This is a genomic window from Nocardioides sp. (assembly GCF_030149505.1).
Taxonomy (GTDB): Bacteria; Actinomycetota; Actinomycetes; order Propionibacteriales; family Nocardioidaceae; genus Nocardioides.
The window spans coordinates 1-56,881 of record NZ_JASBRN010000072.1; the positions used below are offsets into that span (position 1 = coordinate 1).

50 protein-coding genes (1 of these 50 cut by a window edge) are annotated in these 56,881 nt (G+C 72.6%); 20 read left to right on the forward strand and 30 right to left on the reverse strand.

Annotated features, from left to right (window positions below; genetic code table 11):
- The 3 genes from meaB to Q1V71_RS15745 all read right to left on the reverse strand — a co-directional run.
- Window positions 1–711, reverse strand: a 711-nt coding sequence (gene meaB / locus Q1V71_RS15735) for a methylmalonyl Co-A mutase-associated GTPase MeaB (protein WP_300644989.1), incomplete at its 3' end; no start/stop codon positions are given.
- Window positions 711–2,876 (reverse strand): methylmalonyl-CoA mutase, encoded by a 2,166-nt coding sequence (scpA, locus tag Q1V71_RS15740; protein WP_300644991.1) that lies wholly within the window; start codon window positions 2,874–2,876, stop codon window positions 711–713. The genes meaB and scpA, both read right to left, overlap by 1 nt.
- The gene (locus tag Q1V71_RS15745; RefSeq protein WP_300644992.1) at window positions 2,873–4,588 is read right to left on the reverse strand and encodes a methylmalonyl-CoA mutase family protein; all 1,716 of its coding nucleotides are present in this window, start codon (window positions 4,586–4,588) and stop codon (window positions 2,873–2,875) included. The genes scpA and Q1V71_RS15745 overlap by 4 nt, the downstream gene beginning before the upstream one ends.
- Before the next feature lie 187 nt (window positions 4,589–4,775).
- On the opposite strand from Q1V71_RS15745, the gene Q1V71_RS15750 reads away from it, so the two are divergent.
- The 3 genes from Q1V71_RS15750 to Q1V71_RS15760 are packed head-to-tail and all read left to right on the forward strand — an operon-like array spanning window position 4,776 to window position 8,270.
- Entirely contained in the window at window positions 4,776–5,474 is a 699-nt protein-coding gene (locus tag Q1V71_RS15750) for a succinate dehydrogenase cytochrome b subunit (protein ID WP_300644993.1), read from the forward strand.
- A gap of 31 nt (window positions 5,475–5,505) precedes the next feature.
- The gene (locus Q1V71_RS15755; protein WP_300644994.1) at window positions 5,506–7,530 is read left to right on the forward strand and encodes a fumarate reductase/succinate dehydrogenase flavoprotein subunit; all 2,025 of its coding nucleotides are present in this window, start codon (window positions 5,506–5,508) and stop codon (window positions 7,528–7,530) included.
- The gene (locus tag Q1V71_RS15760; protein ID WP_300644995.1) at window positions 7,527–8,270 is read left to right on the forward strand and encodes a succinate dehydrogenase/fumarate reductase iron-sulfur subunit; all 744 of its coding nucleotides are present in this window, start codon (window positions 7,527–7,529) and stop codon (window positions 8,268–8,270) included. Before Q1V71_RS15755 ends, Q1V71_RS15760 begins: the two co-directional genes overlap by 4 nt.
- A 91-nt stretch (window positions 8,271–8,361) precedes the next feature.
- Here the strand turns inward: Q1V71_RS15760 and Q1V71_RS15765 are convergent, their stop codons facing one another.
- The 6 genes from Q1V71_RS15765 to Q1V71_RS15790 form a co-directional block, all read right to left on the reverse strand.
- Window positions 8,362–8,589, reverse strand: a complete 228-nt coding sequence (locus Q1V71_RS15765) for an SCO4848 family membrane protein (RefSeq protein WP_300644996.1) — start codon at window positions 8,587–8,589, stop codon at window positions 8,362–8,364.
- Between the two features lie 10 nt (window positions 8,590–8,599).
- Window positions 8,600–9,673: a YihY/virulence factor BrkB family protein gene (locus Q1V71_RS15770; protein WP_300644997.1), complete on the reverse strand. Its 1,074-nt coding sequence runs from the start codon at window positions 9,671–9,673 to the stop codon at window positions 8,600–8,602.
- A 1-nt stretch (window position 9,674) separates the two neighbouring features.
- Window positions 9,675–10,193: a 2'-5' RNA ligase family protein gene (locus Q1V71_RS15775; protein WP_300644999.1), complete on the reverse strand. Its 519-nt coding sequence runs from the start codon at window positions 10,191–10,193 to the stop codon at window positions 9,675–9,677.
- Window positions 10,194–10,202: 9 nt separating this feature from the next.
- Window positions 10,203–11,264: a tryptophan--tRNA ligase gene (gene trpS, locus Q1V71_RS15780; RefSeq protein ID WP_300645000.1), complete on the reverse strand. Its 1,062-nt coding sequence runs from the start codon at window positions 11,262–11,264 to the stop codon at window positions 10,203–10,205.
- A gap of 5 nt (window positions 11,265–11,269) precedes the next feature.
- The gene (locus Q1V71_RS15785) at window positions 11,270–12,496 is read right to left on the reverse strand and encodes an MFS transporter (protein WP_300645001.1); all 1,227 of its coding nucleotides are present in this window, start codon (window positions 12,494–12,496) and stop codon (window positions 11,270–11,272) included.
- 138 nt (window positions 12,497–12,634) lie between these two features.
- Entirely contained in the window at window positions 12,635–14,824 is a 2,190-nt protein-coding gene (locus tag Q1V71_RS15790; RefSeq protein ID WP_300645002.1) for an NADP-dependent isocitrate dehydrogenase, read from the reverse strand.
- 171 nt (window positions 14,825–14,995) lie between these two features.
- Here Q1V71_RS15790 and Q1V71_RS15795 point away from each other — a divergent pair, with 171 nt between their 5' ends.
- Window positions 14,996–15,982, forward strand: a complete 987-nt coding sequence (locus tag Q1V71_RS15795) for a malate dehydrogenase (RefSeq protein WP_300645003.1) — start codon at window positions 14,996–14,998, stop codon at window positions 15,980–15,982.
- A gap of 165 nt (window positions 15,983–16,147) precedes the next feature.
- Window positions 16,148–17,113, forward strand: a complete 966-nt coding sequence (locus Q1V71_RS15800) for a hypothetical protein (RefSeq protein ID WP_300645004.1) — start codon at window positions 16,148–16,150, stop codon at window positions 17,111–17,113.
- 83 nt (window positions 17,114–17,196) lie between these two features.
- Here the strand turns inward: Q1V71_RS15800 and Q1V71_RS15805 are convergent, their stop codons facing one another.
- The 5 genes from Q1V71_RS15805 to Q1V71_RS15825 all read right to left on the reverse strand — a co-directional run bounded on the left by Q1V71_RS15805 (window position 17,197) and on the right by Q1V71_RS15825 (window position 22,191).
- Entirely contained in the window at window positions 17,197–17,574 is a 378-nt protein-coding gene (locus Q1V71_RS15805; RefSeq protein WP_300645005.1) for a DUF3017 domain-containing protein, read from the reverse strand.
- A 10-nt stretch (window positions 17,575–17,584) separates the two neighbouring features.
- A complete protein-coding gene (locus tag Q1V71_RS15810; protein ID WP_300645006.1) occupies window positions 17,585–18,430 on the reverse strand; it encodes a bifunctional methylenetetrahydrofolate dehydrogenase/methenyltetrahydrofolate cyclohydrolase in 846 nt (281 codons plus the stop codon).
- 139 nt (window positions 18,431–18,569) lie between these two features.
- Window positions 18,570–20,150 carry a bifunctional phosphoribosylaminoimidazolecarboxamide formyltransferase/IMP cyclohydrolase gene (gene purH, locus Q1V71_RS15815; protein WP_300645008.1) on the reverse strand — a complete coding sequence of 527 codons (1,581 nt, stop codon included), beginning with the start codon at window positions 20,148–20,150 and terminating at the stop codon, window positions 18,570–18,572.
- Between the two features lie 108 nt (window positions 20,151–20,258).
- Window positions 20,259–20,867, reverse strand: a complete 609-nt coding sequence (gene purN, locus Q1V71_RS15820) for a phosphoribosylglycinamide formyltransferase (protein ID WP_300645009.1) — start codon at window positions 20,865–20,867, stop codon at window positions 20,259–20,261.
- Between the two features lie 91 nt (window positions 20,868–20,958).
- On the reverse strand, window positions 20,959–22,191 hold the full coding sequence (locus Q1V71_RS15825; RefSeq protein WP_300645011.1) for a DUF6350 family protein: 1,233 nt from the start codon (window positions 22,189–22,191) through the stop codon (window positions 20,959–20,961).
- Window positions 22,192–22,241: 50 nt separating this feature from the next.
- Here Q1V71_RS15825 and Q1V71_RS15830 point away from each other — a divergent pair, with 50 nt between their 5' ends.
- From Q1V71_RS15830 to Q1V71_RS15840, 3 genes are all read left to right on the forward strand, one after another.
- Window positions 22,242–24,101, forward strand: a complete 1,860-nt coding sequence (locus Q1V71_RS15830) for a hypothetical protein (RefSeq protein WP_300645012.1) — start codon at window positions 22,242–22,244, stop codon at window positions 24,099–24,101.
- A 122-nt stretch (window positions 24,102–24,223) separates the two neighbouring features.
- Window positions 24,224–24,736 carry a SigE family RNA polymerase sigma factor gene (locus tag Q1V71_RS15835; RefSeq protein WP_300645013.1) on the forward strand — a complete coding sequence of 171 codons (513 nt, stop codon included), beginning with the start codon at window positions 24,224–24,226 and terminating at the stop codon, window positions 24,734–24,736.
- A complete protein-coding gene (locus Q1V71_RS15840) occupies window positions 24,729–25,517 on the forward strand; it encodes a hypothetical protein (RefSeq protein ID WP_300645014.1) in 789 nt (262 codons plus the stop codon). Before Q1V71_RS15835 ends, Q1V71_RS15840 begins: the two co-directional genes overlap by 8 nt.
- 165 nt (window positions 25,518–25,682) lie before the next feature.
- On the opposite strand, the gene sucD is transcribed toward Q1V71_RS15840, so the two are convergent.
- Entirely contained in the window at window positions 25,683–26,567 is an 885-nt protein-coding gene (sucD, locus tag Q1V71_RS15845) for a succinate--CoA ligase subunit alpha (protein WP_300645015.1), read from the reverse strand.
- A 17-nt stretch (window positions 26,568–26,584) separates the two neighbouring features.
- Entirely contained in the window at window positions 26,585–27,751 is a 1,167-nt protein-coding gene (gene sucC / locus Q1V71_RS15850; RefSeq protein WP_300645017.1) for an ADP-forming succinate--CoA ligase subunit beta, read from the reverse strand.
- A gap of 374 nt (window positions 27,752–28,125) precedes the next feature.
- Between sucC and Q1V71_RS15855 the strand changes: the two genes are divergently transcribed.
- Window positions 28,126–29,319: a M23 family metallopeptidase gene (locus Q1V71_RS15855; protein WP_300645018.1), complete on the forward strand. Its 1,194-nt coding sequence runs from the start codon at window positions 28,126–28,128 to the stop codon at window positions 29,317–29,319.
- Window positions 29,320–29,433: 114 nt separating this feature from the next.
- Here Q1V71_RS15855 and pcrA read toward each other — a convergent pair whose 3' ends face one another.
- Both pcrA and Q1V71_RS15865 read right to left on the reverse strand, forming a co-directional pair.
- Window positions 29,434–31,890 (reverse strand): DNA helicase PcrA, encoded by a 2,457-nt coding sequence (gene pcrA / locus Q1V71_RS15860; RefSeq protein ID WP_300645019.1) that lies wholly within the window; start codon window positions 31,888–31,890, stop codon window positions 29,434–29,436.
- Between the two features lie 61 nt (window positions 31,891–31,951).
- Window positions 31,952–32,314 (reverse strand): hypothetical protein, encoded by a 363-nt coding sequence (locus Q1V71_RS15865; RefSeq protein ID WP_300645020.1) that lies wholly within the window; start codon window positions 32,312–32,314, stop codon window positions 31,952–31,954.
- 49 nt (window positions 32,315–32,363) lie between these two features.
- Here Q1V71_RS15865 and Q1V71_RS15870 point away from each other — a divergent pair, with 49 nt between their 5' ends.
- Complete coding sequence (locus Q1V71_RS15870) at window positions 32,364–33,530, forward strand: zinc-binding dehydrogenase (RefSeq protein WP_300645021.1); 1,167 nt, start codon at window positions 32,364–32,366, stop codon at window positions 33,528–33,530.
- Here Q1V71_RS15870 and Q1V71_RS15875 read toward each other — a convergent pair whose 3' ends face one another.
- The 3 genes from Q1V71_RS15875 to Q1V71_RS15885 form a co-directional block, all read right to left on the reverse strand.
- On the reverse strand, window positions 33,531–34,943 hold the full coding sequence (locus Q1V71_RS15875) for an APC family permease (protein ID WP_300645023.1): 1,413 nt from the start codon (window positions 34,941–34,943) through the stop codon (window positions 33,531–33,533). It lies immediately after the preceding gene.
- Between the two features lie 68 nt (window positions 34,944–35,011).
- Entirely contained in the window at window positions 35,012–35,692 is a 681-nt protein-coding gene (locus Q1V71_RS15880) for a response regulator transcription factor (protein WP_300645025.1), read from the reverse strand.
- On the reverse strand, window positions 35,689–36,969 hold the full coding sequence (locus Q1V71_RS15885) for an ATP-binding protein (RefSeq protein WP_300645027.1): 1,281 nt from the start codon (window positions 36,967–36,969) through the stop codon (window positions 35,689–35,691). Before Q1V71_RS15885 ends, Q1V71_RS15880 begins: the two co-directional genes overlap by 4 nt.
- 156 nt (window positions 36,970–37,125) lie before the next feature.
- Here Q1V71_RS15885 and Q1V71_RS15890 point away from each other — a divergent pair, with 156 nt between their 5' ends.
- Both Q1V71_RS15890 and Q1V71_RS15895 read left to right on the forward strand, forming a co-directional pair.
- Window positions 37,126–38,310 carry a PspC domain-containing protein gene (locus Q1V71_RS15890; protein WP_300645029.1) on the forward strand — a complete coding sequence of 395 codons (1,185 nt, stop codon included), beginning with the start codon at window positions 37,126–37,128 and terminating at the stop codon, window positions 38,308–38,310.
- A complete protein-coding gene (locus Q1V71_RS15895) occupies window positions 38,307–38,618 on the forward strand; it encodes a hypothetical protein (protein ID WP_300645030.1) in 312 nt (103 codons plus the stop codon). The genes Q1V71_RS15890 and Q1V71_RS15895 overlap by 4 nt, the downstream gene beginning before the upstream one ends.
- Before the next feature lie 44 nt (window positions 38,619–38,662).
- Here Q1V71_RS15895 and Q1V71_RS15900 read toward each other — a convergent pair whose 3' ends face one another.
- Complete coding sequence (locus tag Q1V71_RS15900) at window positions 38,663–39,715, reverse strand: glycerophosphodiester phosphodiesterase family protein (protein ID WP_300645032.1); 1,053 nt, start codon at window positions 39,713–39,715, stop codon at window positions 38,663–38,665.
- A gap of 107 nt (window positions 39,716–39,822) precedes the next feature.
- Between Q1V71_RS15900 and Q1V71_RS15905 the strand changes: the two genes are divergently transcribed.
- A complete protein-coding gene (locus Q1V71_RS15905; protein WP_300645034.1) occupies window positions 39,823–40,317 on the forward strand; it encodes a DUF6328 family protein in 495 nt (164 codons plus the stop codon).
- Here Q1V71_RS15905 and npdG read toward each other — a convergent pair.
- Window positions 40,295–40,984, reverse strand: a complete 690-nt coding sequence (gene npdG, locus Q1V71_RS15910) for an NADPH-dependent F420 reductase (RefSeq protein WP_300645035.1) — start codon at window positions 40,982–40,984, stop codon at window positions 40,295–40,297. The genes Q1V71_RS15905 and npdG overlap by 23 nt on opposite strands.
- Before the next feature lie 100 nt (window positions 40,985–41,084).
- Between npdG and Q1V71_RS15915 the strand changes: the two genes are divergently transcribed.
- Together Q1V71_RS15915 and Q1V71_RS15920 are read left to right on the forward strand one after the other, a co-directional pair.
- On the forward strand, window positions 41,085–43,199 hold the full coding sequence (locus Q1V71_RS15915) for an acyltransferase family protein (protein ID WP_300645036.1): 2,115 nt from the start codon (window positions 41,085–41,087) through the stop codon (window positions 43,197–43,199).
- A gap of 90 nt (window positions 43,200–43,289) precedes the next feature.
- Window positions 43,290–44,327, forward strand: coding sequence for an LLM class F420-dependent oxidoreductase (locus Q1V71_RS15920; protein ID WP_300645037.1), 1,038 nt, complete (start codon window positions 43,290–43,292; stop codon window positions 44,325–44,327).
- On the opposite strand, the gene Q1V71_RS15925 is transcribed toward Q1V71_RS15920, so the two are convergent.
- The gene (locus tag Q1V71_RS15925) at window positions 44,320–44,688 is read right to left on the reverse strand and encodes a hypothetical protein (RefSeq protein ID WP_300645038.1); all 369 of its coding nucleotides are present in this window, start codon (window positions 44,686–44,688) and stop codon (window positions 44,320–44,322) included. The genes Q1V71_RS15920 and Q1V71_RS15925 overlap by 8 nt on opposite strands.
- A 295-nt stretch (window positions 44,689–44,983) precedes the next feature.
- Between Q1V71_RS15925 and Q1V71_RS15930 the strand changes: the two genes are divergently transcribed.
- Window positions 44,984–47,509 (forward strand): bifunctional FO biosynthesis protein CofGH, encoded by a 2,526-nt coding sequence (locus Q1V71_RS15930; protein ID WP_300645040.1) that lies wholly within the window; start codon window positions 44,984–44,986, stop codon window positions 47,507–47,509.
- Window positions 47,510–47,625: 116 nt separating this feature from the next.
- Here Q1V71_RS15930 and Q1V71_RS15935 read toward each other — a convergent pair whose 3' ends face one another.
- Genes Q1V71_RS15935 through Q1V71_RS15945 form a run of 3 tightly spaced genes read right to left on the reverse strand, consistent with a single transcriptional unit; the run spans window position 47,626 to window position 50,790 of the window.
- Window positions 47,626–48,888, reverse strand: coding sequence for a sugar ABC transporter permease (locus Q1V71_RS15935; RefSeq protein WP_300645043.1), 1,263 nt, complete (start codon window positions 48,886–48,888; stop codon window positions 47,626–47,628).
- Window positions 48,881–49,690, reverse strand: coding sequence for an ATP-binding cassette domain-containing protein (locus Q1V71_RS15940; RefSeq protein WP_300645044.1), 810 nt, complete (start codon window positions 49,688–49,690; stop codon window positions 48,881–48,883). The genes Q1V71_RS15935 and Q1V71_RS15940 overlap by 8 nt, the downstream gene beginning before the upstream one ends.
- Complete coding sequence (locus Q1V71_RS15945) at window positions 49,690–50,790, reverse strand: substrate-binding domain-containing protein (RefSeq protein WP_300645045.1); 1,101 nt, start codon at window positions 50,788–50,790, stop codon at window positions 49,690–49,692. Before Q1V71_RS15945 ends, Q1V71_RS15940 begins: the two co-directional genes overlap by 1 nt.
- Before the next feature lie 179 nt (window positions 50,791–50,969).
- Between Q1V71_RS15945 and Q1V71_RS15950 the strand changes: the two genes are divergently transcribed.
- The 4 genes from Q1V71_RS15950 (at window position 50,970) to Q1V71_RS15965 (ending at window position 54,229) form a co-directional block, all read left to right on the forward strand.
- Window positions 50,970–52,184, forward strand: coding sequence for an ROK family protein (locus Q1V71_RS15950; RefSeq protein WP_300645046.1), 1,215 nt, complete (start codon window positions 50,970–50,972; stop codon window positions 52,182–52,184).
- A gap of 80 nt (window positions 52,185–52,264) precedes the next feature.
- Window positions 52,265–52,750, forward strand: coding sequence for a DUF5709 domain-containing protein (locus Q1V71_RS15955; protein ID WP_300645047.1), 486 nt, complete (start codon window positions 52,265–52,267; stop codon window positions 52,748–52,750).
- Window positions 52,751–52,824: 74 nt separating this feature from the next.
- Entirely contained in the window at window positions 52,825–53,718 is an 894-nt protein-coding gene (locus tag Q1V71_RS15960; protein WP_300645048.1) for a TIGR03619 family F420-dependent LLM class oxidoreductase, read from the forward strand.
- A gap of 136 nt (window positions 53,719–53,854) precedes the next feature.
- Window positions 53,855–54,229, forward strand: coding sequence for a lipopolysaccharide assembly LapA domain-containing protein (locus Q1V71_RS15965; RefSeq protein WP_300645049.1), 375 nt, complete (start codon window positions 53,855–53,857; stop codon window positions 54,227–54,229).
- A gap of 30 nt (window positions 54,230–54,259) precedes the next feature.
- Here Q1V71_RS15965 and Q1V71_RS15970 read toward each other — a convergent pair whose 3' ends face one another.
- From Q1V71_RS15970 to Q1V71_RS15980, 3 genes are all read right to left on the reverse strand, one after another.
- On the reverse strand, window positions 54,260–54,775 hold the full coding sequence (locus tag Q1V71_RS15970; protein WP_300645050.1) for an ACT domain-containing protein: 516 nt from the start codon (window positions 54,773–54,775) through the stop codon (window positions 54,260–54,262).
- Window positions 54,772–55,770, reverse strand: a complete 999-nt coding sequence (locus tag Q1V71_RS15975) for a hypothetical protein (protein WP_300645051.1) — start codon at window positions 55,768–55,770, stop codon at window positions 54,772–54,774. The genes Q1V71_RS15970 and Q1V71_RS15975 overlap by 4 nt, the downstream gene beginning before the upstream one ends.
- A 171-nt stretch (window positions 55,771–55,941) precedes the next feature.
- A protein-coding gene (locus Q1V71_RS15980; RefSeq protein ID WP_300645053.1) for an Ig-like domain-containing protein crosses the window boundary here: on the reverse strand, window positions 55,942–56,881 show its 3' portion. It continues 74 nt past the right edge of the window; 940 of the gene's 1,014 nt are visible here — the last part of the coding sequence; its start codon lies off the right edge, out of view; its stop codon occupies window positions 55,942–55,944.

The following is a 56,881-nucleotide window of genomic DNA, read 5'->3' on the forward strand; positions in this document are numbered from 1 at the left end:
GCTGGTGTGCCGGAAGAGCTGGAGCGCAGCGCGGTATTCGGCCGCCGCGCGCGTCGCGCGCCCCACGTTGTCGCCGTCGGCCTTGTTGACCGCGAGCGCGTCCGCCAGCTCGAGGATGCCCTTCTTGATGCCCTGCAGCTGGTCGCCGGTGCGGGCGAGGGTGAGGAAGAGGAAGGTGTCGACCATGCCGGCGACGGTCACCTCGGACTGACCGACTCCGACCGTCTCGACCAGGATGACGTCGTACGCCGCCGCCTCGAGCACCGCCATCGCCTGCACCGTCGCCCGGGCGACCCCGCCGAGCGTCCCGGCCGAGGGCGAGGGACGGATGAAGGCGTGCGGCTCGACCGAGAGCCGGCCCATCCGGGTCTTGTCACCCAGCACCGAGCCGCCGGTGCGCACGCTGGACGGGTCGACGGCCAGCACGCCCACCTTATGGCCCTCGGCGACCAGCCGGGTGCCGAGCGACTCGATGAAGGTCGACTTCCCGACGCCCGGCACGCCGGAGATCCCGACCCGCACGACGTCGCGGCCCGCGCGACGGTCGGGGTCCTCGGCCAGGGCAGTGAGCAGCGCCCGCGCCTGGACGCGGTGCTGCGGACGCGAGGACTCCACCAGCGTGATCGCCTGCGAGACCGCCGCGCGCCGCTGCGCGCGGACGCCCTCGACGAGGCGGACCACCTTCTCGTCAGTCCCCGAGACCTCCGGCATCAGTGGCCGAGCTGGTCGCGCAGCTTGGCCAGCAGCGACAGCGCCGACTGGGCGATGACCGTGCCGGGCAGGAACACCTCGGCAGCACCCATCTCCAGCAGCGTGGGCACGTCGTCGGGCGGGATCACGCCACCGATGACGACCATGATGTCGTCACGACCCTGCTCGGCGAGCGCCGCGCGCAGCGCGGGGAGCAGGGTGAGGTGGCCGGCCGCGAGCGAGCTGACCCCGACGATGTGCACGTCGTTGTCCACCGCCTGCTGCGCGACCTCCTCCGGCGTGGAGAACAGCGGCCCCACATCGACGTCGAAGCCCATGTCGGCGAAGGCCGAGACGATGACCTTCTGGCCGCGGTCGTGACCGTCCTGGCCCATCTTGGCGACGAGGATGCGCGGCCGGCGGCCCTCGGCCTCCTCGAACTCCGCGGTCTCGGCGAGCACCTGCTTGACGTGCTGGGCACCCTCGCCGTCGCCGGACTCGTCGCGGAACACGCCGCTGATCGTACGGATGACGGCCTGGTGGCGGCCGTAGACCTTCTCCAGCGCCTCGGAGATCTCCCCGACGGTCGCCTTGTTGCGGGCTGCGTCGACGGCCAGCGCGAGCAGGTTGCCGTCCATGCCGGAGGCACCGGACTCGGCCGAGTGGGTGAGCGCGTCCAGCGAGCGGCGTACGGCGTCGTCGTCGCGCTCCGCGCGCAGCCGCTCGAGCTTGGCGAGCTGGCGGCGGTAGACGTCGTCGTTGTCGACGCGCAGGACGTCGAGCTTGTCCTCGGCGGCGAGCCGGAAGGTGTTGACGCCGATGACCTTCTGCGCGCCGGAGTCGATGCGCGCCTGGGTGCGGGCGGCCGCCTCCTCGATGCGCATCTTGGGGATGCCCTGCTCGATCGCCTTGGCCATGCCGCCGGCGGCCTCGGCCTCCTGGATGTGCGCCCAGGCGCGCTCCGCGAGGTCGTGGGTGAGCCGCTCGACGTAGTAGGAGCCGGCCCAGGGGTCGATGGTGCCGGTGGTGCCCGACTCCTGCTGCAGCAGCAGCTGGGTGTTGCGGGCGATGCGGGCCGAGAAGTCGGTCGGCAGCGCGATCGCCTCGTCGAGGGCGTTGGTGTGCAGCGACTGGGTGTGGCCCTGGGTCGCGGCCATCGCCTCGATGCAGGTGCGGCCCACGTTGTTGAAGACGTCCTGAGCGGTGAGGCTCCAGCCGGAGGTCTGGCTGTGGGTGCGCAGCGACAGCGACTTGGGGTTCTTCGGGTCGAACTCGCGCACCAGGCGCGACCAGAGCGCGCGGGCGGCGCGCATCTTGGCGACCTCCATGAAGAAGTTCATGCCGATGGCCCAGAAGAAGCTCAGCCGCGGCGCGAACGCGTCGATGTCCAGGCCGGCCTCGAGGCCGGCGCGGATGTACTCGACGCCGTCGGCGAGGGTGTAGGCCAGCTCGAGGTCGTTCGTCGCGCCGGCCTCCTGCATGTGGTAGCCGGAGATCGAGATCGAGTTGAACCGCGGCATCCGCTCGGCGGTGAAGGCGAAGATGTCGGAGATGATCCGCATCGACGGCGCCGGCGGGTAGATGTAGGTGTTGCGGACCATGAACTCCTTGAGGATGTCGTTCTGGATGGTCCCGGCGAGCTGCTCGGGCTTGACGCCCTGCTCCTCGGCCGCGGCGATGTAGAGCGCCATGACCGGCAGCACGGCGCCGTTCATGGTCATCGACACCGACATCTGGTCCAGCGGGATGCCCTCGAAGAGGGTGCGGGCGTCGTAGATCGAGTCGATCGCCACGCCCGCCATGCCGACGTCGCCGCGCACGCGCGGGTGGTCGGAGTCGTAGCCGCGGTGGGTCGCGAGGTCGAAGGCGACCGAGAGGCCCTTCTGGCCGGCCGCGAGGTTGCGGCGGTAGAAGGCGTTGGACTCCTCGGCGGTCGAGAACCCGGCGTACTGGCGCACCGTCCACGGCTGGGTGGTGTACATCGTCGGGTAGGGGCCGCGCAGGAACGGGCTGAGGCCCGGGTAGGTGTCCAGGGCGTCGAGGCCGGTGAGGTCCTCGGGGCCGTAGGACGTCTTGATCGCGATGCCCTCCGGCGCCGTCCACAGGTCGTGGGCCGGCGTGCCGGTCGACGGGGCCGCGCCCTCACCGACCAGCGGCAGTCCGCTGAAGCTGCTGGGCACGCTCATGCCAGGGCCTCCCTCGTGCGGGTCAGGAACGCGAGGGCGTCGACACCCATCGCGCAGTCGTCGTCGGCGCTCTGCTCGTCTCCGAGGGCGGTGGGCTTGCCCGCGATGATGACCCGGGTCGCCCCGGCCTCGCGGAGGGCGGCCGCGGCGGCCGCACCCCACTCCTCGTACGTCGGGTCGGAGCCGGCCAGGCAGACCACCGACTGGCCGGAGTACGCCGCCACCAGCTCCTCGGGGCCGGCGGTCGGCCCGGCGACGTCCACGGCGATGCCGCCGGCCGCCAGCAGGTTGGAGGCGAAGGTCGCCCGGGCGGTGTGCTGGGCGACCGGCCCGAGGGTGGCCAGGAAGACCCGGGCCGCGGGCGGTGCGGAGCGCATCGCCTCGAACGCCTGCCCGTAGGCGCGCACGCCCTGCCACCCGTCGTACGGCTCGCGGACGGGGAGCTCCTCGGCGAGGTTCGGGAACTCGGTCAGCCCTGTGATCGGGCGCTTGCGGGTGGCGACCTCACGGTCGCGCTGCTCGACGGTGGCGGCGACGAGCTCGTCGAGCACCGCGGCGTCGGGCCCGTCGGGGGTGTCGAGGCGGCCGAGGACCTCCCACCCGGCGCGGGCCAGGCGGTCGGTGAGCTCCTCGACGGCGTACGCGCCACCGGCCGGGTCGGCCACGTGCGCGACGTGCGACTCGTCGATGAGCAGGTGGTGGGTGTTGCGGGCGATGCGGCGGCCGAGCGCCTCGGGGCGACCCAGCGGCGCGTCGAACGGGACCACGGTGACGCTGTCGGCGCCGCCGACGCCGGCCGCGAACGCGGCGACGGTCGTGCGGAGCATGTTGTTGTAGGGGTCGTAGGCGCTCATCATCGGGCGGCTGGTCACGGCGTGGACCCGCGCCTCGACACCTCGCACGTCCGAGAGCTCCAGCACCCGGGCCCAGAGGCGCCGCACGGCACGGAGCTTGGCGATGGAGGAGAACTGGTCGTCGGTGACCGCGAGCCGCAGCTCCACGAGGCCAGCGGCGTCGGCCGCGGGGATGCCCGCCTCCTCCAGCACCCGGAGCACCCGGACGCCGGCGGCCAGGACCCAGCCGAGCTCGGTGGCGTCGGAGGCGCCGCGGTCGTGGACCCGGGTGCCGTCGACGACGACCCCGAGGACCGAGCGCTCGCGGGCGAGGCGGGCGACGGTGGCGAGGGTCTCGGCGTCGGCCGTGGCGGGCGCACCGAGGTTGGTGCCGGCGGCGAGGTCGGTGTCGCCGGCGTGCGCCAGGAACGCCTCTGCCACCTCGCGGGCGGCGGTGCCGGCGTCGAGGACGACCGGGGCCAGGTCGAGCAGCACGCCCTCGAGCAGGACGGCGAGGTCGGTGCCACCGCCGGCCTGCACCCACAGCGAGGTGACGCCGCCCTCGAGGTCGACCAGGGCCGCCTCGTTGAGCTGCTTCTCCGGGCCGGCCTCCACCAGCGCACGCACGTCCCAGTCGCCCGCGCGCGCGGGGCGGCCAGCGGTCTCCAGGCCCTCCAGCGAGGCCGGGGTGCCGAGCGGGGTGATCTCGATGCCGTCGAGCGTGCGGCGGGTCAGCTTCTCCCACACCAGGGAGTCGGGGTCGTCCTCGCGCAGCCGGCGCGACTTGCGCAGCACGGCCGCGGTGGCCTTCTCCCAGTCGGCCCGGGTCCAGGCGTCGTCGGCGTGCGCGAGCTCCAGCGCACCCTCGGGTCCAGTCATGGTGCGAACCATAGGGACGCGCCGTGACGGCGGCTACAGAGTGTGACGTGTTCGATCCTCGACGTCCACGGACGTCGGGCCAACAGGTAAGGGTACCCTCACCTGTGCCCGCAACGGCACTCCGAGGGGGATTTGTCACACACCTGGGGATCCTGAGACTTCGCTGAGCGCGCTACCGTGACTCCTCGTGGCAACCCCGACTCTCGTCAGAGGAGCGCGCGCTTCGCGCTCGACGATCACGCTCAAGCTCGTCATGGCCGTCAGCGGCCTCGTCTTCATCGGCTTCGTGCTGTCGCACATGTACGGCAACCTCAAGGCGCTCAGCGGTGAGCTGGCGTTCAACGAGTACGCCGAGCACCTGCGCACGCTCGGCGAGCCGCTGCTGCCCTACAGCGGGCTGCTGTGGATCATCCGGGTCGGGCTGATCGTCTCGCTGGTCGTGCACGTCGGCTCCGCCGTGGTCCTGGCCCGCCGCGCGCACGCGGCCCGCCCGGTCAAGTACGCGAACCGGAAGTACAAGAACTCCTCCTTCTCCTCGCGCACCATGCGCTGGGGCGGGCTGACGATCCTCGTCTTCCTCATCTGGCACCTGCTGAACTTCACGATCGTCAAGATCAACCCGGCCGGCGGGGAGACCAACAACCCCTACCGCCTCATGGTCGACACCTTCGACCTGTGGTGGATGACGCTGATCTACCTCGCGGCCATGGCCGCGCTGGCGCTGCACCTGCACCACGGCACCTTCAGCGCTCTGCAGACCCTCGGCCTCACCAACACCGCCGCGGCCCGCTCCCGGGCCCGCGCCGCCGGTTGGGTGCTCGCCGTCGTGGTCGCCGGCGGCTTCTCGCTGGTCCCGATCTTCACCCTCCTCGGCGTCATCAGCTGACGGCCCGACCGACCCGACACCTGGAGACCACATGGCATCGAACGTCGACGTCAGCGGCAACACCGTGCTGACCTCACCCCCGGTCCAGCAGTCCGACGACGCGCACGGCTACTACACCCCCGGTGAGCCGATCCGCGACACGAAGGCGCCCTCCGGCCCGATCAAGGACCGCTGGACCACGCACAAGATGAACAACCGGCTGGTGAACCCGGCCAACCGCCGCAAGCTCGACATCATCATCGTCGGCACCGGCCTGGCCGGCGGTGCGGCCGCCGCCACGCTCGGCGAGGCCGGCTACAACGTCAAGTCCTTCTGCTACCAGGACTCCCCGCGCCGGGCGCACTCGATCGCCGCGCAGGGCGGCATCAACGCGGCCAAGAACTACAAGGAGGACGGCGACTCGGTCTACCGCCTCTTCTACGACACCGTGAAGGGCGGCGACTACCGCTCGCGCGAGTCGAACGTCTACCGCCTCGCCGAGGTCTCGACCAACATCATCGACCAGTGCGTCGCGCAGGGCGTCCCCTTCGCGCGTGAGTACGGCGGCCTGCTCGACAACCGCTCCTTCGGCGGCGTCCAGGTCTCGCGCACCTTCTACGCCCGGGGCCAGACCGGTCAGCAGCTGCTGATCGGCGCCTACCAGGCCATGGAGCGCCAGGTCGCGGCCGGCACGGTCACCCAGTACACCCGCCACGAGATGCTCGAGCTGATCGTCGCCGACGGCAAGGCCCGCGGGATCGTGGCGCGCGACCTGGTCACCGGCGAGATCGAGACCCATCTCGCGGACGTCGTCGTGCTGGCCTCCGGCGGCTACGGCAACGTCTTCTACCTCTCCACCAACGCGATGGGCTCCAACGTCACTGCCGCGTGGCGTGCGCACCGCAAGGGCGCCTACATGGCCAACCCCTGCTACACGCAGATCCACCCGACCTGCATCCCGGTCTCCGGCGACCACCAGTCGAAGCTGACCCTGATGTCGGAGTCGCTGCGCAACGACGGCCGCATCTGGGTGCCGAAGAACCGCGAGGACTGCGACAAGGACCCGCGCGACATCCCCGAGGAGGACCGCGACTACTACCTGGAGCGGATCTACCCCTCCTTCGGCAACCTGGTCCCCCGCGACATCGCCTCCCGCCAGGCCAAGAACGTCTGCGACGAGGGTCGCGGCGTGGGCCCGATGGTCGGCGACTTCCGCCGCGGCGTCTACCTCGACTTCGCCGACGCGATCAACCGCCTCGGTGAGGACGCGGTGCGCGAGAAGTACGGCAACCTCTTCGACATGTACGAGCGGATCACGGGTGAGAACCCCTACCAGGTCCCGATGCGGATCTACCCCGCCGTGCACTACGTCATGGGTGGCCTGTGGGTCGACTACGACCTGCAGTCCAACATCGAGGGTCTCTTCGTGACCGGCGAGGCCAACTTCTCCGACCACGGCGCCAACCGCCTCGGTGCCTCGGCGCTGATGCAGGGCCTGGCCGACGGCTACTTCGTGCTGCCGAACACCATCCGCGAGTACCTCGCCGACGGTCCGTTCGCCCCGATCGACGAGTCGCACCCCGACGTCGTCGCGGCCCGCACGTCCGTCGAGGACCGGATCCAGAAGTTCCTCTCCATCAACGGCAACCGCACGGTGGACAGCTACCACAAGGAGCTGGGCAACATCATGTGGGAGTACTGCGGCATGGAGCGTTCCGAGGACGGCCTGCGCAAGGCGATCGACATGATCCGTGAGCTCAAGGCCGACTTCTGGAGCAACGTCAAGGTGCTCGGCACCGCCGACTCGCTCAACCAGAGCCTGGAGAAGGCCGGCCGCGTGGCCGACTTCCTCGAGCTCGGTGAGCTCATGTGCATCGACGCCCTCAACCGCCGCGAGTCCTGCGGCGGCCACTTCCGCGCCGAGTCCCAGACCGAGGACGGCGAGGCGCTGCGACACGACGAGGAGTTCGCCTACGTCGCGGCCTGGGAGTTCGGCGGCGAGGGCGGCCAGCCCGTGCTGCACAAGGAAGACCTCGTCTACACCGCCATCGAGATGAAGCAGCGGAGCTACAAGTGAGACTGACCCTGAAGATCTGGCGCCAGCAGAACGCTTCCGCGCCGGGTGCGATGAAGACCTACGACCTCGACGGCGTCTCGACGGACATGAGCTTCCTGGAGATGCTCGACGTCCTCAACGAGCAGCTGCAGTCCCAGGGCGAGGAGCCGGTGGCCTTCGACCACGACTGCCGCGAGGGCATCTGCGGCTCGTGCTCGCTGATGATCAACGGCCAGGCGCACGGCCCCGAGGTCACCACGACCTGCCAGCTGCACATGCGCTCGTTCAAGGACGGCGACACCATCACCGTCGAGCCGTGGCGCGCCGCAGGCTTCCCGGTGGTCAAGGACCTGGTCGTGGACCGGTCGGCCTTCGACCGGATCATCCAGGCTGGTGGCTTCATCTCCGCCAACACGGGCTCGGCCCCCGAGGCGAACTCGGTGCCCGCGCCGCGTGACAAGGCCATGCGCGCCTTCGACGTCGCGACCTGCATCGGCTGCGGCGCCTGCGTGGCCTCCTGCCCCAACGGTTCGGCCTCGCTGTTCATGGGTGCCAAGATCACCCACCTCGGCGAGCTCCCCCAGGGTCAGCCCGAGCGCTACTCGCGTGTCGTCGACATGGTCGCCCAGCACGACGCCGAGGGCTTCGGTGGCTGCACGAACATCGGCGAGTGCGCCGCTGCCTGCCCGAAGGGGATTCCGCTGGACGTGATCTCCCAGCTCAACCGCGACCTCCGCGACGCCCTGCGCCAGGGGCGTTGAGCCGGGACCGCTGACGCGCACCTGATCGACCGGCCGAGCCGGGTCCGCCCTCCGGGGTGGGCCCGGCTCGCTGCGTCCGGGGGGGGTGCCCTCAGTGCTGGCGCGTGCTGCGCAGGGTCCGCCAGGCGTACCGGGCGAAGAAGGCGGTCAGCACGAGGTTGACCACGATCAGCACCGTGTGGGCGACCCAGTAGCCCGTGGGGCGGTCCTCGCCGGCGGCGTACGCCGAGCCGAGGTTGCGGGCGAACATCGTCCAGGAGAAGACACCCCACAGCGTCACGGCCGCGAAGAACCAGCCGTCGCGTCTCTCCAGCCTCATCGAGCCGTCCTCACGAGTCGTCCTTCCTGCGTCGGCTCGCTGCCACCACGCCCAGGGCAGCAGCGGCACCGGCCGCGAAGGGACCCACCTTCGAGGTCCTCGCCTCCTCACCGTCCGCGTCACCGTCGGCTGGCAGCACGCCGGCGTCCTCGCCACTGGGCAGCGCCGGGCCCTGCACGGGCGCGGCCGGCTCGAGGGCCGCCTCACGAGCACGTGCCTCCCGGGCCTCGGGCGAGGTCCACGACCAGCACGCGGCGTACAGGACGAGGCGGGAGAAGTAACTGATCCACACCAGCATGACCAGGGCGATGCCGAAGGCCTGGAAGGCGGGCTGGCCCTGTGTCTGGGCGATGATCAGGCCGGCCGCCCGCTTGAGCACCTCGAAGACCACGGCCCCGAGGACAGCGCCGGAGACCAGCGAGCCGCGCGGCACGTGCTCGCCGCCGAGCAGGCGGAACATCGTGAAGAACAGCACGGCGTTGGCGGCCAGGCCGAGCGCGACGGTGAGCAGCTGGACCAGCCACGAGAGCTCCTGGTCCAGGCCCGCCCAGCCGAGCAGGTCGGCGGAGAAGCCGGAGACCAGGCCGCTCACGCCCACGGCGACCAGCAGGGTCAGCCCGATGCTGGCGAGCGCGACGAGGTCACGGACCTTGCCCGCGACGAAGCCGAGCTGCTCGTCCTCGGGCACCTCGAACACGGTGGTGAGGGCCTGGCGCAGCGCCGAGACCCAGCCCAGGCCGGAGTAGAGCACGCCCGCGAGCCCGAGGAGCCCGGCGAGGCCGCTGAAGTCGCGGAAGTCCCGCAGCTGCAGCTGGCCCTCGTCGGGGCCGATCATGCCCGGGAACAGGGAGGTCACCGCGGAGCGCAGGGTGGCGTCGGCCCCGTCCAGCACGGTGGAGAGCAGACCCACGGTGAAGAAGGCCAGGGCGAGGACGGGGAAGAAGGAGAGGAAGGCGAAGTACGTGATCGCCCCGGCCTGCTGGCCGGCGTCGGAGGCGCCGAAGTGCTGCTGCATCCGCACCACGTGGTCGACCCAGCCGTGGCGCTGGCGCAGGGCCCCGAGCCGCTCCCCCACCGAGGCCATGTCAGCCGACTCCCTGGAGGTCGTAGTCGCGGTAGGGACGCCAGCCGGTGGCCGCGTCGTGGAGGTAGAGGTGGAACTGCTCGACCTCGAAGGTGCACTCGAAGCCCGCCAGCTCGGTGAAGGCCCGGTCCAGGCATCGGGCCTCGACGTCGTGGGCGACCGTCACGTGCGGGTGGTAGGGGTAGTCGAGCTCGACGTCGAGCGGACCCTGGCGCAGGGCGTCGGCCAGCTGCTCGCAGTCGGCGATGCCCTCGGCGAGGGAGACGAAGACGACCGGGGAGACCGGTCGGAAGGTGCCGGTGCCGCGCAGGTGGACCCGGAAGGGCAGGCGCTGGACCGCGACCCCCGCCAGGTGCTGCTCGACGACCTCGAGCTCGTCGTCGGCCAGGTCGGTGGGCGGGACGAGCGTGATGTGGGTCGGGATGAGCGAGGCCGAGGTGTCGCCGACGGACTCCCGGTAGTCCTGGAGCTGCTTGCCCCAGGGCTCCGGGATCGCGACGGCGACTCCGATCGTGGGCACCCCGCGACCCTAGCCCTCGGTGCGGGCCACGAAGCCCACCCGCTGGTAGACGTCCCTCAGGGTCCCCTCGGCGACCGAGCGCGCCTGCTCGGCGCCCTGCTTGAGCACGTCGCTGAGGTAGCGCTGGTCGTCGAGCAGCTCCAGGGTGCGCTCGCGGAAGGGCGTCACGAAGCCGACCACCACCTCGGCGAGGTCGCCCTTGAGGTCGCCGTACCCCTTGCCGGCGTACTCCTCGGCGAGGTCGCCGACCGACCGGGCAGTGAGGGCCGAGAAGATCGTCAGCAGGTTGGAGACGCCGGGCTTGGCCTCGGGGTCGAAGCGGACCTCGGAGTCGGAGTCGGTCACCGCGGAGCGGATCTTCTTGGCGCTGCGCGAGGGCTCGTCGAGCATCTCGATGATGCCGGCCGGCGAGGACGCCGACTTCGACATCTTCGAGGTCGGGTCCTGCAGGTCGCCGATCTTCGCGGTCGCCTTGAGGATGTAGGGCTCGGGCAGCCGGAAGGTCTTCTTGTAGCGGTGGTTGAACCGCTGGGCGAGGTCGCGGGTGAGCTCGAGGTGCTGGCGCTGGTCCTCGCCGACCGGCACGTAGTGCGGGCGGTAGAGCAGGATGTCGGCGGCCTGCAGGATCGGGTAGGTGAAGAGGCCGACGCTCGCGGCCCCCTCCCCCTGCTTGGCCGACTTGTCCTTGAACTGCGTCATGCGTCGTGCCTCGCCGAAGCCGGTCAGGCACTGCAGCACCCACGCCAGCTGGGCGTGCTCGGGCACCTGGGACTGGACGAAGATCGCGCTGCGCGTGGGGTCGACGCCCATCGCGAGCAGCTGCGCGGCCGCGCGCAGGGTGCGCTCGCGCAGCACCTTCGGGTCCTGCTCGACCGTGATCGCGTGCTGGTCGGCGATGAAGAAGAACGGTTGGTGGTCGCGCTGGAGGTCCACCCACTGGCGCAGGGCGCCGAGGTAGTTGCCGAAGTGGAACGAGTCGGCCGTCGGCTGGATGCCCGAGAGGACACGCGGACGGGCGCCGCCGGTGGGAGCGCTGGGCACCGCCACCTCGGGCTCGGTCGTCGCAGACATGCGCGTCATTCTCCCTGACGCGTGCTGCGGTCCGCTCGCCGGGCCAGCACCAGCACCAGCAGCCCCGCGAGGCTGAGCCCGACACCCACGACCAGCGGGGCGCGGAAGCCCCAGCCGGCGGCGATGACGGCGCCGCCGAGGAAGGCACCGAGGCTGTTGCCGATGTTGAGGCTGGCGTGGCTCAGTGCCGCGCCGAGGGTCTGGGCGTGCTCCGCGGCGTCGATCAGCCGCACCTGGAAGCCCAGGGCGAGGACGGAGCCCAAGACCGTGGTGAGGAACCCGGCCACGAGGGCTGCCCAGCCGTACGGCGCCAGCACCCAGTAGAGCGCGAGGGCCGCCGCGAGCCCGACCGAGCCGATCCGGAGGCTGCGCTCGATCGACCAATCGACCAGCCGGCCGGCCACGAGGTTGCCGACGACCATGCCCAGGCCGATGACGAGCAGGAAGACCGCGACGGCCGACTCCCCCAGCCCGCCCACCTCGGTGGTGAGCGGCGCGATGTAGGAGACGAGCGCGAAGAGGCCGCCGAAGCCGATGCCCGAGGCGCCGACGGCGTACCAGAGCTGGGGGTGGCGCAGGGCGCTGAGCTCGCGCCGGCTCGAGGCGGTGGGGTCACCGGGTGTGCTGGGGACGAAGGCCAGGATCAGCACGACGGTCAGGGCGCTGACCAGCCCGACGGCGACGAAGGCGGCGCGCCAGCCCAGCTGCTGGCCCAGGATCGTCGCGGCCGGCACGCCGAGCAGGTTGGCGACCGGGATGCCCATCATCACCAGGGCCAGAGCCCGCCCTCGGCGGTGCGCCGGGACCATGCTCGCGGCGGTGAGCGCGGCCAGGCCGAAGTAGGCGCCGTGCGGGAGGCCGTCGAGGAAGCGGACGAAGGCGAGCAGGCCGTAGTGGGAGACCGCGGCGGAGAGCAGGTTGAGCAGCCCGAAGGCGGTGATGAGGGTGACCAGCAGCGCGCGCCGCGGCAGCCGGGCACCGAGCGCGGCCAGCAGCGGGGCGCCCACCACGACCCCGAGCGCGTACGCCGAGATGAGGTGCCCGGCCTGCGGGATGCTCACGTCCACGCCGTCGGCGATCTGCGGCAGCAGCCCCATCGTCACGAACTCCGTCGTGCCGATCGCGAAGCCACCGGTCGCCAGCGCGGTCACCGCGGCGGCGAACCGCAGCCGGGACACCGGGTGCTGGGCGAGCGCGGCCGCCTCGGGGACGGGCTCGGCGAGGCTGGTCATCGGTCTCCTGGGCGCTTCTCGGGGTTTACCGGTACATCATGGGGTCCGGGGCCGGAACGACACGACCCGGGGAGATGTTCCCCGGGTCGGGTCGGTGCTGGTCCGGCCGGCGGTCCGGCCAGTCGTCCGAGCGCTGCGTCAGAAGGCGGCGAGCGCCTCGTTGAGCGTCGCCGACGGGCGCATCACGGCGTCCGCCTTCTCGTCGACCGGGCGGTAGTAGCCGCCCACGTCGGCGGGGTGGCCCTGGACGCCGTTGAGCTCGGCCACGATCGTGTCCTCGGCCGCGGCCAGCTTCTCGGCCAGCGGCGCGAAGACCTCGGCCAGCGCCGGGTCGGCGGTCTGCTTCGCCAGCTCCTGGGCCCAGTACGTCGCCAGGTAGAAGTGCGAGCCGCGGTTGTCGATGCCGCCGATCTTGCGGGTCGGCGACTTGTCCTCCTCCAGGAACGTCGCGGTCGCGGCGTCGAGGGTGTCGGCCAGCACCTGGGCGCCGCGGTTGTCGGCGTACCCCGCGAGGTGCTCGAAGGAGGCAGCCAGGGCGAAGAACTCACCCAGGGAGTCCCAGCGCAGGTAGTTCTCCTCCAGCAGCTGCTGGACGTGCTTGGGCGCCGAGCCGCCGGCGCCGGTCTCGAAGAGGCCGCCACCGTTCATGAGCGGGACGATGGAGAGCATCTTGGCCGACGTGCCGACCTCGAGGATCGGGAAGAGGTCGGTGTTGTAGTCGCGCAGCACGTTGCCGGTCACCGAGATGGTGTCCTCGCCCTTGCGGATGCGCTCCACGGAGAACGCGCACGCCTCGGCCGGCGCCATGATCTCGATGGTGAGGCCCTCGGTGTCGTGCTCCGGGAGGTAGGCCTTGACCTTCTCGATCAGGTTCGCGTCGTGGGCGCGGTTCTCGTCGAGCCAGAACACCGCCGGGGTCGAGGAGGCGCGGGCGCGGGTCACGGCCAGCTTGACCCAGTCGCGGATCGGCTCGTCCTTGGTCTGGCAGGCGCGCCAGATGTCGCCCTCGGAGACCTGGTGGGAGGTGAGCACCTCGCCCGCGGCGTTGCGGATCTCGACGGTGCCGGCGGTGGGGATCTCGAACGTCTTGTCGTGCGAGCCGTACTCCTCGGCCTTGCGGGCCATGAGGCCGACGTTGGGCACCGAGCCCATGGTCGCCGGGTCGTAGGCGCCGTTCCTCTTGCAGTCCTCGATGACCGCGGAGTAGACGCCGGCGTAGGAGGAGTCGGGGATGACGGCGAGGCAGTCGGCCTCCTCGCCGTCGGGACCCCACATGTGGCCGCCGATGCGGATCATGGCCGGCATCGAGGCGTCGATGATGACGTCGGAGGGGACGTGCAGGTTGGTGATGCCCTTGCGGTCGTCGACCATCGCCATGCGCGGACCGTCGGCCAGACCCTGCTTGACCGCGGCCTCGATGGCCTCGCCCTCGGGGAGGTCCTTGACCGCGGAGAGCAACCCGCCGAGCCCGTCGTTGGGCGAGACGCCCGCCGCGGCCAGCTGCTCGCCGTACTGCTCGAAGAGCGCGGGGAAGAACGCCTGGACGGCGTGGCCGAAGATGATCGGGTCGGAGACCTTCATCATCGTGGCCTTCATGTGCAGGGAGAACAGCACGTCGTCGGCCTTGGCGCGGGCGATCTGCTCGGTGAGGAAGCGGCGCAGCGCGGCGACGTCCATGAACGTGGCGTCCACGACCTCGCCGGCCTCGACGGCCAGGCCGTCCTTGAGGACGGTCTCGGTGCCGTCGGCGGCCTTGAGCACGATGGTGAGGGTGTCGGCCTCGGGGAGGACGACCGACTGCTCGTTGGAGAAGAAGTCGCCCTCGCCCATGGTGGCGACCGCGGTCTTGGAGTCGCTGCTCCACGCCCCCATGCGGTGGGGGTACTTCTTGGCGTAGCCCTTGACCGCGGCGGGTGCGCGGCGGTCGGAGTTGCCCTCGCGCAGGACCGGGTTGACCGCGGAGCCCTTCACCTTGTCGTAGCGGGCGCGGGCGTCGCGCTCCTCCTCGGTGGTGGGGTTCTCCGGGTAGTCCGGCAGCGCGTGGCCCTTCTCCTGCAGCTCCTTGACCGCGGCCTTGAGCTGCGGCACGGAGGCGGAGATGTTGGGCAGCTTGATGATGTTGGCCTCGGGCCGGGTGGCCAGGTCGCCGAGCTCGGCCAGCGCGTCGTCGGCGAGGTCGAAGGCGGCCAGGATGCGGCCCGACAGCGAGATGTCGCGGGTCTCGACCTCGACACCGGCCTTGGCGGCGTACGCCTGGATGATCGGCAGGAAGGAGTACGTCGCGAGCAGCGGCGCCTCGTCGGTGTGGGTGTAGATGATGGTGGCCATGGTTTCCGGCGGCTCCTGGCGATCGTCGTCTGAGTTCCTGGGTTTTCTTGACGTCAAGATACCTGACGCGGGACCGGCCCAGCCTGACAGGACCCACGCACCCGCTGCTAGCGTCGCCGGGGGTCCGCTCCTGTCCCGGGCCCGCCTCGACCCTCTCTCAAGGAGACCCGCGTGACCACCACCCCGCTGAAGGTGGCCGTGACCGGCGCCGCCGGTCAGATCGGCTACAGCCTGCTCTTCCGCCTTGCCAGCGGCGCGCTCACCGCCGACCGGCCCATCGAGCTGCGCCTGCTCGAGATCACCCCCGCGCTCAAGGCGCTCGAGGGCGTGGTCATGGAGCTCGACGACTGCGCCTTCCCCGGCCTCGCGGGCATCGAGATCGGTGACGACGCCGAGAAGATCTTCGACGGCGTCAACCTCGCCCTGCTCGTCGGCGCCCGCCCGCGCGGCCCGGGCATGGAGCGCGGCGACCTGCTCTCGGCCAACGGTGCGATCTTCACCGCCCAGGGCAAGGCCCTCAACGCGGTCGCCGCCGACGACGTGCGCATCGGTGTCACCGGCAACCCGGCCAACACCAACGCGCTCATCGCGATGAAGAACGCCCCGGACATCCCGGCCGAGCGCTTCTCCGCGCTGACCCGCCTCGACCACAACCGGGCGATCTCGCAGCTGGCCGCCAAGACCGGCGCTCCCGTCACCGACATCACCAAGATGACGATCTGGGGCAACCACTCCGCCACGCAGTACCCCGACCTGTTCCACGCCGAGGTCGGCGGCCGCAACGCCGCCGAGGTCGTGGGCGACCAGGACTGGCTGGAGAACACCTTCATCCCGACCGTCGCGAAGCGCGGCGCGGCGATCATCGACGCTCGGGGCTCCTCCTCGGCCGCCTCGGCGGCCTCGGCCACCATCGACGCTGCTCGCGACTGGCTCTACGGCTCGGCCCAGAACGACTGGGTCTCGATGGCCGTCGTCTCCCAGGGCGAGTACGGCGTGCCCGAGGGACTCATCTCCTCCTTCCCCGTCACCACGAAGGACGGCGACTGGAGCATCGTCGAGGGCCTGGAGATCGACGACTTCTCCCGCGCCAAGATCGACGCCTCGACCGCGGAGCTCGCCGACGAGCGCGCCGCGGTCACCGAGCTCGGCCTGATCTGAGGGACCGCCGAACCGTCAGTTCCGAACCCTCGAGCCGTCAGGTTCGAACCCTCGAGCGGTCGTTTCCGACCCGTTCGGCCCCCACTCCGTCGCCCCCGGCACTGTTGTCCACAGGCCGGGGGCGACGTCGTTCCAGGAGGACGTCGCAGCGAGCACCCTCGCGGCATGACGACCCCCCTCCTCACCCCGACCACGGCCGACGAGGCCGCCGCTCTCGGATGGACCAAGCGACGACTCCAGCTCGGCCTGGCGGACGGTTCGGTGCGCCGCGTGCTCCGCGGCGTGTACGTCGACAGCGCCGTGCCCGACACCATCGACCTACGCGCCACCGCCGCGGCACTGCTGCTCCCGGCGCGGATGGTCGTGGTCGATCGCAGCGCTTCGTGGCTGATGGGCGTGGACCACTGGGACCCCACCGACCTCGACGTCCCTCCTCTCCTCGACGTCACGGCCACGTCCGGCACGCGGACCAGGCTGGACGGCGTCCGCGGTGGTCAGCGTCGGCTCGAGCCGGAGGACGTGATGGTCCTCGCCAGCGGCGTACCCGTCACGACACCGCTGCGGACCGCGGCAGACCTCGCGTGCCAACGGGGTCGACTGGGGGCAGCAGCCGTCCTCGACCAGTTCGCGCGCGCGTACGGCATCACGGAGTCGGACCTGCGTCGCCTGCTGCTGCGCCTCGCCGGGCGCCGGGGGGTCACCCAACTCCGCGAGCTGGCCTCCGACCTGTGCCCGGAGGCGGAGTCGCCCGGGGAGTCGTGGGTCCGCAGGCTGGTCCTCGACCACCGCATGCCCCGGCCGATCCCCCAGTTCGTCGTGGTGCTGGACGGACAGACCTATCGGCTCGACCTCGCCTACCCGCACCTGCGCATCGCCGTGGAGTACGACGGGGAGGACTGGCACGACAGCCCCGAGCAGCGGGCCGCGGACGAGGTACGGCGCGCAGCGCTGCGGCGCGCCGGCTGGGAGGTGATCGTCGTGCGCAAGAGCGACCTCTCCGGCCCGAGCCTCGACGCGTGGGTGCGCCGGCTGCGCTGCTTCATCCAGGACCGCCGGCGCTCGCCTGCTCCGACGTACGCCCGTGGAGTGGACGCCGGCGTGCACCTGCGTCGACGCGGTGGCCGCTTGTGACGGTTCGGCGGTTCAGAAGTGACGGGTCGGCGGTTCAGAACTGACGGTTCGGCGGTTCAGAAGTGACTGCTCGGCGGTGGAGGTCAGAGGCCGGGCTGGTTGGGGATCGTGCGGGCCAGGAAGAGCAGCGTCCCGCCGAGGGTCCCGAGCAGGAGGACGTCGACGAGGCGGTGGCGCACCGCGAGCATGCCGGCGTCGCGGCGCGGCAGGACCAGGCGCAGCCCGGCAGCGGCGAGCAGTGCCCCGGAGATCCAGGTGACACCGAATCGCCAGTCGTCGCCGAGCCAGGCCCAGGCGACCCCCAGGGCGGCCGCGGCCAGCACCCAGAGGTAGAAGAAGCCCCCGATCGTGGAGGGGTAGCGACGCCCCTCCTCCTCGGCGATCTCCTCGGCGATCTCGGAGACTGTCGGGACCGGGTCCTCGAGCTCCTCGGGCGGCTGCGCCGGCTCCTCCTGGCTCACCCGGGCCACGCTACCGGGCAGCCCGCTCGGCCATGTCGACGATGTTGCTCAGCAGCATCGCGCGCGTCATCGGGCCCACGCCGCCGGGGTTGGGCGAGACCCAGCCGGCCACGTCCCACACGTCGGGGGCGACGTCACCGGCGATCTTGCCGTCGACCCGCGAGACGCCCACGTCGAGCACGGCCGCGCCGGGCTTGATCATGTCGGCGGTGATGATGCCGGGCACGCCGGCGGCCGCCACGACGACGTCGGCCTCGCGCACGTGCTTGGCCAGGTCGCGGGTGCCGGTGTGGCACAGGGTCGCGGTCGCGTTCTCGGTACGCCGGGTCAGCAGGAGCCCCATCGGGCGACCGACCGTGAGGCCGCGGCCGACCACGACCACCTCGGCCCCCGCCAGCTCGATGCCGTGACGGCGCAGCAGCTCGATGCAGCCGACGGGCGTGCACGGCAGGGACCCGGGCACCCCGAGGGCCAGCCGACCCAGGGAGACCGGGTGCAGCCCGTCGACGTCCTTGTCGGGGTCGACCCGCGACAGCAGGGCGTACTCGTCCAGGCCGGTCGGCTGCTGGATGAGGAAGCCGGTGCAGCCGGGGTCGGCGTTGAGCCGGTCGATCTCGGCCTCGACCTCGGCCTGGGTGGCGGTCGCGGGCAGGTCGACGCGGATCGACTCGATGCCGATCTCGGCACAGTCCTTGTGCTTGGCACCGACGTACCAGTGGCTGCCCGGGTCGTCACCGACCAGGACGGTGCCGAGGCCCGGGACGATGCCCTGCTCCTTGAGCGCGGCCACCCGGACCTTGAGCTCCTCCTTGATGGCCTTGAGCGTCGCGGTGCCGTCGAGCTTCTGTGCGGTCATGTCGTCCTCGTACGTCGATGCTGGTGATTGCGGTCAACGGGCACGTCACCCGTGTTTCGACAGGCTCCGTCGCGGCTTCGTCCCTCAGCCGCGGTCGCCGCTCAACCTTTCCATTCGCGGCCCGGAGCAAGCTCCGTGCCTAATGGAAAAAGTGTCGGGTGCCGGTGAAGTACATCGTCACGCCCGCGGCCTTGCAGGCCTCGATGGTGAGCTCGTCGCGCACCGAGCCGCCGGGCTGGACGATCGCGGTCACGCCGGCGTCGATCAGCACCTGCGGGCCGTCCTCGAAGGGGAAGAACGCGTCCGAGGCCGCCACCGCGCCGCGGGAGCGCTCCTCCCCCTCGGCGAGGGTGTTGGCGCGCTCGACGGCGAGCCTGCAGGAGTCGACCCGGTTGACCTGGCCCATGCCGATGCCGACCGAGGCACCGTCCTTGGCGAGCAGGATCGCGTTGGACTTGGCCGAACGGCAGGCGCGCCAGGCGAAGGCGAGGTCGGCGAGCACCTCGTCGGAGGCGGCCTCGCCGGTGGCGAGCGTCCAGCCGGACGGGTCGTCGCCCTCGGCCTGGAAGGAGTCGCGCTCCTGCATGAGCAGCCCGCCCGAGATCGGCCGGGTCTCGACCCCGCCGCGCTCGAGGTCCTCGCAGACCAGGATGCGGATGTTCTTCTTGCCTTGGAGGACCTCGACGGCCCCGTCCTCGTAGCCCGGGGCCACGATGACCTCGGTGAACACCTCGGCGACCTGCGCGGCCATCTCCTTCGTGACCGGGCGGTTCGCCGCGATCACACCGCCGAACGCCGAGACCGGGTCGCAGGCGTGGGCGCGGCGGTGCGCCTCGGCGACGTCGGCACCCACGGCCACGCCGCACGGGTTCGCGTGCTTGATGATCGCCACGGCCGGCTGGTCGAAGTCGTAGGCCGCGCGGCGGGCAGCGTCGGTGTCGACGTAGTTGTTGTAGGACATCTCCTTGCCGTGCAGCTGCTGCGCACCGGCCAGGCCCGCGGGCCCGTGGCCGGAGCGGTAGAGGGCCGCGGACTGGTGCGGGTTCTCCCCGTAGCGCAGGACTGCCGAGCGCTCCCAGGTGGCACCGGCCCACGCGGGGTAGCCGGCGCCGTCGCTGGTGTCGGTGAGGACGTTGCTCATCCACGAGGCCACCGCCACGTCGTACGACGCGGTGTGGACGAACGCCTCGGCCGCGAGCCGCTTGCGCTGCTCGAGGGTGAACCCGCCCTCGGCGACGGCGGCCAGCACGTCGGCGTACCGCTGGGGAGAGGTCACGATGGCGACCGAGGGGTGGTTCTTGGCGGCCGCGCGGACCATGGACGGCCCACCGATGTCGATCTGCTCGACGCACTCGTCGGGCGAGGCGCCGGACGCGACCGTCTGGGTGAAGGGGTAGAGGTTGGAGACGACGAGGTCGAAGGGCTCGACGTCGAGGTCGGCCAGCTGCTGCACGTGGGAGGCCAGGCGGCGGTCGGCCAGGATGCCGGCGTGCACGCGGGGGTGCAGGGTCTTGACCCGGCCGTCGAGGCACTCGGGGAAGCCGGTGAGCTCCTCGACCTTGGTGACCGGCAGACCGAGGCCCTCGATCAGCTTCGCCGAGCCGCCGGTCGACACGAGGGTGACGCCCGCGTCGTGGAGGCCGCGGACGAGGTCCTCGAGACCGGACTTGTCGTAGACGGAGACCAGGGCTCGCCTGATCGGGACGCGGTTCTCGCTCATGACACTCCTGCAGGGCTCTGCGTCGGACGAGGGGCACCCAGGCGGACGATGCCCCGACTTGTCACTCCCCGGTGGTCACCCACCCGCGCCAGTCGTGTGGGGCGCAGACTACCGGCCGAGCAGGCCTCGGCGCCCCTCGACCCGGAAGCCCTCGCGGGCCATCCGGCCGACGGTGTCCACGAGCATCGCGCGCTCGGCCACCTTGATCCGCTCGTGGAGGCTCTCGACGTCGTCGTCGTCCTGCACCGGCACGACGGACTGGGCCAGGATCACGCCGGTGTCCACGCCCTCGTCGACGACGAAGAGCGTGCAGCCGGTCACCTTCACGCCGTAGTCCAGGGCGTCGCGGGGTCCGTGCATCCCGGGGAAGGACGGCGACAGCGCGGGGTGGGTGTTGACGGTGCGGCCGCCGAAGGCCGCGAGGAACCCCGGGCCGACCAGCTTCATGAAGCCCGCGAGCACGACCAGGTCCGGCTCGAAGGCCGCGACCTTGTCGGCCAGCGCCCGGTCCCAGTGGTCGCGGGACGAGAAGTCCCCGACCCGGGCGACGAAGGTCGGCACCCCGGCGCGCTCGGCCCGGGCCAGGCCCTCGATGTCGTCGCGGTCGGCGCCGACGGCGACCACCGAGGCGCCGTACGCCGGGTCGGCGCACGCGTCCAGGAGGGCCTGGAGGTTGGTGCCGGAGCCGGAGACGAGGACGACGAGCCGTGCGGTCACGCGCCGCAGACTAGGGCCAGCGCGAGGAGGTGACGGCTCGAGGGTTCGAAAGTGACCGTTCGGCGGTGCGGAACTGACGGCTCGGCGGGGCTCAGCGGGCTCGGCGGCGCTGCCAGGCGGTCATGGCGAGCGCGCCGACCAGCCCGCCGAGGGCGAAGGTGGTCAGCGACTGCACCAGGACGTCGCCGACCAGCGGGGAGACGTCGCGCATCCGGCCCGGGCCGACGGCTCCCCCGGCGAGTGCGGTGAGGAAGGTGAAGGCGACGGCGGCCAGCGCCCCGCCCACGCAGCCGCGCAGGGCGGCCTCGTCCCAGCGGGTGGTCGGCGCGGCGCGCTGGGCCAGCGCGACGGCGACGGCAGCGACCAGCGGAGGCACGGCCACCAGGGCGGCGGTCCAGCCCGGCGGGTCGCCGGCGTCCGGCAGGGCGGCGAGCACCGGGAAGACCGGCAGCGGGCCGAGCACGACCACCGACGGGCTGACCAGGGTGCCGGCCCCGACGGTGAAGCCCGGACCGGCGAGGTAGGCGCCGGAGAAGGCCACCGTGTTGGGCAGCAGCACCAGCGCGACCAGCAGGACCAGGACGGCGTCGCCGGCGCCCGAGTGCAGCTGGGACATCACGTTGAGGGCCGTGCCGAGGTCGACGACGAAGGCACCGAGCAGCAGGACCAGGGAGACCACGAGCCACAGCCGGAGCACCAGCCGCGCGGTGCGCAGGGTGTCCAGCAGCATGGGCGGCACGTCGGCCGCCCAGATCGCGGCGCGTCCCGAGCCGGTGGCGACGGCCGCGCCGCCGACCACGGCGCAGAGGACGAGGGACCAGCCCAGCACGGGGGCGGCGTCCGGCGCGCTCGCGCGGGTGGCGGCCAGGGAGTGCGTGACGACCCCGACGACGGCGTACCCCGCGAAGAGCAGGGCGACGGCCACCGGCACGGTCCAGTCCCGCTCGCCGTCCTCGATCCCGTCGGCGTCCGGGCCGTGGCCGGAGACCAGGTCGCCGACCCGCAGCCCGGCCCGCCAGGTGCTCCACGCGGCGAGCAGCGTCAGCCCGAGGGGTACGACGGTGAGCCGGACCCCCTCGACGGCCACCCCCGACCCGTGCGCGACCAGCCAGGCGGTCGCGCCGACGCGCATCCCGTCGCTGGGCGAGCCGTGGGAGCCCGCGTCGGCCAGGAACCAGCCGACCACCCCGAGGGCGAGGCACACCAGCAGCGGGCCGAACGCCGCCAGGACTCCCCCGGTGAAGGCGACGGGGGCCAGCGGCAGCCGCCCGCGGGAGGGTCGGGGGCGGGACGGTCCGGTGGGACGGGTCAGGAGGGAGGTCATGACCCGCCCATCATCACCGCCCTCGGCCGCTCACGTAGGTTGGACTCGCCATGAGGGGAGAAGAGGAGTTCGACGCGTTCTACAAGGACGCGCGTGACCGCCTGCTCGTGCAGACCTTCGCTCTCACCGGTGACGTGCGCGTCGCCCGCAGCGCCGTCCGCGACGCCTTCGTCGAGGCCTGGCACCACTGGCGCAAGGTGTCGCGGCACCCCGACCCCGAGGACTGGGTGCGGCCGCACGCCTGGCAGCACGCCCACCGTCGGCACGTCGCCCGCCCCTGGCACCGCGAGAAGGGCCTGGACCCCGAGGTCGCGGCCACCCTCGAGGCGCTCGCCAAGATCACCCACACCCAGCGTCGCGTGCTGCTGCTGACCCACCTGGCGAGCGTGCGGCTGGAGGACATGGCCCACGAGGTCGGGCTGACCGTCGAGGACACCACCCGCGAGCTGCAGACCGCCACGTCGCAGCTGGCCGTGCACCGCGGCAGCCCCACCACCGCGGTCCCGCTGCTGCTGCGCAGCCTGCTCGAGACCCCGCCCGAGGTCCGCTGGCCCCGCGCCTCGATCATCCGCCGCTCCGGCGCCACCCGGCGGCGTACCCACACCACGATCGGGGCGGTGGCCGCGGTCGCAGCCGTGGCGCTCACGGGCGCCCTGGTCTCCGACCCCGCTGGCGTGCGGCCCACGCTGGACCGGGCCACGGTGGGCACCGTCTCGGCCCCCCGCCCCACGAGCACCCCCGCTCCCGAGGACGCACAGGTGCTGCCCACCAGCGCGATGGTCTCGGTGGACCGGGTCGCCGACCTGCTGCCCGGCCGCGGCTGGGAGGAGACCCGCACCCACGACAACACCTACGGCGACGGCCTGGTCATGCCGTGCCAGCAGGCCAGGTACGCCGACCCGCGGCTCGTCGACGCGCTGGTCCGCGAGATCCGCACGCCCCGCGGGGCGGAGCCCCGGCGCAGCGTCGTCGCGACCACGGAGGCCTCCCGCAGCGCCGCCGCCGCCCGCGCCGCGATGGCCCGGCTCGGCGACTGGTTCGCTCGGTGCGCCGACGGCGGACGCACCCAGCTGCTCGACACCAGCACCGTCCGGGGGCTCGGGGCCGACGCCGTGCAGATCGTCCTGCGCGACTGGGACGACCCGGTCACGACCACCGTCGTGGGCATGGCCCGCTCGGGGCGGTTCCTCGTCACGACCGCGTCCTCGGTGCGCAGCGCCCGGGTCGAGCTCCCCCGGCTGCAGGCCCAGCTGCTGGCGACGGCCGTGGCCGGCGTGTGCGACCTCGAGGGCGGCGGACGTTGCCCCGACGACTCCCGGGCACCCGAGCTGCGCCCCCGCGACCCGCTGCCGGCCGGCGACCCGACGACGATGATCGTGGAGACCGACCTGCCGCCGGTCTCCGGGGTGGACGCCCCCTGGGTCGGCACGGACCCCGAGCCGGTCGGTGGGGACAACGTCGCCGCCACCCGCTGCGACCGCACCTCCTTCGCCGGCCGGGTGGGGGGCCAGCCGATCCGCAAGGCCGCCACCCGCACGTTCCTCATCCCCGAGGCGCGGCTGCCGGTGGAGTTCGGGCTGACCGAGACCGTCGGCCTGCTGCCCGCCCCGCAGGCACGCACCTTCGTCGCCGACATCCGCCGCAAGATGAGCACCTGCTCCGACCGCGACCTCGGCACCGAGGTCTTCACCGCCGCCTCGCGCACCGGTGCGGTCGAGGAGCTCGCGGTCTGGCACGTCACCGTCGAGGTCTCCGAGACCCGCTCGGTGAAGTACTACATGGCCGTCGCCCGCTCCGGCGGCCGGGTGCTGCAGCTCGGCTTCATCCCCGCCCCCGGCGTGGAGATGGACCGCGGGGCCTTCCTCGACCTGGCCGAGCGCGGCCTCGCGCGACTCCGCTCCGGCGCCTGAGCCCGCCCGGGCAGGCGACGCCCGCACAGATTCCCCCGGCGGGGCTGCAACCGACCTGCCCGCTGCGGCGTACACACTGCGAGGACGGCGACGACAGCCGTCCCGGAGACGAGAGCAGGATCATGGACGAGGTCGAGTTCGACGACTTCTACACGACCTCCTACGCCCGCGTCGTCGGTCAGGTGCACGCCATGATCGGCAGTCGCGACGAGGCCGAGGAGTGCGTGCAGGAGGCGTTCGTGCGGGCGTGGGCCCACCGGCGGTCGCTGGACCGCGCGGGCCACCCCGAGGCGTGGGTGCGCACCACGGCGTACCGGCTGGCGGTCAGCCGGTGGCGACGCGTCGTGAAGGGCCGGCGACCGGCCGACCGCGCCCTGGGAGCCGCCACCACCACGGCGCCGCCCAGCGAGGCCCACGTGGCCCTGGTGGCCGCGCTCAAGCAGCTGCCGGAGGCGCAGCGGCGCGCGCTGGTGCTGCACCACCTCGCCGACCTCCCGGTCCACGAGGTGGCCCGCGAGACCGGCGTGCCCGAGGGCACCGTCAAGGCGCGGCTCTCCCGCGGCCGCGCCGCGCTCGCCGCTCTGCTCACCGACCCCACGACCGACACCCTCCCGGGAGGAGCGACCAGTGTCTGACCACGACCCCTTCGAGACCTTCAAGGCCACCATGAGCACCAGCGGCACCCTGCACCCCCTCCCAGCCCACGAGGTACGCCGTCGCGGTGACCGGCTCCGCCGCCGCAACACCGCCCTGGCGGTCGCCGGCGGCACGGTCGCGGCGCTCGTCGCCGTGGGCGTCCCGGTCGCGCTGACCCAGACCGGCGGGAGCACCGACGGCGACGCCGGGCTTGTCGCCACCCAGGGTCCGAGCACGGACGCCGTCGCCTGGCGCGTCGACATCCCGGCGGACTTCCCCCTGGTCGAGGGGCTGCCCGACACCAACGTCTTCTCCGGCACCCCGGTCGAGGCGCGCGAGGGCTACGAGCCCCAGGCGCCCGGGCCCTGCCGCGGGGAGGCCTGGGACGTCACCGGCTCCCTCGACGTGCTCCAGGCGGTCTTCCAGGACACCGAGGGCGGCATCGACCGGTCCCTGGCCGTCTTTGCCGACGACACCGAGGCCGCCGCCCGCATCGACGCGATGGCCGAGCAGGCCGCGACCTGCCGTGACACCGAGACTACCGTGGTGCCCCTGACCAGCGACCTGGGTGAGCAGTCACTGGTCTTCGCCAACGTCTGGGAGGACGGCCAGACCTACCTGCACCAGGCGGTGCGGGTCGGGAACGCGGTGCTCTACACGACCTCGTTCTCCCTGGGCGGCGGCGACCCGGCCGTCCTCGAGGACGAGCGCGAGCGGTCCCAGGACCGCGACTCCGAGGTCATCGCGCAGATGTGCACCTTCTCCGCCGACCCCTGCTGAGCGCCCGCACCCCTGGACGCGACGACGCCCCCGGCCGCTGGCCGGGGGCGTCGTGCTGATCCGAGGATCAGAGGTTCTTCCGGTTTCGAGACGATGGTGGGGGCCTTCGCAGGCTCAGGCCTCCACCATCCCTCAACCTGTCGTCCTCGTCTGGCCTTCGCAGGCTCAGGCCAGGGACGACATGATCTCCCGCATGAGCTCGGCGGTCTCGGACGGCGTCTTGCCGACCTTGACCCCGGCGGCCTCGAGGGCCTCCTTCTTGGCCTGGGCGGTGCCCGAGGAGCCCGAGACGATGGCGCCGGCGTGGCCCATGGTCTTGCCCTCCGGCGCGGTGAAGCCGGCGACGTACCCGACGACGGGCTTGGTCACGTGCTCCTTGATGTAGGCCGCGGCCCGCTCCTCGGCGTCGCCACCGATCTCGCCGATCATGACGATCGCCTTGGTCTCGGGGTCGGCCTCGAACGCCTCGAGGGCGTCGATGTGCGTGGTGCCGATGATCGGGTCACCACCGATGCCGATGGCGGTGGTGAAGCCGTAGTCACGCAGCTCGTACATCATCTGGTAGGTCAGCGTGCCGGACTTCGAGACCAGGCCGATGGGGCCCTTGCCCGCGATGGTGTGCGGGGTGATGCCGGCCAGCGACTCCTCCGGGCTGATGATGCCCGGGCAGTTGGGGCCGATCATCCGGGTCTTCTTGCCCTGCAGGTAGGCGAAGACCTCGGCGGTGTCCTGCACCGGGACGCCCTCGGTGATGACCACCCGGAGCGGGATCTCGGCGTCGATGGCCTCGATGCAGGCGTCCTTCGTGAACGCCGGCGGCACGAAGGCGACCGAGACGTTGGCGCCGGTCTCCTTCATCGCCTCCTCGACGGTGCCGTAGACCGGAAGCTCCTTGCCGTTGAGCTCGACGGTGGTGCCGGCCTTGCGGGCGTTGACGCCGCCCACGATGTCGGCGTCGGCCTGGAGCATGAGGGTGGTGTGCTTGGAGCCCATCCCACCGGTGATGCCCTGGACGATGATCTTGGAGTCCTTGTTCAGGTAGATCGTCATGTCGGTCTCTCCTCGTCTCAGGCGTTCGCCAGCTCGGCGGCCTTGTCGGCCGCGCCGTCCATGGTGTCGACCACGGTCACGAGCGGGTGTGCCAGCTCGGCCAGGATCGCGCGGCCCTGCTCGACGTTGTTGCCGTCGAGGCGGACCACCAGGGGCTTGGTCGCGTTGTCGCCGAGGATCTCCAGGGCGCCCTTGATGCCGTTGGCGACCTCGTCGCACGCGGTGATGCCGCCGAAGACGTTGACGAACACGCTCTTGACCTGCGCGTCGTTGAGGATGACGTCGAGGCCGTTGGCCATGACGGTCGCGTTGGCGCCGCCGCCGATGTCGAGGAAGTTGGCGGGCTTCACGCCACCGTGCTTCTCACCGGCGTACGCGACCACGTCGAGGGTGCTCATGACCAGACCCGCGCCGTTGCCGATGATGCCGACCTCGCCGTCGAGCTTGACGTAGTTGAGCCCGAGGTCCTTGGCCTTCGCCTCGAGCGGGTCGGCCTCCTCGCGGATCTCGAACTGCTCGTGGTCGGGGTGGCGCACCTCGGAGGCGTTCTCGTCGAGGGAGACCTTGCCGTCGAGCGCCTCGAGCTTGTCGCCCTCCAGGCGGGCCAGCGGGTTGACCTCGACGAGGGTGGCGTCCTCCTGGGTGTAGACCTCCCAGAGCTTCTGGACCATCTCGATGGCCTGGTCGCGCAGCTCGGCGGGGAACTTGGCCTCGTCGACGATCGCGGCGGCCTTCTCCGGGGTCACGCCCTCGAGGGCGTCGATGCGGATCTGGCGCACGGCCTCGGGGTTGGTCTTGGCGACCTCCTCGATCTCCACACCACCCTCGACCGAGGCGATGCAGAGGTGACCGCGGTTGGCGCGGTCGAGCAGGAAGGAGAAGTAGTACTCCTCGACCGGCGGGGTCGCCGGGGTGACGAGCACCCGGTTGACGGTGAGCCCCTTGATCTCCATCCCGAGGATGTTGCTCGCGTGCTCGAAGGCCTCGTCCGCGGTCTTGGCCAGCTTCACGCCGCCGGCCTTGCCGCGACCGCCCGCCTTGACCTGCGCCTTGACCACCGTGACGCCACCGAGCTCCTCGGCGGCGGCCTTGGCGGCCTCGGGGGTCTCGACGACGACGCCGAGCGTCGTGGCCACACCGTGCTTGGCGAAGAGCTCCTTCGCCTGGTACTCCATCAGGTCCACTGGTCCACCAGTTCCTCTGTGTCGGATCTCGGGTTGAGCGCCGGCGTCCTGGGCGCGCGTCATCGAGGCGCGCGCGACGCCCCGGGCACACTAGTCCTGCGCGGGCGTCCACGACGAGGCCCCGGGTGGTGGACGTGACCGACGTCATGTGACCGGCGGGTCACTTCGGGTCCGCTCCGACCACCTGCCTCCTAGGCTGAGGCGGTCCAGACCAGTGGCGGCGACCACGCCAGGCGGCATAACGGTTCGGCAACGCCACCCGTTGGTCCACCCCGAGGGGCGGTTTAGACCTCGGCTGCCCAGTCCGTTACAGTCCCGTCTCGCCCGTCCCACCCCCCGGGGTGAACGCCAGCAACGTTCGGAGAGCGCCCTTCATGAGTCCCACCCGAGACGACAGCCAGGCCCCCGGCCTCGGCACCTCGGACGCAGGGACCCCTCAGGACGGCTACGTCGGCCGTCGTCGCGCCGCCGTGTCCGCGCCCGAGCCGCGCACCGCCGACACCGCGCCGTACGTCGGCCGCCGCCGTGCCGCGACCAGCACCCTCGAGCGCCCGGCTCCCGCCGCGCAGCAGGTCGCCCAGGAGGTCGCCGAGGTCGAGCGGCAGGTGGCGGCGTACGTCGGTCGCCGCCGCGCCGAGGCGCCGGCCCCCTCCCCCGCGGTTCCCGCTGCCGCCCCGTCCGCCGACGGGCCCGACACCGCGACGATCGCCCGCGTGCTGTCCGACCTCGAGCCGGCCGACGCCTCGACCTCCTTCGCCGGCGAGGACACCGTCGTGCTCCCGCTGGCGCTCACCCGCGAGGCCGTCGCCGGCCGCCGCCGGGCCGAGCGCCGCGCGACCCGCACCGCCCTCCTGCGCCGGGTGCCCTCGGTCCCTGTGCTGGTCGGTGTCGCTGCGATGGCCGTCTCCGTCGGCGGCGTCCTCACCACCACCACCCCCGACCTCGCCGCCGCAGGCCAGGCCCGGATCGGCTCGGTCGGCGCGCTCAGCGGCTCCGACGGCATCGGTGCGGTCCGCCCGGGGGTCGTCAGCCGCGCCAGCGACCGCGACGCCCTCGGCGACGCCGCCGGCCTGGAGCTCGAGGCCCAGGTCGAGGCCCAGGCCGAGCAGCGCAACGCCGCCCTCGACAAGCTGGCCAAGGCGGCCGAGCAGCGCGCCGGCGTGCTGGCCGACAACCAGTGGGTCCTGCCGCTGGCCGGCTACCGCCTGACCGCGACGTTCGGCGAGTACGGCCTCTGGGCGAACTACCACACCGGTCTGGACATGGCGGCCCCGGCGGGAACGCCGCTCGTCGCGATGGCGCGTGCGGTCGTGACCTCCGCCGGCTACGACGGCGCCTACGGCAACAAGACCGTCTTCACCCTCGAGGACGGAACCGAGTTGTGGTACGCCCACCAGACCTCGATTGCCGTGTCCGTCGGCGACGTCGTGGCACCGGGGGACGTGGTCGGCACCGTCGGCTCGACCGGCAACGTCACCGGCCCGCACCTGCACCTCGAGGTGCGCCCCGGTGGCGGCGACCCGGTCGACCCGCGGGCTGCGCTCATCGCGAATGGTGTGACTCCCTGACGGTGGTCGCCCTCGGTGACCGCGTCACCGGGTCTCGACACGCGAGTCGCGACTTCGTTCCTCAGTCGCGCCGCTCGCTCGACCACCGTCGACGAGTCCGCTGACGCGTCCTCGTCAGAGCTTCTCGACGGGCGCGTAGCGCAGGAGCAGCCGCTTGACCCCGTCGCTGCCGAAGTCGATGGAGGCCACGGCCCGGTCCGCCTCCCCCTCGACGGAGACGACGGTGCCCAGCCCGAAGGAGTCGTGGGTGACCCGGTCGCCGGCTGCCAGTGACGGCACGACCCGGTCGGCCCGCTTGGACTTCGCGGCGGCGTCGGCGCGGGCCGCGGCGGCCGAGAAGTTGCGGCGACCCGACGCCGTGGGCGCCCCGGAGCCCCAGGACCCGGACGGCCCGGAGGAGCCGGACAGGTCCGGGCGCGACCAGCTGGTCTGCGCCGCCTCGGTGCGGCGCCAGTCGACCAGGTCGACCGGCATCTCGTCGAGGAAGCGGGAGGCCGGGTTGTGCGAGGGGGCTCCCCAAGCCGAGCGCACCACGGCACGGGAGAGGTAGAGCCGCTCGCGGGCGCGCGTCACGCCGACGTAGGCCAGGCGCCGCTCCTCCTCCAGCTCGGTCTGGTCACCCAGGGCGCGGGAGTGCGGGAAGACGCCGTCCTCGAGACCGGTCAGGAAGACCGTGGGGAACTCCAGTCCCTTGGCGGTGTGCAGGGTCATCAGCGTGACGACCCCGACGTCCTCGCCGTCCGGGTCGTCGGGGATCTGGTCGGTGTCGGCGACCAGCGCCACCCGCTCGAGGAAGTCGGTCAGGCCGGGCTGCACCAGGCCGGCGTCGACGTCGGCCGGGTCGGCCGAGGGCCCGGCCTGCGGGTCCTCGGCGAACTCGCGGGCCACCGCCACCAGCTCGGCGAGGTTCTCCAGGCGGGTGGCGTCCTGCGGGTCGTCGGACTCCTCGAGCGCGGCGAGGTAGCCCGAGCGCTCGAGGGTGGTCTCGAGGACCACGTCGGCGCGCTCCCCCGCCTCCACCATCGACTGCAGCTCCTGCACGAGGTCGACGAAGCCCTGGATGCACGTGAGCGAGCGGGTGGCCAGCCCCGGCGCGTTGCGGGCCTCCTGCAGGGCGGACCAGAACGAGATCCGCTCGCGCTCGGCGTACGCCGTCACGCAGGCGACCGCCCGGTCGCCGATGCCGCGCTTGGGGGTGTTGAGGATGCGGCGCAGCGAGACCTGGTCCTCGGGGTTGGCGAGCATCCGCAGGTAGGCCAGCGCGTCGCGCACCTCGCGCCGCTCGTAGAACCGCACGCCGCCCACGACCTTGTAGGGCTGCCCGGTACGGATGAACACCTCCTCGAAGACCCGCGACTGGGCGTTGGTGCGGTAGAACACCGCCACGTCGCCGGGCCGTGCGCCGCCGTCGACCAGGGTGTCGATCTCCCCCGAGACGAAGCGCGCCTCGTCGCGCTCGTCGTCGGCGACGTACCCCACGATCCGGGCACCGTCGCCGGCGTCGGACCACAGCCGCTTGGGCTTGCGGCCCTTGTTGTGGCCGATGACCGCGTTGGCCGCGGTGAGGATGGTCTGGGTCGAGCGGTAGTTCTGCTCCAGCAGGATCGTCTGCGCGTCGGGGAAGTCCTGCTCGAAGTCGAGGATGTTGCGGATGTTGGCGCCGCGGAAGGCGTAGATCGACTGGTCGGCGTCACCGACCACCATGAGCTCGGCCGGCGGCACCCGCTCCGCGGCGGGCCCGCCGTCCGCGACCGGCTCCTCCAGCGGGTCGGCGCAGAGGCTGTGGATCAGGGCGTACTGCGCGTGGTTGGTGTCCTGGTACTCGTCGACCAGCACGTGCCGGAAGCGGCGGCGGTAGGTCTCCTTGATCTCTGGGAACGCCTCGAAGAGGTGCACCGTCGTCATGATCAGGTCGTCGAAGTCCAGCGCGTTGGCCTCGCGCAGGCGTCGCTGGTAGAGCGAGTACGCCGCGGCGTAGGTCTCCTCGAGCTTGTTCCTGGCGTCCGCGGTGGCCTGCTCGTGGTCGCGCAGCTCGTTCTTCTGGTTGCTCACCCAGTGCAGCAGCGCGCCCGGCTGGAACTTCTTGGTGTCCAGGTCGAGGTCCTGGGCCACGAGCGTCATCAGCCGCTTCTGGTCCTGGGCGTCGTAGATGGAGAAGTTGGACTTCCAGGTGCCGCCCTCGCGCTCCAGGGCGGTGATCTCCTTGCGCAGGATCCGCACGCAGGCGGAGTGGAACGTCGAGACCCACATGATCCGGGCGCGCCGGCCCACGAGCTCCTCGACCCGCTCCTTCATCTCGGCGGCGGCCTTGTTGGTGAAGGTGATGGCCAGGATCGAACCGGGGTGGGCCCCGCGCTCGGAGATGGTCCAGGCGATGCGGCGCGTGAGCACGCGGGTCTTGCCGGAACCGGCGCCGGCCACGACCAGCAGCGGCGCACCCTCATGCACCACCGCCGCGCGCTGGGGGTCGTTCAGCCCCTCGAGCAGCGCCTCCCGGGAGGGTCCGCCGCGGGCCGCTCGAACGGGCAGGTCGAGGTCGGAAAGGTCCAGGGTCGCGGGGGCGTCATCCATGCTGTCGCCAGCCTACGTCCGCCCGTCGACAGCGCCTGCCGCGGGCCGGACCACCCGGGCGTCAGACCCAGGCGTGCGCCGGGGACCAGAACACCGCCAGCGCCACGTTGAGCACCGACAGCGCGAGGATGCCGGCCCACAGGCCCTGGGGGATGGTCGGCTTGCGGAGGTTGGCCATCACCAGGACCAGCACCACCAGTGCCACGACCAGCTTGACCGCGATCTTGGTGTTGTCCGGCTCCTGGTCGCCGGCCGAGAGGATGCCGACCAGCGCGAGGCCGGTGAGGAAGGCGGTGCCGGCGCCGTCGCGCATGGCCGAGTTGACCCGCTTCTCGCCGGTGCCGGCCTGGGCGAGCAGCCCGCCGATGAGCGCGGCGAAGCCGAGCACGTGCAGGAACAGCAGGATCAGGCGCAGGGTCTCCACGCGCTGATTGTAGCCAGCCTCACCGTGCCGGGTGCGGCAGCATGGCCGCGTGCGCGCCGTGACCTGCCAGGCAGGGGACCTGTCCATCGTCGAGCTCCCGGACCCCGAGCCCGGTCCGGGGCAGGTGGTGCTGCGGGTGCGGCGCACCGGCATCTGCGGCTCGGACCTGCACGCGCGCCACCACGCCGACGAGCTGGCGGTGGTGATGTCGGAGCTGGACTACCACCACAGCATCAGCTCGGGGACCGCCACGGTGCTGGGCCACGAGCTGTGCGGCGAGGTGCTCACCCACGGCCGCAGCACCGCCCGGGCCTTCCCCGAGGGCACCCGCGTCGCGGTCTTCCCGCTGCTGCGCACCTCTTCGGGCGTGCACCCCCTGGGCCTCTCCCCCGAGGCGCCGGGAGGGTACGCCGAGCAGGTGCTCGTCGAGGCGTCGATGCTGCACCGGGTGCCGGACGGCCTCGACGACGACCTGGCCGCCCTCACCGAGCCGATGGCGGTGGCCCACCACGCGGTCCGTCGCTCCGGGGCCGGTCGTCGCGACACCGCGATCGTGCTGGGCTGCGGCCCGGTCGGGCTCGCGGTCGTGCTGCTGCTCAAGGCGCGCGGCGTGCGCACCGTCGTGGCCAGCGACCTCTCCCCCGCCCGACGCGAGCTGGCGCGGGCGTGCGGCGCCGACGTCGTGGTCGACCCCCGCGAGGAGTCGCCCTGGACCGCCGCCCCCGGCCGCGGCTGGCGCAGCACCGCCCCGGAGCTCCTCGACTTCGCCGTCTCGACCATGGAGCGGCTGCGCCGGGTGCCCGGCTGGCACCACGTCAACCGCGCGGCCGAGCTCGTCGGGGCCGCGGACCAACCGGCTCCCGTGGTCTTCGAGTGCGTCGGCGTACCCGGGATGCTGGACCAGGTCATGGCGCAGGCGCCGCTGGCCAGCCGCGTCGTGGTCGTCGGGGTCTGCATGAGCGAGGACCGGGTGCGGCCCTCGCTCGCGGTCAACAAGGAGCTCGACCTGCGCTTCGTCCTGGGCTACACGCCGCTGGAGTTCCGCGACACCCTGCACCTGCTGGCCTCGGGCCGCGTGGACCCCTCACCGCTGCTGACGGGCACCGTCGGGCTCGAGGGCGTCGAGGCGGCCTTCGAGGCGCTGGGCTCGCCCGAGGAGCACGCCAAGATCCTCATCGACCCGACGCTTCCCGGAGCAGGGATCACCCCGCGCTGATCAGGCGTCCGTGAGCGGGCGGTCGCGGGTGCCGGTCAGCTGCTCGATGACGAAGAGGACCACGCCCACGGCGACCAGGCCCGCGCACCACAGCAGCGAGGTCGGGTCGTCGTAGATCGTCCAGGCGAGGATGGCGGCGTTGCCGACCAGGCCGACCACGAGCAGCGCGGTGTTGGCCCGGAACGTGCGCTCGTCCTCGTCCTGGCCGCGCAGGCGGAGCGCCGAGACGATGACCAGGCCGTAGATGAACAGCAGGAAGAGCACCGTCACGGTGGCGAGGCGGCCCACCAGGTCGAGGCCGACGCCCGACTCGGTCACCAGCGTGCCGATGACCAGCAGGGCGATCACGACGACCGCGCTGAAGACCAGGCCGACCCAGGGGCTGCGCCGCGCGGAGTGCAGGCGGCCGAAGGCGTCGGGGACGATGTCCTCGCGGGCCATGCCGTAGAGGATGCGCGGCTGCGTGACGACCGCGACCAGCGTGGTGTTGAAGATGGCGACCATCGCGATGACAGCGAAGACCGTGGCGAGCAGGCCGGTGTCGATCGGCAGGATGCCCGACTTCACGACCTCCAAGAGCGCGGGCTCGGCCTCGGCGAGCTCGTCGGTGGACACCGTCAGTGCGGCGGCGACGGAGACGAGCACGTAGACCACGCCCGCGACGGCCATGCCCCCGATCAGCGAGCGCGGGAACGCACGGTGCGGGTCGACGGTCTCCTCCGCGACGTTCGCGGTGTTCTCGAAGCCGGTCATGGCGAAGAAGGACAGGGCCACACCGGCCAGGATCGCGAGCGCCGGGCTGCCGTCGGCACTGAAGTCGGTGAGCACGCCGAAGTCGGCGTCGCCCGAGGCCACGTGCCACACGCCGATGACCATGATGATGACCAGGCCCAGGACCTCGACGAAGGTCATCAGCATGTTGACCACGACCGACTCGGTGATCCCGACGAAGTTGATGACGGTCAGCACGAGGACGAAGGCGATCGTCACGAGCAGGGCCGGCGGCGCGGACCAGATCTCGGCGAAGTACGACGCGAACCCGGTCGCCAGCGACCCGGCCGCCGCGAAGCTGGCCGACAGGAAGCTGACGGTGATCAGGAAGGTCAGCGCCCTGCTGCCGAACGCCTTGTTGACGTAGAGCGCGGCACCCGCCGCCTGGGGGTACTTCGTCACCAGCTCGGCGTACGCCGACCCGGTGATGGCCGCGATGGTCACGCCGACCGCGAAGGCGATCCAGAAGGCCCCGCCCACGGCGGCGGCGACCAGGCCGATGAGCACGTAGATGCCCGAGCCCAGCACGTCGCCGAGGGTGTAGAAGAAGAGCTGCCGCCCGGTGATGGACCGGGTCAGCTCGTGGTCCGGGGCGTCGGGCTTCGTGGTGACCGGACCCTCGGCCATGGCGTCGGTGCTCATTGGGGGCCACGTACCCGGCGTACGTCGGCGCTCAACCACCCGCGGGGGTGGGCCCGGTCGTGCCCGGCTCAGAGCAGGCGGCGGTCCGAGGCCCAGCGGGTGAGCTCGTGGCGGGAAGAGAGCTGGAGCTTGCGCAGGACCGAGGACATGTGGGTCTCGACGGTCTTGATGGAGATGAACAGCTCCTTGGCGACCTCCTTGTAGGCGTAGCCGCGGGCGATCAGGCGCATCACCTCCCGCTCGCGCTCGGTGAGGCGGTCGAGGTCCTCGTCGACCGCCGCGACCTCGATGGAGCCGGCGAAGGCGTCGAGGACGAAGCCGGCCAGCCGCGGGCTGAAGACCGCGTCGCCGTCGGCCACCCGCTGGATCGCCGAGACCAGCTCGGGGCCGGTGATGGTCTTGGTGACGTAACCCCGCGCTCCGCCGCGGATCGCGCCGATGACGTCCTCGGCGGCGTCGCTGACGCTGAGGGCGAGGTAGCGCGGTGACCCGGACGTTGCGGCACCGGCCGAGGCGGACGTCCGCCGCATCACCTCGACACCGCCGCCGCCGGGCAGGTGCACGTCGAGCAGGACCACGTCGGGGGCGTGCTGGGCGATCGCGGCGACCGCGGTGTCGACGTCGGCGGCCTCGGCCACCACCTCGACCTCCGCAGCCCCCGCGGCGACCAGCTCGGCGCGCACCCCCGCACGGAACATGGCGTGGTCGTCGACGACCACGACGCGGACGGGCCTGGGGTGCACGGTCACGGGCTCTCCTCGGGTGACGTCTGCTCAGGGGTGCGGGGCAGGTGCAGGCGCACCTCGGTGCCCTCGCCCGGGGCGGTGCGGATCTCGGCGCTGCCGCCGTGGCGGAGCATCCGGTCGATGATGCTGCCACGGACCCCGAGCCGGTCCGCGGGCACCGCGCCCAGGTCGAACCCGGTGCCGCGGTCGCGGACGAAGACCTCGACCGCGGCGGGCCCGACCTCGGCGTACACGTCCACGCGGCCGGTGCCGGCGTGCTTGGCGGCGTTGGTGAGGGCCTCGCGGGTGGCCGCGACGAGAGGCTTCAGCGACTCCTCGAGGGGGCAGTCCCCCACCGCGACGACGTCGATGCCGACCCCGTGGGCGTCCTCGACCTCGGCGGCGGCCGCCCGCAGCGCACCGGCGAGGCTCGTGGCGCCGGCTGCCTCACCCTCGAACAGCCAGGAGCGCAGGTCCCGCTCCTGGGCACGCGCGAGCCGCGCGACCGTGGGCGCGTCGTCGGCGGCCTTCTGGATCAGGGCGAGCGTCTGCAGCACCGAGTCGTGCAGGTGGGCGGCGACGTCGGCCCGTTCCTGGGAGCGGATGCGCGCCTCGCGCTCCGCGCTCAGCTCACCGGCCAGGCGGTAGACCCACGGGCCCACCACGACGGCCAGGGCGGCGATGCCCAGCAGCGCCGCCACCAGGACGCCCTGTGCCTGGCCGTCCCCGCCGGAGTCGAAGCCGACGATGAAGACCGCGGAGACGAGCAGCGCAGCCCCCGCGGCCACCCGGAGGTACGCCGCCCAGCCGCCCGGCCCCATCAGCACCCGCAGCGGGTCGACCCGGCCGGTGGAGTCCAGCCAGCGCTCGCGCTGGGCCTCGTCCGCCTGCCGCCACAGCAGGGCCACCCCGGCCAGGCCGATGGCCACGGGCCAGAAGACCGCGCCGCGACCGAGGGTCACCTCGAGCAGCAGCACCGCCCCGAGGCCCAGGGCGGCCAGGGCGACGACCGGGCCGAGGTCCTGGAGGCGCCGGGTGCGGCCCGGGCGGCGCCCGCCGCGGGTGGCGCTGGCCAGGCCGGGCGCCTCCTCGTGCGGGCGCGGGTCGACCGGCAGGACCAGCCAGAGGCCGGCGTACATCGCCACGCCCATGCCGCCGAGCAGCGCCGCGACGAGGAACGCCACGCGCACCCACAGGACCGGCACGGCCAGGTGGGTCGCGAGCCCGGCGCAGACCCCGCCGAGCACGGGCTCACGGGTGTCGCGGTAGGCCTTGCGGGGCATCGGGCTGGTCTGCGTCATGGCTCCCTCGTCGTCCCGCTCATCGTCACACAGCGCGGGTGCGCGGCGGGGCCGTGCGGCCCCTGGCTCGACCCCGGTCCGACCCCGGCCTCCCCCGACCCAGGACCAGGGTCGACCCCGATGGTGCGCGGCCCGGCGGAGGTCCAGGCTGGTGCCATGACCGAGACACCCCTGCCCCCGGCGCCCGGCTCCGAGGGCCCCCGCACCGACGGCCCGCGCACGACGGCCCAGGAGGCCCGCGACCTGGGGCGGATCCGACGCTCCACCACCGACCGGAAGGTCGCGGGCCTCGCTGGCGGGCTGGGTCGCCACCTGGACGTGGACCCGCTGCTGCTGCGCGTCGCCTTCGTCGTGCTGACGTTCTTCGGCGGCGCCGGCCTGATCGTGTACGCCGCGGGCTGGCTGCTCGTGCCCGAGGACGACGGCAGCGAGGCCGCGGTCCGGCTCGAGGACCGCACCCGCGGGGTCGTGCTGGCCGTGGTCGGTGTCATCGCCGGCATCTCGGTCGTCGCCGAGCTGGCGGGCAACGCGTGGGGCCCGTGGTTCCCGTGGCAGCTGGTGGTCGTGGCGGTGGTGGCGGCCGTGCTACTGAGCCGCAGGGACGGGGGCTACCCGGCACCGACGCAGCCGGTCGGCGGACCGGCTGCTCCGGCGGGCGCCCCGGTGGGCGGCCCTGCGGGGACGGCCGGCCCGGCGTGGGGACCGCCCCAGGCACCCCTGCCGGTGGTGCGCGACCCGCGCCGCCGCGGCCCGCTGCTGCTGTGGACGACGCTGGCGCTGGTGGCGATCGCGGAGGGCATCCTGATGTCCGTCGACCTCTCGGGGGTGGCCGTCGCCGACGGCGCCTACCCGGCCCTGGCGCTCGGCATCATCGGCGCCGCCCTGGTGCTCGGTGCGTTCTTCGGGCGGGGCGGCGGCCTGGTGCTGGTGGGGCTGCTCGTGGTGCCGGTGCTGCTCATCAGCACCCTCGAGGACCGGATCGGCGGCGACCCGCTGCGCGAGACCCCCGACACCGCGGCGTCGGTGGACCCGGAGTACCGGATGGGCGTGGGTGAGCTGGTCCTGGACCTGACCGAGGTCGCGGACCTCGAGGAGCTGGACGGTCGGGTCCTCGACATCACCGTGCAGGTGGGACGGGTCGAGGTGGTGGTCCCGGAGGAGGGGCTCACCGTCGAGGCCTCGGCCCGGATCGGCGGGCCCGGCGAGATCACGGTGTTCGGCGAGGAGCGCGGCGGGATCGAGACCCTGGTGCGCGAGGACCACGACGGCGGCCCCGGCAGCCCGGTGCTGGTGCTCGACGCCGAGACCAACCTGGGCGAGATCGTGGTGAGGACGCAGTGAGCGGGCCGGCCGACCACACGACGTACGACGACACGACCCGCGGCGAGGAGCAGTCGATGACGGAGCAGGAGCACGACGGACGACCCGGCCTGTGGGCCGCGGGCCGCCACCCGGTCAACACCGGGCACCTGGTGATGGGCCTGGCCTTCCTCGGGATGGTCGGCATCTGGGCCCTGGTGGCCAGTGGGGTCGCGGACGCCGAGGACCTGCGCTGGCTCAGCCCGCTGCCGTGGCTGCTGGCCGGGGCCGGCGGGCTCGTGGCCGCCACCGTCTCCAGCGCCTCCCGGCGCGACCGCTGGCGCGACTGAGGCCGGACGGGCAGGACTTCCACAAAGGAGCTGCCCGCTCGGCCTCACGCAGGGACGTCGGCGGGGCGTTCGTCCCGGGCGGCCACACAGGTCGCCGGGTGGTCGGTGATGAGCCCATCGACGCCCAGGTCGAGGAGCAGGGTGGCGTAGCCGCGGAGGTCCCCGTGGCCGGAGCGGTCGTGGCCGCGGAAGGGACGCGGGAGGAAGCGGTCCTCCGCGCGGAGCGTCCAGGTCCGCACCTCCAGCCCGTGGCGGTGGGCCCGGTCCACCAGTCCCGTGGGCACGACCCGGTCGCCGAGGTCGCGGGCCAGCAGCGAGTGCCGCGGACCCAGTCCGGTCGCGTAGTCGGCGACAGCCGCCAGTCCGCGCGGGGAGACGAGGTCGGCGAAGGTGCGCGGGTCGCCCGCGGCCGCCAGGTCGGCGGGGCGGGCGCGCAGGTCGTCGACCAGCTGGACGAGCGGCACCCGGGTCCGACCGGCGAGCGAGGCGAGGGCAGTCGGCTCGAAGCCCATGACGCTCACCGGGGAGTCGGGACGGTCCAGGTCGTGACGACGCAGGTCGTCCAGGAGGGCCTCCGTGGGATCCAGGCCCCGCGCCGCGGACGGCGCGACGTCCTTGAGCTCGACGAGCACCCCCACCTCGCGTCCGTGCGAGCGCGAGCTCTCCGCGACCAGCCCGAGGACCTCGTCCAGGGTCGGGACCGCCAGCAGGCCGTCGTACGCACCCGAGGCGGGGCGCTGGAGCGGCCACCGCTCCCGGGCCCTGAGCAGTCGGACCTGCTCGAGCGTCAGGTCCTCGACGAACCAGCCCTGCACCCGCCGTCCTGCGACGACGCGCTCGCTGCGCAGGTGCGCCAACGCGGCGCGCCGCGCCACGTCGGTGGTGGCCGACAGGTCGCTCTCGTGCCGAGCGACGAGGACGCCGTCGGCGGTGCTGACGACGTCGACCTCGATCGCGTCGGCACCGAGCGCGAGGGCGTGGCGGTATGCCTCGAGCGTGTGCTCGGGCCGGTGGCCACTGGCACCGCGGTGCCCCGCCACGGAGGCGGCGAGGACGGAGGAGGTGGTGGTCGATCGGGCGTGCGGCACGAGCGTCACGACCACCACGTTCCTCCGCACGGGTGTCCCGGCGGTGCACGGCGGGGCGACACGCGGGTGAACGTCCCGTGAGGAACGGGTGGACCAGTCCGGCGGAGGATGCCTCCGTGGACGAGGACGGGCGGCGGGAGACCGAGGACGAGCGGTCGGACCGGAAGTGGGGCGACCTGCTCCAGGAGATGCGGGTCATGCAGACCGGGACCCAGCTCATCGCCGGGTTCCTCCTGACGCTGCCCTTCCAGGGCCGCTTCGAGGAGCTCGACGGTTACCAGCGGGGGCTCTACCTGGCGGTGGTGCTGGTCGCGCTGGTCACCACGGACCTGGTCATCTCACCCATCGCGGTGCACCGGCGGCTGTCGGGCCACCACGTCAAGGACCGCCTCGTGGCGCTCGCCGACGTCGCCGTGCGCGGCGTGCTGGCCGGCATCGGGCTACTCATCGTGGGCATCACCGTGCTGGTCGTCGACGTCGTGGTGGGTCGTGCCGCCGGCCTGCAGGCAGGCGGCGCGCTCCTCGCGATCGTCGTGGCCCTGCTCGTGCTGCTGCCCGAGTGGGCGTTGCGGCACGTGCGGCCGCGCGTCAGTGCGCGTCGAGACCGGTGATCCGCACGCCCGCGTGCGTCTTGTACTTCCGGTTGATCGAGATCAGGACAGCGGTGAACGGCTCGAGCTGACGGGCCAGGCGGAGCTTGCCGCCGTCGATGCCGCGCCGACCGGTGACCGAGGCGGCCAGGTCCATCGCGACCTCCTTGGCCTCGACCACGTCGCCGACGACGAGCACGTCCTCGTCGAGGAACTCGTCCTCGCCCCACAGCAGCACCGCGGAGACGTTGTGGAAGGCACCGACCACGGTGGCCTCGGGCTGCAGGCGCTGGGCCTCCTCGGCCGCCGATCCCTCGCCGCCGTCGACGACGCGCCCGTGGGCGCCGCGCTTGTCGAAGGCGAGCGGGTTGACGCAGGAGATGACGGTCTTGCCCGCGAGCGGCAGCGAGGCGACGAGCTCGTCGTGGCCGTCGTAGGGCACCGCCAGCAGCACGACGTCGGCCTGCTCGCAGGCTTCGGCGTTGCTCGCACCGGTGACCGCTCCGGCACCGCTCACGTCGGCGAGACGCGCGGTGACCTCCTCGGCCACCGGGACGGCCTTCTCCGCCGCGCGGGAGCCCAGGACGACCGTGTGCCCGGCCTTGGCGAAGCGGTAGCCCAGGCCCTTGCCCTGGGGGCCGGTGCCCCCGATGACGGCGACGCGGTAGGAGGTCTGGGTCTCGCTCACGGATGGTCCTCTCGAGGGGGCGGGTGCCGAGGTCGAGACGGATCCTCCCACCCGCGGTCAACAGCGGTCCGCGAGCCTCGCCTGTTGGTACCGTCGGGCCGTGGCGAGCGGCTTCCGTGGGGACGTCCAAGGGCTGCGTGCCGTCGCGGTCCTGGTCGTCGTCGCCGCGCACGCCGGCGTCCCGTTCCTCCCCGGCGGGTTCGTCGGGGTCGACGTCTTCTTCGTCATCTCCGGCTTCCTGATCTCCGGTCTGCTCTACGCCGAGCTCCGCGAGGGCGGCACGCTGTCGCTGGGCGACTTCTGGAGCAGGCGGGCCCGACGCATCCTGCCCGCGGCCACCCTGGTGCTGGTCGTGACCGTGGTGATGTCGCTGTTCTGGACCACCCTCATCGATGCCCGCGACCTGCTGGACGAGGCGCTGTGGTCGGCGCTGTTCCTCGCCAACGTCCACTTCGCCCAGCAGGGCGTCTACTACTTCGCCGCAGAGACCGGACCCTCGCCGCTGCAGCACTACTGGTCGCTCGCGGTGGAGGAGCAGTTCTACCTCGTCTGGCCGCTGCTCCTGCTCGCGCTGGTCGCGGCGGCGCGGGTCGTGACCCGCCGGGGCAAGCAGCAGCGGCTCCCCCGCCGTACCGTGCTGGTCGCGCTGGTGGTCGTCGCCGCCGCGTCCTTCGCGTGGTCGGTCCACACCACCGCCACCTCGCCGGCGTCGGCGTACTTCTCCACGCCGGCGCGCGTGTGGGAGCTGGCCGTCGGCGCGATCACCGCCCTGGTCGCTCCCCTGCTGGCGCCGCGGCTGCCGCGGGCGGTGGGCTGGGTGCTGTCGATCGGCGGCCTGGTCGCCGTCGGGGCGGCGGTGGTGGTGATCGACGAGGCCACGCCCTTCCCCGGGTACGCCGCCGCGCTGCCGGTCCTGGGCACCGCTGCCGTCCTCCTCGCCGGCTCCGCCGCGGGCCTGCTCGCCGCGCCCGTGCGCTGGCTCCTGGACAACCCCGTCATGCGGCGCGTGGGCGACTGGTCCTACTCGCTCTACCTCTGGCACTGGCCGGCCCTGGTGCTCACCGAGCGCAACGCCGGCCGCCCCCTGACCGCCGTCGAGACCGCCGTCGTCGTGCTGGTCGTGGTCAACCTGGCGGCCCTGACCTACCGGTTCGTCGAGCAACCCTTCCGCACCGGCACACCGGCCCGCCGCCTCCGCTCGCGCCGCCGCCTGTCCCTGGCGCTCTACCCCGCGAGCCTGGCCGTGGTGGCCCTGGCGTGCGCGGGCAGCTGGTGGTGGACCGGCGTGCAGGGCGGCGAGCGCGGCGACAACCCCGCCATCGCGGCGGCCGCTGACGTCGCCGTGCTGGACGACCACGAGCGCACCGTGGCCCTGGTGCGCGCGTCCGTCGAGGCCGCGCGCAACCAGGTCGACATCCCCAGCGACCTCACCCCCGACCTGCTGACCCTGCGCAGCTCGATCGCCGACGTGGGCGCCTGCGACTACGAGGACGACGACGTGCGCGCCCTCTGTGCCCGGGGCGACGTCGACGGCGACCGCACCCTGGTGCTGCTCGGCGACTCCCACGCACGGGCCTGGATCCCCGCGCTGGACCGGATCGCCTCCGACAACGGCTGGCGCGCCTACTACCTCGTCAAGCCCCAGTGCCCGGCCGCCCACGTGGTCGTCGCCCCGGTGCGCGAGGACGTCGTGTTCACCGCGTGCGAGGAGTTCCGCGCCTGGAGCACCGCGACGGTGGCCGGACTCCAGCCGGACCTGGCGATCGTCGCCTCCTCCCCACCGGTCAACGGCGTGTGGGTCGACGGCGAGCACCGCGAGTCCCTCGACGACGTCGCCGACGTGCTCGAGGAGGGCTACGACGCGCTCTTCGACGACCTGCAGGACTCCGCCGCCCGCACCGTCCTCATCCGTGACGTCCCCAAGGCCGGCCACGACCCCGGTGACTGCCTGACCAGCTCCCGGCCCAGCCTCCTGGACTGCATGTTCACCCCGGTCGAGCGCTCGACCCTGCTGGGCGACGTGGCGGTGAAGTCGGCCCTGCTCCACTCCGCCGACGTCGTCGATCCCACCCCGTGGCTGTGCTGGCAGGACCTCTGCCCCGTGGTCATCGGCGGCACGCTCTCCTACCGCGACACCGACCACCTCACCACCGAGTACGCCGCTGCACTGGCCGGCGCACTGGGTCGGGCCATCGGGCTGGACGACGGCTCCTGAGCGGCGTTCCACCGCTCCCCAGCGCACTGTGACACTGCTACTGTCACGGTCGATCCAGAACCGTCCACCACCTGCACGGAGGTCCCCCTGATGAAGCTGTCGATGCCGCTGGTCTACGCCGGCAACCCGCGCGAGACCGCGGACCAGGTCGCAGGCCTGGAGAAGGCGGGCCTGGACATGATCTGGGTCGCCGAGCCGTACGGCTTCGACGCACCGACCCTCATGGGCTACCTCGCGGCCAAGACCGAGACCGTGCAGATCGCCGCCGGCATCCTCAACGTCTACTCCCGCACCCCCGGCGCCCTGCTGCAGACCGCGGCGGGCCTCGACAACGTCTCCGGCGGTCGTGCCGTGCTCGGCCTCGGCGCCTCCGGCCCGCAGGTCATCGAGGGCTTCCACGGCATGGCCTACGACCGCCCCCTCACCCGCACCCGCGAGGTGATCGAGGTGCTGCGGATGGGGCTGCGCGGGGAGAAGCTGGACTTCCGGGGCAAGACCTTCTCCGTGCCGCTCCCCGAGGGTCAGGGCCTGGGACTGGGCAAGCCGTTGAAGCTGCTCAACAAGCCCGAGCGCGCCGACGTCCCGATCTGGGTCGCCGCGCTGGGCGACAAGAACGTCGCCATGACCGCGGAGGTCGCCGACGGTTGGCTGCCCTTCCTCTACTACCCCGAGAAGGCCCAGGAGATCTGGGGCGAGCCGCTGGCCCGCGGTGCCGCGAAGCGCTCCGCCGATCTCGCGCCCTTGGAGATCTGCGCCGGCGGCATGGTCGCGATTGGCGAGGGCCCGGAGACCAAGGCACTGCTGGACTTCATCCGGCCGATGTACGCGCTGTACGTCGGTGGCATGGGTGCCCGCGACAAGAACTTCTACAACCAGCTCGCCTGCGAGTACGGCTTCGAGAAGGAGGCCAAGGAGATCCAGGACCTCTACCTCTCGGGCAAGAAGAAGGAGGCCGAGGCCCTGGTGCCGATGGAGTGGCTCGAGGCCGGCAACCTGGTGGGCCCCGCCTCCTACGTCAAGGAGCGGATCGCCGCCTTCCGCGAGTCGGGCGTGACCAACCTGTCCGTGACCCCGGCCAGCGACGACCCGGCCGCCACGATCGCGCAGGTCAAGGAGTGGGTCAGCTGACCCGCTGCGGGGCCGTCGCCTCCGCGCGGGGCGAAGGCATCCGCACCTGCGAGCGCACCGCGGGTGCGACCGGCTGGTCGGGCTGCGGCTCGGCCGGCTGCTCGGCCGGCTCCTGCGCCGGCGTACGACGGCCGGTCAGCGCGCCGCGCACCCGCTGCACCAGCGACCAGGCGCCACTCAGCAGCACCAGCCACGCCGCGATCCCGATCAGGTAGGCCGGGACCACCAGGAGCGGGTGCACCCTCCAGGCCCAGACCAGGCCGACGGGGATCGGGCCGAGCACCACGACGGCGGCGAGGAGCACCAGGACGGCGCGCCGCAGGCGCGCCCCGCGCCCCTGACGCTGTGCGGTGTCGGTCATCGTCTGGCCCCATGTCTTCGTGTCCCGCCGCCGGGACAGGTGCTCACGGTGCCAAACGATCGCGCGAAGGTAAAGACACGGTCCCGCTGTCTGGTCATGACCTCCAGACCGGGGTGGACAGCGGCACCCCGGGTGGTCCACCCCCGGGACGGCGCCCGGTGACGTGAGCAGGTGCCTTGGCCTCCGGTGCGCGCGACCCGGGTCGCGTCGAGGTCGCGTTGAGGTCGCGTTGAGCAGGTGTCTTGGCGGTCGGGCCCCTCCGTTGATGCTGGGGTGCCATCGTTAGCCTGTGCCGATGGACGACCAGCCCACCCCGCACCAGGTACGCCGGGCACTGGCCCGCGCCGAGCGGGGCGCCCGGCTCGACGAGGCCGAGGCCACGGCGCTGCTCGCCGCCACCGGCCCCGACCTCGACCGCCTCTGCGCGGCCGCGGCCCGCGTCCGCGACGCCGGCCTGGTCGCGGCCGGTCGCCCCGCGACGGTGACCTACTCCCCCAAGGTCTTCATCCCCGTGACCCGGCTGTGCCGGGACCGGTGCCACTACTGCACCTTCGTCGAGACCCCCGCGCAGGCCGCCCGGGAGGGCCGCGCCCCCTACCTCTCCCCCGACGAGATCCTGGCCATCGCCTCCCAGGGCGCGGCCATGGGCTGCCTCGAGGCGCTCTTCACCCTCGGCGACCGGCCCGAGGACCGCTGGCCCGAGGCGCAGGCCTGGCTCGACGAGCAGGGCTACGACTCCACCCTGGCCTACGTCCGCGCCATGGCGGTGCGGGTGCTGGAGAAGACCGGGCTGCTGCCGCACCTCAACCCCGGCGTCATGTCGTGGGAGGAGATGAACCGGCTCAAGCCCGTCTCCCCCTCCATGGGGATGATGCTCGAGACCACCTCGCGGCGGCTCTTCGAGGAGAAGGGGCAGGCTCACTTCGGCTCCCCCGACAAGGACCCCGCGGTGCGGCTGCGGGTGCTCGAGGACGCCGGTCGGCTCTCCATCCCCTTCACCACCGGGCTGCTCGTCGGCATCGGGGAGACCCTGGCCGAGCGCGCCGAGACGATCTTCGCGCTGCGCGCGACCCTGACCGCCTACGGCGCCGTCCAGGAGGTCATCGTCCAGAACTTCCGCGCCAAGCCCGACACCGCGATGCGGCACACCGACGACCTCGACCTCGATGAGTACCGCGCCGCGATCGCCGTCACCCGACTCGTCCTGGGCCCCCGGGCCCGGGTGCAGGCACCCCCCAACCTGGTCGACCTCGAGGAGTGCCGCACCCTGCTCGAGGCCGGCGTCGACGACTGGGGCGGGGTGTCGCCGCTGACCCCCGACCACGTCAACCCCGAGCGCCCCTGGCCCTCGCTCGAACGGCTGCGCGCCGTCACCGCCGAGTGCGGCTTCGAGCTGGCCGCACGGCTCACGGTGCACCCCGAGCAGGTCCGCGCCTCGCTGGCCGGCGACGCCGCCTGGATCGACCCGCGCGTGCGCGGCCACGTCGCGGCGCTGGCCACGCCCGAGGGGCTCGCGCGCCCCGGCGTACGGCCCGTGGGGCTGCCGTGGCAGGAGCCCGACGGCGGGCTGGAGTCGGCCGGGCGCACCGACCTCTTCGAGGCGGTCGACACCGAGGGGCGCTCGGCGGACCGGCGCTCGGACTTCGCCGAGGTGTACGGCGACTGGGAGACCGTCGGCGCGGCCGCTGCGCGCACGGGTGCTCCCGCGGTGCTGCACAGCGAGGGCCGCGAGGCCCTGGCCGCAGCCGAGGCCGACCCCGGCAACCTGTCCGACGAGCACGCGCTGACCCTCATGACCGCCGAGGGACCCCTGCTGGAGCAGGTGTGCCGGCTCGCCGACGACCTGCGTCGCGAGGTCGTCGGCGACGAGGTCACCTACGTCGTCAACCGGAACATCAACTTCACCAACGTCTGCTACGTCGGGTGCCGCTTCTGCGCCTTCGCACAGCGCAGGACCGACGCCGACGCCTACTCCCTGTCGGTCGACGAGGTCGCCGACCGCGCCGCGGAGGCCTGGGACCTGGGCGCGACCGAGGTCTGCATGCAGGGCGGCATCGACCCGGACCTCCCGGCGTCGGCGTACTTCGACCTGGCCGCGGCGGTGAGGCGGCGGGTGCCCGACATGCACGTGCACGCCTTCTCCCCGATGGAGGTCGTCAACGGCACGGCCCGCACGGGGCTCTCGGTCGAGGACTTCCTCATCAAGGCCCGTGAGTCCGGGCTCGGGTCGCTGCCCGGCACGGCCGCGGAGATCCTCGACGACGAGGTGCGCTGGGTGCTGACGAAGGGCAAGCTGCCGGCGCGCACCTGGATCGACATCGTCTCCACCGCGCACCGGGTCGGGCTGCCGACCACCTCGACGATGATGTTCGGCCACGTCGACAACCCGCGGCACTGGGTCGGGCACCTGCGGGTGCTGACGCGGATGCAGGACGCCGCCCTCGAGCACGGCGCCGCCCGGTTCACCGAGTTCGTGCCGTTGCCCTTCGTGCACACCTCGGCGCCCATCTACCTCGCCGGTGTCGCCCGTCCCGGTCCGACGCTGCGCGACAACCTCGCGGTGCACGCGATGGCACGCATCCTGCTGCACGGGCGGATCGACAACATCCAGACGTCGTGGGTCAAGCTCGGCGTGGAGGGCACCCGCGCGATGCTGCGCGCCGGTGCCAACGACCTCGGGGGCACGCTGATGGAGGAGACCATCTCCCGGATGGCCGGCTCCGAGCACGGCTCGGCCAAGACCGTCGAGGAACTGGTCGAGATCGGTGCCGGCATCGGCCGCCCGGTCCGCGAGCGCACCACCCTGTACGCCGCCCGCTGACCCCCCGCCGAGCCGTCACCTCTGAACCGCCGAACCGTCACTTCTGAACCCTCGAGCCGTCAGCTCCTGGTGCGGAACTGACGGCTCGGGGGTTCATTCCTGACGGTTCGGCGGTCCTAGCCCCGGCCGGAGGACGACCTGGCCTTGCGGGAGACCGAGTCGATGGCGACCGCGAGGAGCAGCACCAGGCCGGTGACGATGAAGCGGACCGAGGAGTCCACGTTCATCAGGTTCAGCCCCGACTGGATCGACTGCAGCACCACGATGCCCAGCAGGGCCGCCCATGCCGAGCCCCGGCCGCCGAAGAGGCTGGTGCCCCCGATGACGGCCGCCGCGATGGCGGTGAGGTTGGTGTCGGTGGTGCCCGAGCTCTGCGAGACCGAGGTCAGCTGGCCGGCGATGAGGATGCCGCCCAGTGCCGCGAAGGTCGAGCAGAGCGCGAAGACCGAGACGTAGATCCCGCGCACGTTGATGCCGGCGCGGCGTGCGGCCTCCTCGTTGCCACCGACGGCGAAGACGTGCCGTCCCCAGCGTGTGCGGCGCAGCGCCAGGTCCATCACCACGACGAGCGCGGCGAAGAGGACGAAGAGGTAGCCCCAGCCGCGGTCGATGCCGAGGTAGTAGGTCAACCAACCCAGACCCACCAGCAGCAGCCCGCCCTTGACCAGGACCACGGTGAGCGACGGCGGCGTCAGCCCCGCGGCCCGCCGACGGCGGATCGTGAGCAGGTTGACCGCGACGTACGCCGCCACGACCAGCGCGAGGAGCGCGTAGGCCTGGACGTCGCTGAGGAACTTCTCCCGCGCGAAGGAGCGGAGCGCGGAGTCCTGCGGGAGCACCACGGTGCCCTTGTCACCCAGGACGTAGAGCAGCGCGCCCTGGAACGCCAGCAGCCCGGCCAGGGAGAAGACGAAGCTCGGCACGCCGATCTTCGTGTAGAGCAGGGAGTAGAGCAGCCCCACGGCGGTGCCGACGAGGATACCCACGGCCATCGCCCCGACCAGGCCCCACCCACGGGAGTCCATGAGGACCGCCATCGAGGCGGCCGCGAACCCTGACACCGAGCCGACGGACAGGTCGATCTCGCCGAGCAGCAGCACGAGCACGATGCCCAGGGAGATCACCCCGACCGGTGCCGCGAACTGCAGCATCGTGACGAGGTTCTTCGAGGACAGGAACGTCGGCTCGTTGAGCTGGAACACGAGCGCGATGACGACCAGGCCGATGATGACCGGGATCATCCCGAGCTCACCGCCACGCAGCCGCACCACGAAGGCCGAGACCGCGCCGGAGAGTCCCTGGTTGCTGATCAGCCGCTCGTCGGCGGCGTCGGCCGCGAGGGCCGAGGCGGTCGCGTCCTGCAGGACCTGCTCACTCATGTGTCTCTCCCCTGCGCTCGGAGGTCTTCTGGGCGCGAGCGGTCACGACGTTGTCCGAGGCGCCGGTGATGGCGGCGACGAGCTCGGCCGTGCTGGTCTGCGAGGTGACGAACTCGGCAGCGTTGCGCCCCAGCCGCAGCACGACGATGCGGTCGGAGACCGCCTGGACGTCGGCCATGTTGTGGCTGATCAGGATGACGCCGAGCCCCTGCTCGCGCAGCCGCTCGACGAGGTTGAGCACCTCGGCGGTCTGGGCCACGCCCAGGGCCGCGGTCGGCTCGTCGAGCATGACCACCTTGGGGTTGCCCACCAGCGACCGGGCGATCGCCACGGTCTGCCGCTGGCCGCCGGAGAGGCCGGCGATGGGGATGCGCACCGAGGGGATCTTGGCCGAGAGGGTGCGCAGCAGTCGCCACGCTTCCCTCTCCATGCCGATCTCGTCGATGAACGCCCCCCGCCGCCACTCCTGCCCGAGGAAGAGGTTCGCGACGACGTCGAGGTTGTCGCAGAGCGCGAGGTCCTGGAAGACCGTCGCGATGCCGAGGGCCTGCGCGTCGCTGGGGCCGCCGACGCTGATCCGGCGACCGGCGAAGGTGATCGCGCCGTCGTCGGGCTGGTAGACGCCCGAGATGACCTTGACCAGGGTCGACTTGCCGGCACCGTTGTCGCCCACCAGGGCGACGACCTCGCCGGCACCGACCTCCAGGGAGACGTTGGAGAGGGCCTGCACGGCCCCGAACCTCTTGTTGATGCCGGTCAGGGAGAGCACGCTCTCCCTGACCGGCGTCGCCACGGTGCTCATCAGGAGATGCCTGCCGCCTCGCAGTCGTCGGCGTAGTCGCCGGTGCAGATGTCCGAGGCGTCGTAGAACCCGTCGGCGATGACGGTGTCGGCGACGTTCTCGGCGGTCACGATGATCGGGTCGAAGATGAACGACGCGACGCCCTCGTACTCGGTCTGGTCGACACCCGTCTCGGTGGTGTCGGGCACGTCCTCGCCGTTGGCGAGGTAGACCGCGACCTCAGCGGCCGTCTCGGCCTCGATCGGGATCGGCTTGTAGATCGTCATGGCCTGCTCACCGGCGAGGATGCGCTGGATCGCGGCGATCTCGGCGTCCTGGCCGGTGATCGGGGGCAGCGCGTCGAGCGCCACGCCCGAGCCGGTCAGCGCGGCGACGACGCCGCCGGCCTGGCCGTCGTTGGCGGCGTAGACGCCGTTGATCTCCGAGGCGTCGTACTTGCTCAGCTGGTCGGTGGTCCACTGCTGGGCGTTCTCCGGGGACCAGTCGGGGTTGTCGTACTCCTCGAGGATCGTCAGCCCGGACTCGTCGATCACCGAGTGGGCACCGGCCTTGAACTGGGCGGCGTTGGGGTCGCTGGGCGCGCCGTTGAGCATGAGGATGTTGCCCTCGTCGCCCATCGCCTCGACCAGGGCCTCGCCCTGCAGCTGGCCGACGGTCTCGTTGTCGAACGACATGTAGTAGTCGGCACCGGCGATGAAGCGGTCGTAGGCGATGACCGGGACGTCCTGGCCCTGGGCCTCGGAGACCATGCCGGTGGCGCCGGCGCCGTTGACCGGGTCGAGCACGAGCACGTCGGCACCGGCGTTGAGCGCGGTGGTGACCTGCTGCTGCTGCTTGGCCTCGTCCTGGTCGGCGTTGTAGTAGTCGACGGTGCAGTCGTCGCACAGCTCGGCGACGGCAGCCTCGAAGAGGGGCTTGTCGAAGGCTTCGTAGCGGGTGGTCTTCGACTCTGGGAGCAGCAGCGCGATGGTCGCGCCGCCCTCGGCGGAGTCGCCGGATCCCGAGTCGGCGGCCTCGTTGGCGCCGCAGGCGGTGAGGGCCAGGCCCCCGATGAGGATCGACGCCGAGAACGTGGCGACGCGGTGCAGGTGGAGCGACACGGACCTTCTCCTTCGTGACGGCCAGGTGGCCATGAGTGACGAGTGAAGTGAACGCCGCCACATTCTTGTCGTCAAGACCTGAAGACAAACTTTCTTTGCGCGTAAGCGTTACCGCTTTTGTCTTCATAACTTAGACACAAGTGCTTGACCCGACGCGAGAGGCGCGTCACAGTTCCGCCATGCCCTCCGCTCCGGTCCGGCCCGCCCCGGGCTCGCCGTCCTCGCTGCGCGACGCCAACCAACGCCGCGTCCTGGACCTGCTGCGCACCCGCGCTGAGGCCGAGCAGGCGACCGGGGGCTCCCCCGCCGCGCCGGGCGGCACCATGCCCGCCGCCTTCACGCAGGCCGAGCTCGCCCGCGCGACCGGCCTGGCTCCCGCGACGGTCTCCAACATCGTCCGCGACCTCAGCGCGGCGGGCTTGGTGGAGGTGCTGCCCGGCAGCGGCCGGCGCGGCTCCTCGGTCCGGCTGGCCAGCCGGGCGGCGTACGTCGTGGGCATCGACTTCGGGCACAGCCACGTCGCCGTGGCGGTCGGCGACCTGCTCGGCGAGCCGCTGCGCGAGGAGCGGGTGGCGCTGGCCGAGGACCTGCCGCACGACCAAGCGCTGGCCACGGCCCAGTCGCTGCTCGACACCATGCTGGCCGACCTGCCGCCGGCGCCCGCGCTGCACCTGGTCCTCGGGCTGCCCGCACCGATCACCGACGACGCCGTGGGCTCGCCCGCGATCTTCCCCGGCTGGGAGGGCGTGGACGCCCGGGAGGTTGCCGAGGCGGCGCTCGATCTCCCAGTGACGGTCGAGAACGACGCCAACCTCGGCGCCCTGGCCGAGCACCGCACAGGCGCTGCGCGCGGCAACGACAGCTGCGTCTACGTCAAGATCTCCTCCGGCGTCGGCGCCGGGGTGATCCTCGGCTCGGAAATCTTCCGCGGGGCCGCGGGCTTCGCCGGCGAGATCGGCCACCTCACGCTCGACGACCAGGGCCCGATGTGTCGCTGCGGGAGCCGTGGCTGCCTGGAGGCCTACGCCTCCATCGGCGCCATCCTGGCCCTGATGTCCGGCCAGCAGCCGGGCGCCGTCCTCGACGACATCATCGCGGCCGCCGACGAGGGCTCCTCGGCCGCGCGTCGCACCTTCGAGGACGCCGGCCTGCATCTCGGGTGGGGACTCGCGAGCATCGTCAACCTGCTCAACCCGCACGTGCTGGTCATCGGCGGCGACCTGGCCCGGGCCGGTGACCTGTTGCTGGAGCCGGCCCGCGTGGGGCTGCGCCGGCACACCCTCGACGCGGTCTCGGCCACCCCGGTGCGCCGCAGCGCACACGGCGGTCGCGCGAGCCTCCTCGGGGCGCTGCTGCTGGCCGCGGAGTCCACCGACCTGCTCGCCCAGCACTGACCCACACCGAGAGACGTCTCACCCGCTAGCCCCCTGACAGGGTGGGTCGAGCCGTCCCGCCCTCTGCCTACGGTGGCGCCATGAGCCAGAGCGAGCCCAGCGACCTCGACCCCACGACCGCCGCGGAGTCCTACCACGACTACAGCGTCGACGACGAGGACCAGCCCGTCGGCCTCGACAACCTCACCGACGTCGACGGCGACGTGGAGGACGAGCTCGACCGCGGCTACTCCCCGCCGGAGAAGTACTCCCCCGCCCAGGGCTTCGGCAACACGCCGTACGAGGAGGCCGTCGGGGAGTCCCTGGACCAGCGGATCGCCCAGGAGGAGCCCGAGCCGGACCCCTACGTCGAGGCGGCCCAGCGCGAGGCGGCCGAGGCCCTCGACGACGGCGAGGTCGGCGCCGAGCGTGCCGGTCGCCTGGTCGATCCCGACATGGGCTCGGGCGAGGACCTGGAGAAGGACCTGGTGGGCACCGACGTCGGCATCGACGGTGCCGCCGCGTCTGCTGAGGAGGCCGCCGTCCACGTCGTCCCCGACGACACCGACCCGACCTCGCTCGGCTGAGCCCCTCGGTCCGACCCGCACGGCCCCGCGCGCGCCCCTAGAACACGTTCTAGGGGCGCGCGTAGTCTGCGCCCGTGCGCTTCTCGATCAGCACCGCCTACCTGCCCCTGACCGAGCTCCCGGCCCTCGCGGTGGCCGCCGACCGGCTGGGGTACGACGCCATGGCCGTCCCCGACCACGTGGTGGACCTGGAGACCCTCCAGACGCCGTACCCTTACACCCGTGACGGCGCCCGGCGCTGGGACCACGACGCCGCCTGGCCCGATCCCTGGGTGCTCGTCGGGGCGCTCGCGGCCGTGACGACCCGACTGCGCTTCTTCACCTCGGTGTACGTGCCGGCGCTGCGCAGTCCCTTCCAGGTCGCGAAGTCCGTCGGGACCGCGGCGGTGCTCTCGGGCAACCGGGTGGCCCTCGGCATCGGGATCGGCTGGTGCCGCGAGGAGTTCGAGCTGCTGGGGCAGGACTTTTCCACCCGCGGCAAGCGGACCGACGAGGCGCTGGCGCTGATGGAGCAGCTGTGGCAGCCCGGCTGGACGGAGTTCGAGGGCACCCACTACGCCGCGCCGCGGCTGGTCATGGAGCCGACCCCCACCGCACGCATCCCCGTGTACGTCGGCGGGCTGAGCGAGGTCGCGATGCGCCGGGCCGCGCGGCACGACGGCTGGGTCGGGGACCTCTACACGGTCGAGGAGGCTGCCGGGCACGCCGCGACGCTGGCCCGGATGCGCGAGGAGACCGGCAACGAGCGCGACTTCTCCTTCATCACCGCGCTGACCGACGCCTTCCTGCCCGAGCAGTTCGCGGCCGCGGAGGAGCGCGGGGTGACCGACGTGATGACGATGCCGTGGGCCTACTACCACGGCCTCGACGTGGGCCTGGAGCAGAAGCTCGACGGGATGGAGCGCTTCGCCGCCGACGTGCTGCGCCCGCTCGGCATCACGCCCGCCGCGACGGTCCCGGAGATGTAGAGAACCGCTGGGGTCTCGGGTCCCCAGCGGTTCGAGGTCAACACTAGGCGCCGGTAGGGCACCTGTCACCCGAATCCCGCGATCGCCCACCATCCGGGCGAACTGGTCCAGGCCACCGCGGCGCTACATTCGACCGGTGAGCACCCCGCACGAGCCCACCCAGGCCGTCACCGACCCGCAGCCCGACCCCGCCCCGGAGTCGACGGACGGGACCCCCGAGCCGACGACGACCAGTCCGGTGCGCGGCGACGACCCGCTGCGCGGCTCGCGCACCAGCGGCGTCTGGGTGGCCACCGTCGGCCTGGGGCTGCTGCTCGTGCTCCTCGTGGTCTTCATCGCACAGAACACCGACACGACCACCGTGCGCTTCCTGGCGCTCGAGGGCGAGGCGCCGGTCGCGGTCGCGCTCCTCATCGCCACCGCCGCGGGCATCCTGCTCACCGCCAGTGCCGGCACGCTGCGGATCCTCCAGCTGCGCCGCCGGACCCGCAAGGACCTCAAGCGTCGCTGAGCCGACGCTCGACCCGGCCCCGACGTGGGCTCAGCCCAGCGTCAGGTCCACCATCAGCTCGTCGGCGATCTGCTCGAGGGCTGCCCGCAGCGTCTCGAGGTCGCCGTCGACCGGCGCGACCAGCTCGGCGGTGACCTCGAAGAGCAGTCCCCCGGCCATCGGCGCCTCGCGCAGCCCGGTCGCCAGCGACTCGATGCCCACGCCGTGCGCGGCGATCGTGCGGGAGATCTCCGCGACGATGCCGGGGCGGTCGGTGCCGAGCAGGTGCAGTCCCACGGCGGCCACCTGCTGCTCGGCCGGCTCGTCGGTGCGGCGCACGTCGACCCGCAGGCCGTCCGCCTCGAGCGCAGCCAGGTCACGCTCGAGCGCCTCGACCTCGCCGGTCGGGACGCTCACGAGCACGATGCCGGCGAACTCACCGGCCAGCCGGGCCATCTGGCTGTGCTGCCAGCTGCCGCCCCGCGCCTCCACCGGCGCGGAGACGGCCGAGACCAGACCCGGCCGGTCGCGGCCGATGACGGTGAGCACCAGGGTCGCGGATGTCATGGCCCGGAGCGTACCGACGCGTGCTGGGGTGCCGCCGCCCACGGCATGAGCGGCCGCACGGGAGCCGTCACCGCCCGCGGCAGCAGGTCGATGGCGAGCAGGGCCACGAAGCCGGAGATCGTCTTGTCCGCCAAGGAGGTCAGGATGTTGGCCGAGGCGACCGCGAGCCACAAGGACTTCACCGTCTCCTGGATCGCGTCGATCACGTCGTCGGCGCCGTTGCCGGTCTCCCCGCCCAGGGCGATGATGATCGGGACCGCGAGGCTCGTGCAGACGAGGGCCGTCAGGCAGTTCAGCGCGAAGAACCGCGGCAACGTGCGGCCCATCCGCCACCGTCGTACGCCGTAGCCCCAGACCAGGGCCCCGGCGACGTTGACGATGGCGAACGGGATCGAGCCGCTGCCGGACACGGCCACGCCGAGCAGGTTGGTACTCAGGCCGACACCGGCGCCCCACCAAGGCCCCAGGATCACCGCGGCCACGGCCGTGCCGACCATGTCGAGGTAGAGCGGGATCTCCGGGATCACCACCACCAGGACCCGACCCACCATGTTGACCACGACGCAGCCCAGCGCCACGAGCAGGCCTGCCCGCACCGTCGCGGGCGGGGGTGGAGTGGCCGGCGTGGTCGGTGGCGCGGAGGTCGGAGGTGGCGGCGTGGTGTCCGAGGGGGCCGGGGCGGCCGGCTCCTCGGCGCGCGGGGGGAAGGCCTCGGCGAGGCGAGCGGTGCGGCAGCGCTCGTCCCAGTCGGCGACCTCGTCCTCGTCGGCGCCGAGCGCGCGCACGATGTCGAGGACCAGCGCGGCGTCCAGCCGCCGCCGGCCGGTGCGGAACGCGTCGTACACCGTGGTGCGGGCGGGCCGCGCCGTGGCGTCGGGCCCGCCGCGCGCCTCGCGCAGCCGGGCGATCCGCAGGGCGATCTCGGCGTACGACGGGCTTCCGGCATCCGTGCGTCGGACCTGCAGGTCCTCCGCTATCCGGTCGAACGCCGTCATGCCCCCATCACGCCGAGCAGCCTAGTCGTGGCAGCCCAGTGACACCTCCCCTTCACCTCAACACGTGCCCTGGTCCCCGACGACCGCAGCGGGGGCCGGTGCGGGACCGCCGACCCGCGGCCCCCGTCGTCGCGGGGGCCACGGGTCGGCGGCGGGGATCGGCGGCGGGGGTCAGCGCAGGGTCACCTTACGGGGCGCCGAGGCGGACCCGGCGACCTGCGCGGAGCCGGCGTACGTCGCCACCAGCACGTGCTTGCCCGCGCGCAGCCTCGGCAGCCGCACGGTGGCGACGCCGTCCTGCACGGTGCCGCGGGCGATCTGCCGGCCCTTATCGGTGACGACGACCTCGCCGGACGCGGGCCGGTCGCTCGCGACGGTGATCCGGGCCGTGCCCTTGCGTCGGGTGGAGACGGTGAAGTCGGCCCGGGTGGTGGAGTCGACCTGGTCACCGGGCTGGTCCTGGCCGCCGCCGGCGAAGAGCCCGACGTACGGCGTGACGTACTGCTTGTCGCCGCCGTGGCCACCGACGGTGAAGGCGATCTGCAGGTGGTCGCCGGCCTGCGAGACCGGGCACGGCGCCGTGCCCTCGCGGCGCGACTGGCACTCGGGCTGCTGGGTGGCGGGCCCCTTCAGCACGCGGGTGGCGCGCACCGGGAACTGCAGCTCCAGGATGTCGCCCTGGCGCAGCGTGAAGGGGGTGAAGTCGGCGTTGCCCACCAGGATGCCGCCGTTCTGGCCGTGGTCGAAGGCGAGCGGCTCGGTCCCGAGGTCCTGCTGCTCGCCGGCCTCGGTCAGGTCCCAGCGCACGTCCTCGTCGACGAACTCGATGCCGCTCGGCACGAGGATCTCGGGCAGCACGGCGACCTTGCCGCTGCAGGGCATCCCGACCAGGCCGATGTAGCCCCGCAGGTAGAACTTCTCGCCCACCTCGGGCACCTGGCCGTCGGGCGACCTCCAGCTGACGTTGGCGCTGACGCCGGTCGCGGGGCTGCCGGTGATGCAGGAGACGAGGGTGTCCTCGTCGTGCAGCCCGTCCTGCCACTCCGCGGTGGCGGCGGCGGCGGGGGCCAGACCGCCCCCGACCAGCGTCGCGGCAGCCAGGGAGGTGGCC

What these genes read in the sequence shown, in the direction of transcription:
- Q1V71_RS15970 (WP_300645050.1), bottom strand. Translation starts at nt 54,775, where the DNA reads ATGACATCCGCGACCCTGGTGCTCACCGTCATCGGCCGCGACCGGCCG.
- scpA (WP_300644991.1), bottom strand. Translation starts at nt 2,876, where the DNA reads ATGAGCGTGCCCAGCAGCTTCAGCGGACTGCCGCTGGTCGGTGAGGGC.
- Q1V71_RS15800 (WP_300645004.1), top strand. Translation starts at nt 16,148, where the DNA reads ATGACGACCCCCCTCCTCACCCCGACCACGGCCGACGAGGCCGCCGCT.
- Q1V71_RS15830 (WP_300645012.1), top strand. Translation starts at nt 22,242, where the DNA reads ATGAGGGGAGAAGAGGAGTTCGACGCGTTCTACAAGGACGCGCGTGAC.
- Q1V71_RS15810 (WP_300645006.1), bottom strand. Translation starts at nt 18,430, where the DNA reads ATGACCGCACAGAAGCTCGACGGCACCGCGACGCTCAAGGCCATCAAG.
- Q1V71_RS15950 (WP_300645046.1), top strand. Translation starts at nt 50,970, where the DNA reads ATGCCCTCCGCTCCGGTCCGGCCCGCCCCGGGCTCGCCGTCCTCGCTG.
- Q1V71_RS15855 (WP_300645018.1), top strand. Translation starts at nt 28,126, where the DNA reads ATGAGTCCCACCCGAGACGACAGCCAGGCCCCCGGCCTCGGCACCTCG.
- Q1V71_RS15935 (WP_300645043.1), bottom strand. Translation starts at nt 48,888, where the DNA reads ATGAGTGAGCAGGTCCTGCAGGACGCGACCGCCTCGGCCCTCGCGGCC.
- Q1V71_RS15790 (WP_300645002.1), bottom strand. Translation starts at nt 14,824, where the DNA reads ATGGCCACCATCATCTACACCCACACCGACGAGGCGCCGCTGCTCGCG.
- Q1V71_RS15770 (WP_300644997.1), bottom strand. Translation starts at nt 9,673, where the DNA reads ATGGCCTCGGTGGGGGAGCGGCTCGGGGCCCTGCGCCAGCGCCACGGC.
- Q1V71_RS15940 (WP_300645044.1), bottom strand. Translation starts at nt 49,690, where the DNA reads ATGAGCACCGTGGCGACGCCGGTCAGGGAGAGCGTGCTCTCCCTGACC.
- trpS (WP_300645000.1), bottom strand. Translation starts at nt 11,264, where the DNA reads ATGTCTGCGACGACCGAGCCCGAGGTGGCGGTGCCCAGCGCTCCCACC.
- Q1V71_RS15765 (WP_300644996.1), bottom strand. Translation starts at nt 8,589, where the DNA reads ATGAGGCTGGAGAGACGCGACGGCTGGTTCTTCGCGGCCGTGACGCTG.
- Q1V71_RS15925 (WP_300645038.1), bottom strand. Translation starts at nt 44,688, where the DNA reads ATGACCGACACCGCACAGCGTCAGGGGCGCGGGGCGCGCCTGCGGCGC.
- Q1V71_RS15885 (WP_300645027.1), bottom strand. Translation starts at nt 36,969, where the DNA reads ATGACGCAGACCAGCCCGATGCCCCGCAAGGCCTACCGCGACACCCGT.
- Q1V71_RS15835 (WP_300645013.1), top strand. Translation starts at nt 24,224, where the DNA reads ATGGACGAGGTCGAGTTCGACGACTTCTACACGACCTCCTACGCCCGC.
- sucD (WP_300645015.1), bottom strand. Translation starts at nt 26,567, where the DNA reads ATGACGATCTACCTGAACAAGGACTCCAAGATCATCGTCCAGGGCATC.
- Q1V71_RS15930 (WP_300645040.1), top strand. Translation starts at nt 44,984, where the DNA reads ATGGACGACCAGCCCACCCCGCACCAGGTACGCCGGGCACTGGCCCGC.
- Q1V71_RS15785 (WP_300645001.1), bottom strand. Translation starts at nt 12,496, where the DNA reads ATGACCAGCCTCGCCGAGCCCGTCCCCGAGGCGGCCGCGCTCGCCCAG.
- pcrA (WP_300645019.1), bottom strand. Translation starts at nt 31,890, where the DNA reads ATGGATGACGCCCCCGCGACCCTGGACCTTTCCGACCTCGACCTGCCC.
- Q1V71_RS15890 (WP_300645029.1), top strand. Translation starts at nt 37,126, where the DNA reads ATGACCGAGACACCCCTGCCCCCGGCGCCCGGCTCCGAGGGCCCCCGC.
- Q1V71_RS15875 (WP_300645023.1), bottom strand. Translation starts at nt 34,943, where the DNA reads ATGAGCACCGACGCCATGGCCGAGGGTCCGGTCACCACGAAGCCCGAC.
- purH (WP_300645008.1), bottom strand. Translation starts at nt 20,150, where the DNA reads ATGAGCGAGAACCGCGTCCCGATCAGGCGAGCCCTGGTCTCCGTCTAC.
- Q1V71_RS15955 (WP_300645047.1), top strand. Translation starts at nt 52,265, where the DNA reads ATGAGCCAGAGCGAGCCCAGCGACCTCGACCCCACGACCGCCGCGGAG.
- Q1V71_RS15920 (WP_300645037.1), top strand. Translation starts at nt 43,290, where the DNA reads ATGAAGCTGTCGATGCCGCTGGTCTACGCCGGCAACCCGCGCGAGACC.
- Q1V71_RS15825 (WP_300645011.1), bottom strand. Translation starts at nt 22,191, where the DNA reads ATGACCTCCCTCCTGACCCGTCCCACCGGACCGTCCCGCCCCCGACCC.
- Q1V71_RS15755 (WP_300644994.1), top strand. Translation starts at nt 5,506, where the DNA reads ATGGCATCGAACGTCGACGTCAGCGGCAACACCGTGCTGACCTCACCC.
- Q1V71_RS15975 (WP_300645051.1), bottom strand. Translation starts at nt 55,770, where the DNA reads ATGACGGCGTTCGACCGGATAGCGGAGGACCTGCAGGTCCGACGCACG.
- Q1V71_RS15745 (WP_300644992.1), bottom strand. Translation starts at nt 4,588, where the DNA reads ATGACTGGACCCGAGGGTGCGCTGGAGCTCGCGCACGCCGACGACGCC.